The organism is Streptomyces sp. NPDC006174 (assembly GCF_040614075.1).
GTDB lineage: Bacteria > Actinomycetota > Actinomycetes > Streptomycetales > Streptomycetaceae > Streptomyces.
The window spans coordinates 1-57,671 of the sequence record NZ_JBEXTJ010000013.1 but is presented as its reverse complement, the minus strand read 5'-3'; the positions used below and the strand labels follow the sequence as shown (position 1 = coordinate 57,671).

At 72.3% G+C, this 57,671-nt stretch carries 41 protein-coding genes and 2 pseudogenes; 19 read left to right on the top strand and 24 right to left on the bottom strand.

From position 1 onward, the window contains the following. Positions 1–37: 37 nt before the first annotated feature. The 5 genes from eccCa to ABZ267_RS26565 form a co-directional block, all read right to left on the bottom strand. On the bottom strand, positions 38–4,024 hold the full coding sequence (gene eccCa, locus ABZ267_RS26585; RefSeq protein ID WP_356751325.1) for a type VII secretion protein EccCa: 3,987 nt from the start codon (positions 4,022–4,024) through the stop codon (positions 38–40). 52 nt (positions 4,025–4,076) lie between these two features. Further along, the gene (locus ABZ267_RS26580; protein ID WP_356751323.1) at positions 4,077–5,240 is read right to left on the bottom strand and encodes a MinD/ParA family protein; all 1,164 of its coding nucleotides are present in this window, start codon (positions 5,238–5,240) and stop codon (positions 4,077–4,079) included. Positions 5,241–5,294: 54 nt separating this feature from the next. Beyond that, on the bottom strand, positions 5,295–6,638 hold the full coding sequence (gene eccD, locus ABZ267_RS26575) for a type VII secretion integral membrane protein EccD (RefSeq protein WP_356751534.1): 1,344 nt from the start codon (positions 6,636–6,638) through the stop codon (positions 5,295–5,297). A gap of 123 nt (positions 6,639–6,761) precedes the next feature. Then, a complete protein-coding gene (locus ABZ267_RS26570) occupies positions 6,762–7,031 on the bottom strand; it encodes a hypothetical protein (protein WP_356751321.1) in 270 nt (89 codons plus the stop codon). Between the two features lie 81 nt (positions 7,032–7,112). Next, entirely contained in the window at positions 7,113–8,630 is a 1,518-nt protein-coding gene (locus ABZ267_RS26565; RefSeq protein ID WP_356751319.1) for a PucR family transcriptional regulator, read from the bottom strand. A gap of 132 nt (positions 8,631–8,762) precedes the next feature. Here ABZ267_RS26565 and ABZ267_RS26560 point away from each other — a divergent pair, with 132 nt between their 5' ends. The 3 genes from ABZ267_RS26560 to ABZ267_RS26550 all read left to right on the top strand — a co-directional run bounded on the left by ABZ267_RS26560 (position 8,763) and on the right by ABZ267_RS26550 (position 13,006). Beyond that, the gene (locus tag ABZ267_RS26560; RefSeq protein WP_356751317.1) at positions 8,763–10,220 is read left to right on the top strand and encodes a sodium:solute symporter; all 1,458 of its coding nucleotides are present in this window, start codon (positions 8,763–8,765) and stop codon (positions 10,218–10,220) included. Between the two features lie 117 nt (positions 10,221–10,337). Next, positions 10,338–11,327: an agmatinase gene (speB, locus tag ABZ267_RS26555; protein ID WP_356751315.1), complete on the top strand. Its 990-nt coding sequence runs from the start codon at positions 10,338–10,340 to the stop codon at positions 11,325–11,327. After that, positions 11,324–13,006: a thiamine pyrophosphate-binding protein gene (locus ABZ267_RS26550; protein ID WP_356751313.1), complete on the top strand. Its 1,683-nt coding sequence runs from the start codon at positions 11,324–11,326 to the stop codon at positions 13,004–13,006. The genes speB and ABZ267_RS26550 overlap by 4 nt, the downstream gene beginning before the upstream one ends. A gap of 15 nt (positions 13,007–13,021) precedes the next feature. On the opposite strand, the gene ABZ267_RS26545 is transcribed toward ABZ267_RS26550, so the two are convergent. After that, the gene (locus tag ABZ267_RS26545; RefSeq protein ID WP_356751311.1) at positions 13,022–13,471 is read right to left on the bottom strand and encodes a helix-turn-helix transcriptional regulator; all 450 of its coding nucleotides are present in this window, start codon (positions 13,469–13,471) and stop codon (positions 13,022–13,024) included. Positions 13,472–13,482: 11 nt separating this feature from the next. Further along, positions 13,483–13,734: pseudogene (locus tag ABZ267_RS26540) on the bottom strand (type II toxin-antitoxin system RelE/ParE family toxin); the annotation flags it as partial. Between the two features lie 195 nt (positions 13,735–13,929). Here ABZ267_RS26540 and ABZ267_RS26535 point away from each other — a divergent pair. The 3 genes from ABZ267_RS26535 (at position 13,930) to ABZ267_RS26525 (ending at position 19,850) form a co-directional block, all read left to right on the top strand. Beyond that, entirely contained in the window at positions 13,930–17,730 is a 3,801-nt protein-coding gene (locus tag ABZ267_RS26535) for an ABC transporter ATP-binding protein (RefSeq protein ID WP_356751309.1), read from the top strand. A 153-nt stretch (positions 17,731–17,883) separates the two neighbouring features. Beyond that, positions 17,884–18,249, top strand: coding sequence for a hypothetical protein (locus ABZ267_RS26530; protein WP_356751307.1), 366 nt, complete (start codon positions 17,884–17,886; stop codon positions 18,247–18,249). Between the two features lie 113 nt (positions 18,250–18,362). Then, entirely contained in the window at positions 18,363–19,850 is a 1,488-nt protein-coding gene (locus tag ABZ267_RS26525; RefSeq protein WP_356751305.1) for a S28 family serine protease, read from the top strand. Between the two features lie 58 nt (positions 19,851–19,908). Here ABZ267_RS26525 and ABZ267_RS26520 read toward each other — a convergent pair whose 3' ends face one another. From ABZ267_RS26520 to ABZ267_RS26485, 8 genes are all read right to left on the bottom strand, one after another. After that, a complete protein-coding gene (locus tag ABZ267_RS26520) occupies positions 19,909–21,741 on the bottom strand; it encodes a glycoside hydrolase family 3 protein (RefSeq protein WP_356751303.1) in 1,833 nt (610 codons plus the stop codon). A 353-nt stretch (positions 21,742–22,094) separates the two neighbouring features. Further along, positions 22,095–22,883 carry a sugar phosphate isomerase/epimerase family protein gene (locus ABZ267_RS26515; RefSeq protein ID WP_356751301.1) on the bottom strand — a complete coding sequence of 263 codons (789 nt, stop codon included), beginning with the start codon at positions 22,881–22,883 and terminating at the stop codon, positions 22,095–22,097. Between the two features lie 153 nt (positions 22,884–23,036). Next, a complete protein-coding gene (locus ABZ267_RS26510; protein ID WP_356751299.1) occupies positions 23,037–23,630 on the bottom strand; it encodes a GAF domain-containing protein in 594 nt (197 codons plus the stop codon). Then, positions 23,614–24,522, bottom strand: coding sequence for a S8 family serine peptidase (locus ABZ267_RS26505; protein ID WP_356751297.1), 909 nt, complete (start codon positions 24,520–24,522; stop codon positions 23,614–23,616). The genes ABZ267_RS26510 and ABZ267_RS26505 overlap by 17 nt, the downstream gene beginning before the upstream one ends. 3 nt (positions 24,523–24,525) lie before the next feature. Then, positions 24,526–27,681, bottom strand: coding sequence for an adenylate/guanylate cyclase domain-containing protein (locus ABZ267_RS26500; RefSeq protein ID WP_356751295.1), 3,156 nt, complete (start codon positions 27,679–27,681; stop codon positions 24,526–24,528). A 127-nt stretch (positions 27,682–27,808) separates the two neighbouring features. Then, complete coding sequence (locus ABZ267_RS26495) at positions 27,809–28,039, bottom strand: aroma-sacti cluster domain-containing protein (protein WP_356751293.1); 231 nt, start codon at positions 28,037–28,039, stop codon at positions 27,809–27,811. Next, positions 28,036–28,797: an iron-containing redox enzyme family protein gene (locus tag ABZ267_RS26490; protein WP_356751291.1), complete on the bottom strand. Its 762-nt coding sequence runs from the start codon at positions 28,795–28,797 to the stop codon at positions 28,036–28,038. Before ABZ267_RS26490 ends, ABZ267_RS26495 begins: the two co-directional genes overlap by 4 nt. Further along, on the bottom strand, positions 28,794–29,864 hold the full coding sequence (locus ABZ267_RS26485; protein WP_356751289.1) for a radical SAM protein: 1,071 nt from the start codon (positions 29,862–29,864) through the stop codon (positions 28,794–28,796). Before ABZ267_RS26485 ends, ABZ267_RS26490 begins: the two co-directional genes overlap by 4 nt. A 323-nt stretch (positions 29,865–30,187) precedes the next feature. Here ABZ267_RS26485 and ABZ267_RS26480 point away from each other — a divergent pair, with 323 nt between their 5' ends. From ABZ267_RS26480 to lanKC, 3 genes are all read left to right on the top strand, one after another. After that, positions 30,188–30,349, top strand: coding sequence for a hypothetical protein (locus tag ABZ267_RS26480; protein WP_356751287.1), 162 nt, complete (start codon positions 30,188–30,190; stop codon positions 30,347–30,349). Positions 30,350–30,500: 151 nt separating this feature from the next. Next, positions 30,501–31,820: an MFS transporter gene (locus ABZ267_RS26475; protein WP_356751285.1), complete on the top strand. Its 1,320-nt coding sequence runs from the start codon at positions 30,501–30,503 to the stop codon at positions 31,818–31,820. An 11-nt stretch (positions 31,821–31,831) separates the two neighbouring features. After that, positions 31,832–34,393 (top strand): class III lanthionine synthetase LanKC, encoded by a 2,562-nt coding sequence (gene lanKC / locus ABZ267_RS26470; RefSeq protein ID WP_356751283.1) that lies wholly within the window; start codon positions 31,832–31,834, stop codon positions 34,391–34,393. Here the strand turns inward: lanKC and ABZ267_RS26465 are convergent. The 5 genes from ABZ267_RS26465 to ABZ267_RS26445 all read right to left on the bottom strand — a co-directional run bounded on the left by ABZ267_RS26465 (position 34,380) and on the right by ABZ267_RS26445 (position 44,010). Beyond that, positions 34,380–36,251: a BTAD domain-containing putative transcriptional regulator gene (locus ABZ267_RS26465; RefSeq protein ID WP_356751281.1), complete on the bottom strand. Its 1,872-nt coding sequence runs from the start codon at positions 36,249–36,251 to the stop codon at positions 34,380–34,382. The two genes, lanKC and ABZ267_RS26465, sit on opposite strands and share 14 nt — an antisense overlap. Before the next feature lie 166 nt (positions 36,252–36,417). Next, positions 36,418–39,333: an AAA family ATPase gene (locus tag ABZ267_RS26460; protein WP_356751279.1), complete on the bottom strand. Its 2,916-nt coding sequence runs from the start codon at positions 39,331–39,333 to the stop codon at positions 36,418–36,420. A 71-nt stretch (positions 39,334–39,404) separates the two neighbouring features. Then, positions 39,405–39,599, bottom strand: a complete 195-nt coding sequence (locus ABZ267_RS26455) for a hypothetical protein (RefSeq protein WP_356751277.1) — start codon at positions 39,597–39,599, stop codon at positions 39,405–39,407. 119 nt (positions 39,600–39,718) lie between these two features. Continuing rightward, positions 39,719–42,778 carry a type 2 lanthipeptide synthetase LanM family protein gene (locus ABZ267_RS26450; protein ID WP_356751275.1) on the bottom strand — a complete coding sequence of 1,020 codons (3,060 nt, stop codon included), beginning with the start codon at positions 42,776–42,778 and terminating at the stop codon, positions 39,719–39,721. A gap of 155 nt (positions 42,779–42,933) precedes the next feature. After that, positions 42,934–44,010: a LacI family DNA-binding transcriptional regulator gene (locus ABZ267_RS26445; protein WP_356751273.1), complete on the bottom strand. Its 1,077-nt coding sequence runs from the start codon at positions 44,008–44,010 to the stop codon at positions 42,934–42,936. 110 nt (positions 44,011–44,120) lie between these two features. Here ABZ267_RS26445 and ABZ267_RS26440 point away from each other — a divergent pair, with 110 nt between their 5' ends. The 3 genes from ABZ267_RS26440 to ABZ267_RS26430 are packed head-to-tail and all read left to right on the top strand — an operon-like array spanning position 44,121 to position 47,253. Further along, positions 44,121–45,272, top strand: a complete 1,152-nt coding sequence (locus tag ABZ267_RS26440; RefSeq protein ID WP_356751271.1) for a Gfo/Idh/MocA family oxidoreductase — start codon at positions 44,121–44,123, stop codon at positions 45,270–45,272. Further along, the gene (locus tag ABZ267_RS26435; RefSeq protein WP_356751269.1) at positions 45,269–46,423 is read left to right on the top strand and encodes a dihydrodipicolinate synthase family protein; all 1,155 of its coding nucleotides are present in this window, start codon (positions 45,269–45,271) and stop codon (positions 46,421–46,423) included. The genes ABZ267_RS26440 and ABZ267_RS26435 overlap by 4 nt, the downstream gene beginning before the upstream one ends. After that, positions 46,420–47,253: a sugar phosphate isomerase/epimerase family protein gene (locus tag ABZ267_RS26430; RefSeq protein ID WP_356751267.1), complete on the top strand. Its 834-nt coding sequence runs from the start codon at positions 46,420–46,422 to the stop codon at positions 47,251–47,253. Before ABZ267_RS26435 ends, ABZ267_RS26430 begins: the two co-directional genes overlap by 4 nt. Before the next feature lie 360 nt (positions 47,254–47,613). Here the strand turns inward: ABZ267_RS26430 and ABZ267_RS26425 are convergent, their stop codons facing one another. Continuing rightward, positions 47,614–47,976 carry an RNHCP domain-containing protein gene (locus ABZ267_RS26425; RefSeq protein WP_356751266.1) on the bottom strand — a complete coding sequence of 121 codons (363 nt, stop codon included), beginning with the start codon at positions 47,974–47,976 and terminating at the stop codon, positions 47,614–47,616. Between the two features lie 53 nt (positions 47,977–48,029). Beyond that, the gene (locus tag ABZ267_RS26420; protein ID WP_356751532.1) at positions 48,030–48,371 is read right to left on the bottom strand and encodes an RNHCP domain-containing protein; all 342 of its coding nucleotides are present in this window, start codon (positions 48,369–48,371) and stop codon (positions 48,030–48,032) included. A gap of 537 nt (positions 48,372–48,908) precedes the next feature. On the opposite strand from ABZ267_RS26420, the gene ABZ267_RS26415 reads away from it, so the two are divergent. The 4 genes from ABZ267_RS26415 to ABZ267_RS26400 all read left to right on the top strand — a co-directional run bounded on the left by ABZ267_RS26415 (position 48,909) and on the right by ABZ267_RS26400 (position 51,553). After that, positions 48,909–49,409 carry a TspO/MBR family protein gene (locus ABZ267_RS26415; RefSeq protein WP_356751264.1) on the top strand — a complete coding sequence of 167 codons (501 nt, stop codon included), beginning with the start codon at positions 48,909–48,911 and terminating at the stop codon, positions 49,407–49,409. Positions 49,410–49,489: 80 nt separating this feature from the next. Further along, positions 49,490–50,227 (top strand): class I SAM-dependent methyltransferase, encoded by a 738-nt coding sequence (locus tag ABZ267_RS26410; RefSeq protein WP_356751262.1) that lies wholly within the window; start codon positions 49,490–49,492, stop codon positions 50,225–50,227. A 243-nt stretch (positions 50,228–50,470) separates the two neighbouring features. Further along, positions 50,471–50,665: a hypothetical protein gene (locus tag ABZ267_RS26405; protein ID WP_356751260.1), complete on the top strand. Its 195-nt coding sequence runs from the start codon at positions 50,471–50,473 to the stop codon at positions 50,663–50,665. Between the two features lie 435 nt (positions 50,666–51,100). Next, on the top strand, positions 51,101–51,553 hold the full coding sequence (locus ABZ267_RS26400; RefSeq protein WP_356751259.1) for a hypothetical protein: 453 nt from the start codon (positions 51,101–51,103) through the stop codon (positions 51,551–51,553). Positions 51,554–51,789: 236 nt separating this feature from the next. Here the strand turns inward: ABZ267_RS26400 and ABZ267_RS26395 are convergent, their stop codons facing one another. Then, positions 51,790–51,954 carry a hypothetical protein gene (locus ABZ267_RS26395; RefSeq protein WP_356751553.1) on the bottom strand — a complete coding sequence of 55 codons (165 nt, stop codon included), beginning with the start codon at positions 51,952–51,954 and terminating at the stop codon, positions 51,790–51,792. A gap of 25 nt (positions 51,955–51,979) precedes the next feature. Here ABZ267_RS26395 and ABZ267_RS26390 point away from each other — a divergent pair. The 3 genes and pseudogenes from ABZ267_RS26390 to ABZ267_RS26380 all read left to right on the top strand — a co-directional run. Continuing rightward, positions 51,980–52,084: pseudogene (locus ABZ267_RS26390) on the top strand (RNA-guided endonuclease TnpB family protein); the annotation flags it as partial. Positions 52,085–52,310: 226 nt separating this feature from the next. Continuing rightward, positions 52,311–54,536 carry an ATP-dependent RecD-like DNA helicase gene (locus ABZ267_RS26385; RefSeq protein WP_356751257.1) on the top strand — a complete coding sequence of 742 codons (2,226 nt, stop codon included), beginning with the start codon at positions 52,311–52,313 and terminating at the stop codon, positions 54,534–54,536. Positions 54,537–54,750: 214 nt separating this feature from the next. Then, positions 54,751–56,049 carry a citrate synthase gene (locus tag ABZ267_RS26380; RefSeq protein ID WP_109165615.1) on the top strand — a complete coding sequence of 433 codons (1,299 nt, stop codon included), beginning with the start codon at positions 54,751–54,753 and terminating at the stop codon, positions 56,047–56,049. A 551-nt stretch (positions 56,050–56,600) separates the two neighbouring features. On the opposite strand, the gene ABZ267_RS26375 is transcribed toward ABZ267_RS26380, so the two are convergent. Further along, positions 56,601–57,671 (bottom strand): heavy metal translocating P-type ATPase (locus ABZ267_RS26375; RefSeq protein ID WP_356751254.1); only part of this gene is annotated, 1,071 nt, incomplete at its 5' end.

The following is a 57,671-nucleotide window of genomic DNA, read 5'->3' as shown; positions in this document are numbered from 1 at the left end:
CGGCGGTGGGCGGTCATGGGCCCGGCGGCGGTGTACGTCATCTCGGCGCGTACACCGTCTGGATCAGGCGGTTCGGTTGGCCCCGGCGGATGAACACACCACGGCCCGGCGCCTGTTGGGAGGCGTACACGCCGGGGAACAGCTGGCCCTCGCTGCGGTCGCCGGTCATCAGCAGCGCCGAGGCCCCGGACTCCCGCAGGCCCTGCACCAGCGGCTCGTACATACCGCGCGACGCGCCGGCGACCCGGCGCGTCAGCACGAAGTGGAGGCCGATGTCGACCGCCGACGGGATGTACGGGAGGAACGCGGCCAGCGGGGACTGACCGGCGGTCGTGAGGACGTCGTAGTCGTCGACGAGCACGACGATCCGCGGACCCTTGCCCCAGTTGCCGGGCTCCAGATCCTCCAGGCGGGCGTTCTCGTCGGGCAGCCGTTTCTCGAGTTCGGTGGCGATGCCCATCGAAAGGCCCATGCACAGCTTGGGGTTGTAGGCGTAGCCGCCGTTGAACTCCTCCGGGACCACGCCGCGCAGCGAGCGCCGCGGATCCATCACCGCGAACACCAACTCGTCTTCGCCGTAACGGTCGATGAGGCCGTGCGCCACCGTCCGCAGCAGGTTCGTCTTGCCGCACTCGCTGTCCCCGAGTACCAGCAGGTGCTGGTCGTGCCGGAACAGGTCCAGAGTTACGGGCGCGAGCGCCGACTGGTCGAGTCCGATCGGTACGCGGGTGGGCTCGGCCGCCGGGCCCGGCAGCGAGTGAGGCTCCAGGATGTGCGGCAACACCCTTACGGGTTGCGCCACTTCACCGCTCCAGGTGGCCCGCACCGAGCGGGCCGTACGCTCCAGCACCGCGCCGAGATCCGTCACGTCGGCCGTTCCGTCCGTGCGCGGGAGGGCCACCTGCGCGAAGAGCTTGCCGTCGGTGAGGACGCGGCCGGGCTCGTCCGGCGACAGGGTCTCGGCGAGCTTGCGGTCGATGCTGGACTCGCTCGGGTCGTTCAGCCGCAGCTCGACGCGCGTGCCGAAGTTCGACTGGGTGGCGATCCGGACGTCGTTCCAGCGCAGCATGCCCGCGACGACGTGGATGCCGTAGCCGCCGCCGCGCTTGAGGATGTCGGCGATCGCGTCGTCCAGCTCGTCGAAGTCGTCGCGGAGCGCGCCGAATCCGTCGATGACGAGCAGGATCTCGGCCGAGGCGAGCTCGGGCAGCCGGCCGGCCGCGTGCAGGGTGCGGAGCTGCTCGACCGAGTCGATGCCGTGCTCGCGGAAGAGGTCCTCGCGCAGCGCGAGCATGGTGCGGACCTCCTCGACGGTGCGTGCGGCCCGCTCCCGGTCGGCGCGGCCCGCGATGCCGCCGACGTGCGGCAGCCCCGAGAGCGCCTGGAGGCCGCCGCCGACGAGGTCGAGACCGTAGACGCCGACCTCGCGCGGTGTGTGGGTCAGCGCGAGCGAGAGGACCAGGGTGCGCAGGAGCGTCGTCTTGCCGGACTGCGGTCCGCCGATCACCGCCACGTGGCCGCCCGCCACCGTGAGGTCCAGGAACCACTGGCCCTGCCACTGCTTGGCCGGGTCGTCCAGCAGGCCGACCGGGACGCGCACCGGCCTGCCGGACTGCCCGGCTCCGGCCAGCCGCATCCCGTGCGGGCCGATGTCCAGCGGACCGGCGACGGTGTCCAGCGCGGTGGCGGTCGGCAGCGGAGGCAGCCAGATGCTCCGTACGGGCGGCGCGGCGCCGGTCAGCTGCTCGACCATGACGCCGAGTTCCGTCGGGCCCGTCTCGCGGCGCCGCGAGGCCGGTTCGGCCGTCCGCTGTGCCTCGTCCGGGCCGGCCAGGGTGTTGAACGCCTCGTACGGCAGCGCGAGCGGGCCGGTCTCCTCGGCCTCGGTGCTGCGCACCGGACCGCGGTAGCCACCTGATACGTAACCGGCCTTGAAGCGGGCGTAATGGCTCGTGTCGACCTTCAGATAGCCGAAGCCGGGCAGCGGAGGCAGGTGGAAGGCGTCCGTGGTGTCCAGGACCGTACGGGATTCGTCGGCGGAGAAGGTCCGCAGCCCGAGCCGGTACGAGAGGTAGGTGTCCAGCCCCTTGAGCTTGCCGCCCTCGATGCGCTGGCTGGAGAGCAGGAGGTGGACGCCGATGGAGCGGCCGATCCGGCCGACGGAGAGGAACAGGTCGATGAAGTCCGGTTTGGCGGTGAGAAGTTCACCGAACTCGTCGATCACCACGAACAGATGCGGCAGCGGATCCAGGTCCGGCCGCTTCTCGGCGCGCAGGGCCGCGTAGTCGCCGATGTCGGCGACGTTGCCCGCGTCCTTGAGTGCCTGCTGGCGCCGCTTGACCTCACCGGCCAGCGAGGAGTGGACGCGCTCGACGAGACCCGCCTGGTTCTCCAGGTTGGTGATGACCCCGGCGACGTGCGGCAGCTCCGCGAACGGCGCGAACGTCGCGCCGCCCTTGTAGTCGACCAGCACCAGCGCCAGATCCTCCGGCGGATGCGTGGCCACCAGAGCGAGGACGAGCGTCCGCAGCAGCTCCGACTTACCGGAACCGGTCGCACCGACGCAGAGACCGTGCGGTCCCATGCCCAGCTCCGAGGACTCCTTGAGGTCCAGGAGCACCGGCTCGTGGGAGTCGCTGATGCCGATCGGGACGCGGAGGAAGGCCCGTTCGCCGCGCGGCGCCCACAGCCGGTCCAGGTCGAGGCGGGCCACGTCGTCGATGCCGAGCATCGCCGCGAACTCGACGGGCCCGGAGAGCGGCGCGTCGGCCAGGGACTCGGCGGACAGCCGCAGCGGCGCGAGCATCCGGGCCAGGCCCTCGGCGAACGGGATCCCGGCCTCGTCCACCGTGCCGTGCGCCTCCAAGGGCTCCGGGGCTCTGAGGTCCTCGATGGCCACGCCGGTGCCGTCGACGGTGATCCGTACGCTGACCTGCCCCGGCTCCTGCACCCGCCGCTCCAGCAGGTGCAGCACGGTGACGCCCATCTCGCTGAGGCCGACGGCGTCATCCGGGCGCGGCAGGTCGACGGCGTCCTCACCGTGTCCGTCGGTGACGACGAGCAGCCGGGAGTTCATGGACAGCGCGTCCCGTCCGGCCAGGCCGCGGCGGACCTCGGCCGCGTAGGAGGCCCGGCGGCGCAGCTCCGGGCCGAGCTGCCGGGCGAGCTGAGGTGCGGAGGGAGCGATGCGGCGGGCGGCGACCGGGCCGTCGAACTGCTCGGTGTCGAGCAGATGCGGCAGCCACTTGGCCCACTCCCAGTCGGCCATCCGGTCGCCGGGCGCGGCCAGGGCGATGGCCACGTCGTCGGGGGCGTGCAGCGCGGCGGTCTGGACGAGCAGCGCGCGGGCCACCCGCAGGCAGTCCTCGCGAGGGCCGATCACGCTGACGTTGCCGATCCGGTCCAGCGGGACGGTGAGCGGCAGTTCGGTGCCGTTGCGGAACCGCTTCACCAGCGCCGAGGCCTCGTTGAGCATGAACAGGTCGGGCGGCGTGAGCACCGACGACCCCGGCTCGGCTATCTGCAGATCCCGTACGGGCATCTCGCCCGTGCCGACCCGCACCCGCAGGAAGTCGTCGTCGACCCGCCGCCGCTCCCAGAGGCGGGCCGGGTCGCGCACGATGTCGTACAGGGCGTACGGCGGCGGGTTCAGCACGTCCGCCCGCTCGCGCCGCTCGCGCTCCTCGGCCGACAGTTCTTCGCGTAGATCCTCCACATAGGCGAGATAGGCCTCGCGCTGCGTGCGCCGGGTGCGCTGGGCCTTGCCGCGCTGCGAGAAGAGCAGCGCGACGGAACCGATGACGGTGACCACGAGGATGATCGCGCCGAGCGCGGCGAACTGGCTGTTGCGGACGACCGTCATCATCACGACGGACGACATGACCCCGGCGACCGGCAGCAGCGACATCGCGATGTTGCCCGCCTTTCCTTCCGGGAGGTTCGGCGGGGCCTCGATGGTGCGGGGCGCGGGAGCGGCCGGCGGGCGGGTGGTCCGGGCGGGGCGGTGGATCAGTCGGGTGCTCATCGGCTTCGTCCCACGTTCGCGGTCGGCTCGTGGTTCACGCACGGCATCGGGGTCACCGGCGCTTCTGGGAGAGCTGGAAGACCTCGGCGGCGAGCCGGGCGGCGGCCAGACGTGTCGGTCGGGCGAGCAGTTCGGTACGCAGGACGCCACCGGAGGCCAAGTGCCGGTCGTAGGGCAGGACATGGACGCCCGCGCCGGTGGACCTGAGCTTCTCGGCGGCCGCCTCGACGTCGATCCCGGGCCGGGCGACCATGGTGGAGAGCACGACGACGGTGCCGTCGATCATGTGTCGGGGGAGCCCTTGCATCCACTGCAGTACGGCGTACGTGCTCGTGACGCCGTCCAGGGTCGCCGGAGCGGCCAGCACCCGGGCCTGGGAGGCCGAGAGCGCGACCCGGGCGACCTCGGCGGGCAGCGTCTCGCAGTCCACGACGCTCACACCGAAGTAGCGGCGCAGCGCCACCATGACCCGCTCGTACGCGGACGTGTCCAGCATCGCACCGATCTGTCCCTGGCTTCCCGGCAACAGCCAGGCGTTTTCCGGGAGTTGGACCAGGTAGCCGGTGACGTCCAGCAGCGACATCTGCGGCTCCACGATGTCCGCCAGATCGGCCGTGGTCCAGCGCACCGTATCGGCGCCCAGCCGCAGCGGCAGTGAACCGAGTGCCGGATCCGCCTCGACCAGGAGGACCGGGTCCTGGCGGTAGTGCGCGTACGCCGTGCCGAGCAGGGCCGCCACGGTCGTCTTGCCCGCGCCGCCCCGGATGGAGGTGACGGCGATCTGCCGCCCGGTCGTGACCGGCTGCTGGAGCGTCTCGGCGGTCCGGGTCAGCTCGGCGACCTCGCGCGCCGCCGAGGAGGAAACGATCCGGCGCACGGCTCGGGCGACGCGTACGCCGACCGGCTCACCGCGCTGCGGGCGGCGTGCCGTGCCGCTCAGCGCGGTGTCCACCACGGCTCGTGAATCGGGAGCGGAGGGCCGCCGCGGACGAGGCGGCGCGGGCGTCTGCTGGGATGCAGATGTAGATGCAGATGCGGGTGCGGGTGCGGGCGGTTGCGTCGGCGCGGGTATGCGTTCCGTTCCGGAGGCCTGCGCCGCGTTGGGCGGAGCGGGCGGTACGGACGGCGACGGCCCGCCAGGACCCGCCGCCGGCGGCCCGGAGGCGCCCCGCAGATCGCGCAGCACATCGCCCTGCCAGTTGTCCCCGTTCGGCATGTCTGCCCTTCTCCTCCGCCGCGATGCCCCGACCGGAGCACCCGCGCATCCCTGTCAGAACTTGTTGAGCAGCTGCCCGTACATGCCGAACACGCCGACGGCGAGCGGGAACAGCCCCACCATGCCGATGGACTCGACCAGGTCGGCGGTGCGCCGCAACCGCACCCGTACATGCTCGGCAGGCTCCACCGACAGGGCCAGCAGCGGCAGCAGCGCTGCCACGCCGAGGACGAGCACGGGTCCCGCGCCGCCGGAAGCCTGCTCCATCCACAGCATGACGAGACGCACGACGAGGACCGCCGCGGCGGCGAACAGGGCCACCACCTCGGCCACCAGAGGGAACGCGCGGGCCCGCGACAGAAGGACGACGGCGACCACCGACGGCAGGAGCACCGTCCACACGGTCGGTTGCGCGGCCAGAGTGAGCAGCCAGCCCGCCGCGGTCGCCGAGACGGCGGTGACCACGGTCGCGAGCGCGAGGCCGCGGTGGGTCGCGGCCAGTGCGTTGGAGACGTCGTGGCGGCTGACCGACACCCCGCCCGACCGCCGGTCGTCGAGCGCGGTGAGCCCGGACGCCATCAGCGCGAGCCGGGGCAGCATGCCGAGCAGCACCACGGAGAAGACCACCATCACGGCGCCGAGCCGGGCCGGATCCGACTCCACCGCGGCGACGGCCTCCCACACCGCCGTCACGGCGGTCGTGGCCCCGGCCCCGATGAGGCCGCCGCGCCCCAGCGGCGAGAAGAAGCCGAGCAGCAGCAGGGCCAGGGCCACCGCCGCCGCCACCGCGGCCAGCCGGGCCGGTCCCGACCAGCCGTAGGCGTCGGCGGCGGTCCAGGCCGTGAGAACGCCGAGCCCGCCCGAGACGAACAGCAGCGCGGTCGCCAGGCCGCGGTTGCCCGCGCCGATCCGGGCGCAGAGCGCGCCGCCCACCAGAAGGACGACGGTGACCACGGCCAGCGCGCCGGCCAGCGCGTCGAGCGGGAACTCGCGCCGGGCCAGCAGGGCCGCGACCACCGCGAACGCCACGGTCGAGGCACCCGCGGCGACCCTGCGCGCGGCCGGACGCCAGCGCCAGGCCTGCAGATCGAGGGTGTCGGCCACCTGGTCCGTGACGTCGTGCACCACCGGGGCGGGCGGAGCGGCGTGGATCCTGACCAGTCGGAGCACGGCGCCGTCGCTGATGCCGGCCGAGGCCAGCGTGCTCTCGTGCGGCAGGGCCGAGCCGTCGGAGGTGATCAACTGCCTGGTCAGCGGCCGCGATGCGGCCCGGTCGTCCAGCAACTGCAGGATGTCCGGCAGTAGTTGGCCGATGGGAGTGTCCGACGGCAGCACGATGTCGGCCCGGCGCCGCTCGCCGACCAAGGTCACCCGGCTCAGCTCGGAGCGGGACGTCATTGCTGTGCTCACCACTTACGGAAACCTATCATCGTGATTTTCCGAAATTTCGGGCCAATTGCCTGATAAGGCACTGTGAGCTCTTTCCCATCTCTGACAGAGAATGCGGAGCGGTGCTCACCACTAATGCAGCGACTGCCCGTACTGCTGCGCCTGTCGTTGCTGCTGTTTCTGCTGCTCGGCCTTCTGCTTGTCCAGCGTGTGCTGGAGGAAGGACCACCCCACGCATCCCGCACACAGCACGGCCGTGATCGCGATTCCCGCGAATACCTTGCCGAGCCGCTCGTCCGCCGTCCGCCGTGCGCGTTCCACGCCGAACAGCAGGGCGTCCCGCATCCTGCGCCGGCGCACTCCCACCGACTCCAGCAGCTGGCTGTCGTAATCCCGTGCCATGCGATCCCCCTTTGCCACTGCAACATAAGGCATGGGTGAGCGGTCCGTACACCTGAGGGCGCCGGCCCTCGCGTCCGGCGGCTATTCCTGCCGCAGTGCGAACCACAACTCCGTCCGTACGTCCATGTCGTTGAGGTCCACGTCCAGCAACTGCGCGCACCGGCCGATGCGTTGGCGGACGGTGTTGCGGTGGACGGAGAGGGCCACCGCCGTGCGGTCCCAGCTGCCGTGGAGGGAGAGCCAGCAGCGCAGGGTGTCGGCCAGCGGTGGCGTGAGCGGGGCGAGGAGCGTGCGGGCGTGCGCGGCGGCCTGGTCCGGCGGGATCAACGCGGCCAGGCCGGTGGCCCGGGTGTCCGCCGTGAGCGGGGTGCGGGTCGCCTCCGCGTGGGCCAGGGCGCGGGCGGCGCGGAGGTCGGCGGAGGCCAGGGCCGCGAGCGGGGTGGGAGCCGAGACGCCGAGGGTCCAGCCGGGGTGTGGCGGCACGGTGGAGGGTTGCGGGGGCTCTTCGGCGGTCTCCTCGTTGGCGCCTTCCTGCGGGGGCGCCTCGCCGGTGGTCGGCGGGAGCAGGACTCGTACGGTGTCGTCGTCGTTCCGGCCCGCGTCCACCAGCGCCGAGCCCAGCGACGCGCCCAGCGCACCCGCCGTCAGGCCGTCCGGCGTGGTGCCGTCCGTGCGGCGGGCGTGGATCACCGTCCAGGGGCCGGTCGGGGCCAGGAGCGGAGCCACCTCCTCCGGCGATGCGCCGAGCAGCAGCCGTACCAGGGCCGCCGAGCGGTCCGCCGCGTCCGCGCCCTGGTGCGGGGCGGCCAGGAGGGAGAGCAGGACCACCGCGATGCCGGCCACCGTGTGGTCGCCGGACTCCCGCTGCCGGGTCGCCAGGGCCAGGACGAGACCCTCGCCGCCGCCGAGCGCGTAAGCCGCCAGGTGCGTGCCGTCGTGGGCGTCGGTGGCCGAGGCCGGGGAGCCGGGACCTTCGCGGGCCACCACACGGGCCAGGCGCGTCAGTGCGGCCACCGCTTCCGGAGGCGGCCGGCGGCCCGCCGCGTGGACCTCCTCACCCCGCGCCGTCAGCAGCACCGCCCGGCCGCCGAGCCGCGTGGCGAGCTGGTGGAGGACCGCCGGTACGGGGTCGGGCCGGGCCGCCGCCGTCGCCAGGGCCTGCTGGGCCCGGGTCACCCGGCGCAGCTCCCGGTGACGGGCCTGAGCCATCAGCCGCCACACCGCCCGCGCGATCGTCGTGAACGGGGTTTCCGGCGGCACCTCCAGCAGCGGCAGTCCGTGCCGGTCGCACGCCTGGACGAGCGCCTCCGGGACCGCCTCGTACACCGGCCGTACGCCGAAACCGAGCGCCGCCGCACCTGCCTCCACCAGCCGCGCCACATAGTGGTCCGGGTCCGTCAGCAGCACTCCGGCGCTCAGCAGCAGCTCACCGCCGAGGAGGTACGGATACGGGTCGGCCATCTCCGAGGTGTGCACCCAGAGCAGCTCGGCCTCGGCCGGGCCCGCGATCCGGCGCAGGCCCAGCTCCTTGCTCGCCAGGAGTTCGGTGAGAGGGATCGGCGGAGCGGGAGGCTGCGGAGCGGTGGTAGGCGTCGGCATGGAGGGTTCGTCCGTTCTCGGCGGTGAGAGTGGAGGAAACGTACACTTCAACGTCGGCTTCCGGCCACCTACCGTCTTCCTCGCACCTGCACCACCCGCACTGCACCTGTTGCGCGAGACGGAGGGAAGCCCATGGCTGTCGACTACGCCGTGATCGTCGTCTACCTGGCCGGCATGCTCGCCATGGGCTGGTGGGGCATGCGCCGCGCCAAGTCCAAGAGCGAGTTCCTGGTCGCCGGGCGCCGCCTCGGGCCCGCGATGTACTCCGGCACCATGGCCGCCATCGTCCTCGGCGGCGCGTCCACCATCGGCGGCGTCGGCCTCGGCTACCAGTACGGCCTCTCCGGCGCCTGGATGGTCTTCACCATCGGCCTCGGCCTGCTCGCTCTCTCCGTCTTCTTCTCCGCGCGGATCGCCCGGCTGAAGGTCTACACCGTCTCCGAGATGCTCGACCTGCGCTACGGCGGACGGGCCGGCATCATCTCCGGCGTCGTCATGTGGGCGTACACGCTGATGCTCGCGGTCACCTCGACCATCGCGTACGCCACCATCTTCGACGTCCTCTTCGACGTGAACCGGACCGTCGCCATCGTCCTCGGCGGCACCATCGTCGTCGCGTACTCGACGCTCGGCGGCATGTGGTCGATCACGCTGACGGACATGGTCCAGTTCGTCGTCAAGACCATCGGCGTGCTGCTGCTCCTGCTGCCGATCGCCGTCGTCAAGGCGGGCGGCTTCAGCGAGATGAAGGCGCAGCTGCCGACCGAGTACTTCGATCCGCTCGGCATCGGCGGCGAGACGATCTTCACGTACGTCCTGATCTACACCTTCGGCATGCTCATCGGTCAGGACATCTGGCAGCGCGTGTTCACCGCGCGCAGCGACCGCACGGCGCGGTGGGGCGGGACGGTGGCGGGGACGTACTGCCTCGTGTACGCCATCGCCGGAGCCGTCATCGGCACCGCGGCCAAGGTGATGTACCCGGACCTGGCGAGCGCCGACTCCGCCTTCGCGACCATCGTCAAGGACGAGCTGCCGATGGGCGTGCGGGGGCTGGTGCTGGCCGCGGCGCTGGCTGCCGTGATGTCGACGTCGTCCGGTGCGCTGATCGCCTGCGCGACCGTCGCCAACAACGACATCTGGTCGCGGTTGCGCGGGGTCGTGGTGCGGGACGGAGGTGGCGGGGACGGTGAACCGCATGACGAGGTCAAGGGGAACCGGGTGTTCATCCTCATCATGGGCATCGCGGTCATTCTGATCGCCATCGCGCTGAACGACGTGGTCGAGGCGTTGACCGTCGCGTACAACCTGCTGGTCGGCGGGCTGCTCGTGCCGATCCTCGGCGGGCTGCTGTGGCGTCGCGGAACGGCGGCGGGTGCGCTGGCGGCGGTGTGCGTGGGAGGTGTGGCGGTGATCGGGCTGATGGCGGTGTACGGGATCCTCGCCAACCAGCCGATCTACTACGGGCTGCTGTCGTCGCTGGCCGTGTACGTCGTCGTCTCACTGGCCACGCCGCCTACGGATGCGGCCGTGCTCGCCGCTTGGCGCGAGCGGCTGGCGGGGCGCGATTCCAGCCTGTCCGGCGTCTGAGGACGGAACCCTCGCGCCGGATCAGGCGGGCGCAAAAGATGTCCTCGATCGCCGGACGGGCTGAATTGCCCGCACACTTGACACCGTACGAAACCGAAGGAAAGGCACCCCACCCCCATGAGCAGCAACGAATCGCCGCGCGGCCCCGTCGACTCCTCCCGCGTCCCGCGGTACGCCGGGCCCGCGACGTTCGCCCGGCTGCCCCGGCTCGACGAGGTCGGGCGGGCCGATGTCGCCGTCGTCGGCGTGCCCTTCGACAGCGGGGTCTCCTACCGGCCCGGCGCCCGCTTCGGCGGCAATGCCATCCGTGAGGCCTCCCGCCTGCTGCGCCCGTACAACCCGGCCCAGGACGCCTCCCCGTTCGCCCTCGCGCAGGTCGCGGACGCCGGCGACATCGCGGCCAACCCGTTCAACATCAACGAGGCCGTGGAGACCGTCGAGGCCGCCGCCGACGACCTGCTGAACACCGGCGCGCGCCTCATGACCCTCGGCGGCGACCACACCATCGCCCTGCCGCTCCTGCGCTCCGTCGCCAAGAAGCACGGGCCCGTCGCGCTGCTCCACTTCGACGCGCACCTGGACACCTGGGACACCTACTTCGGCGCCGAGTACACCCACGGCACCCCCTTCCGCCGGGCCGTCGAGGAGGGCATCCTCGACACCTCCGCCCTCTCCCACGTCGGCACCCGCGGCCCGCTCTACGGCAAGCAGGACCTGACCGACGACGAGAAGATGGGCTTCGGCATCGTCACCTCCGCCGACGTCATGCGGCGCGGCGTGGACGAGATCGCCGACCAGCTGCGCCAGCGCATCGGCGACCGGCCGCTCTACATCTCCATCGACATCGACGTCCTGGACCCGGCGCACGCGCCCGGCACCGGCACCCCGGAGGCCGGCGGCCTCACCTCGCGCGAGCTGCTGGAGATCCTGCGCGGCCTCTCCTCCTGCCACCTGGTCTCCGCCGACCTGGTCGAGGTGGCGCCCGCGTACGACCACGCCGAGATCACCTCCGTGGCCGCCTCCCACACCGCGTACGAGCTGACGACGATCATGTCCCGCCAGATCGCGGCCTCCAGGAGCCCCAAGAGCGCCGAGGACGCCAAGTGAGCCACGACCACGACGACCGGCCGCAGCTCACCGCCGCGCAGGCCGCCGCCGTCCTGACCCCGCCGCCCGGCCGCACCGGCGGTGACCTCGTCGTCGAGTCGCTCCAAGGACTCGGCGCGACCACCGTCTTCGGCCTGCCCGGTCAGCACGCGCTCGGCATGTTCGACGCGCTGCGCCGCTCCTCGCTGCGGTACGTCGGACTCCGCGTCGAGAACAACGCCGGATTCGCCGCCGACGCCTACGGCCGGATCACCGGCGAGGTCGCGCCGCTGCTCCTCTCCACCGGGCCCGGCGCGCTCACCTCGCTCGCCGCGCTCCAGGAGGCGGCCGCCGCCTCCGCGCCCGTCCTCGCGATCTCCAGCCAGATCCCGACGGCGGGCCTCGGCGGCGGGCGGCACGGCTACCTCCACGAGCTGCGCGACCAGCAGGCCTCCGTACGCGACATCGTGAAGTCCGTCCACACCGTGCGCGCCGCCTCGCAGATCCCGTCCGCGATCGCCGCCGCCTGGGAGTCCGCGCTGACCGCTCCGCACGGGCCGGTCTGGGTGGAGATCCCGCAGGACGTGCTCCTCGCCGAGACCACGCTGCCGGTCGTCAGCCCCATGGACGCCACCCCGCGCGAGCTCTACCCACGGCCCGAGCTGACCATCGCCGCCGCGCACCTGCTGTCGAACGCCGAGCGGCCGGTGATCATCGCGGGCGGTGGAGTCGTACGCTCCGACGCCTCCGGCAAACTGCGCGCGCTGGCCGAGAAGCTCGACGCGCCGGTCGTCACCACCTTCGGCGGCAAGGGCGCCTTCCCGTGGGAGCACCCGCTCTCGCTGCGCTCCTGGCTGGAGGACCGGCACACCACCGACTTCCTGGAGGACGCGGACGTCCTGCTCGTCGTCGGCTCCGGCCTCGGCGAGCTCTCCTCGAACTACCACACCTTCCGGCCGCGCGGCCGGGTCATCCAGATCGAGGCCGACGCCGGAAAGCTGGAGTCCAACCATCCCGCGCTCGGCATTCACTCCGACGCCCGCGAGGCACTGGCCGACCTGCTGGAGGCGGTCGAGCGGCGCGCGGACACGGACGCCGCCGAGCGCGTGCGTACGGTGCTGGAGAAGGTACGGGTCCGGATCGACGCCCAGGAGCTGACCCTGGAGCAGCAGGTCCTCGCCGCCGTCCGCGAGGCGCTGCCCGACGCGTCGCCCAGCTTCTGGGACATGACGATCCTGGCCTACTGGGCCTGGTCCGCGTTCGACGCGCGGCGGCCCAACACCATGCACTCCGCCCAGGGCGCGGGCGGCCTCGGCTACGGCTTCCCGGCGGCCATCGGCGCCGCCGCCGCCGATCCGACGACGCCGGTGCTCGCGGTCTCCGGCGACGGCGGCGCGATGTACTCCATCGCGGAGCTGGCCACCGCCCGTCAGTACGACCTGCCGCTGACATGGCTGATCGTCGACGACGGCGGCTACGGCATCCTGCGCGAGTACATGACGGGCGCCTTCGGCGAGACCACAGGCACCGAACTGTCCCGCCCGGACTTCGTCGCCCTGGCCGAGTCCTTCGGCGTACCGGCGGTCCGGACGACACCGGAGACGCTCGCCACGGACCTGTCCAAGGCCCTGACGGCGCCCGGCCCCTCCGTCGTCGTGCTCCCGGCCCTGCTGCGGATGTTCGAGCCGACGCACCTGTAGGCCGATCCGAATCCTTCAGCCCGTGGCCGCCGTCCTCTCCGTGTCCGTGTCCGCGTCCGTCTCCGCTTCGGTGGCGGACGCGGACACGTGTTCCGCGGAGGACGGCTCTGCGTCGGCCTCCTCCGATGTGGTTCCGTCCAGGTCGGTGAACGTCACGCGGATGCTGCTCCCGAAGAGCTCCATCCGGAACACCGCCTCCATGGCGCGGGCCAGCCGTGCCAGCAGCGGCACGGTCGGGACCGTGCCGCCGAGCTCCAGCTTCGAGACCTGCGGCTGCGTCATACCGGCGCGCCGGGCCAGCTCGGTCTGCGAGAGGCCGAGGTCGACCCGCCGGTCGTACACGGCCTGTCCGAGGTCGAACGCGAGAGAGATCTCCTCGCGGCGCCGCTCCACCTCGGGGTCCTCGGCGATCCCCTGGGCGACCTTCTCGTCGCGGGCGAGCTTCCAGCGTGCGTGGCTGACCATTCCCGCTTCTCCTTCTCCTCGTCGGCTGTGCGCGTGTACACATCGTGAGCCGGTGGGTGCTCGGTCTGGCAGAGCATCTTGGCGCGCTTGGCGCGGGCGACCTCGGCCGTCTGCCGCCGCCGGGTCTTGCGGAAGACGGTAAGCAGAACGATCTCCCGCAGCAGCTCGGCGACGTGCTCGACCACCAGGAAGTCGTTGTACGGCAGGTTCATCAGCCATAGCCGGACCTCGGGTTCGATCTCGATCACATAGGGCGTATCCATATATCCAAACGTATAGATGCTCCAGTGTATGCCGCCTGTCTTCGCTGCGCAGTCACCCGAAGGGGTGATCTCCTCTCGGCGGTTGTCGTGGTCCCGAAGCGCCCTCCTTTGTTGCGGAGGGATGAAATCCGCTCCCCGCCGCGTTGGTGCCTTCCGGAAGATCAGGTCGTACAGCTCGGAAGCAGGAGGCAACGCGTGACGGGCGCAGAGCAACAGGGGTGGGGCCGACGGCTGACCGGGTACGCGTTGCGGTACCGGCGCAATGTCGTGCTCGCGCTCGGCTCCTCGCTCGCCGGGATGGCCGTCATGGCCCTCGTGCCGCTGATCACTAAGGTGATCATCGACGACGTCGTCACCGACCGCACCCGCTCGCTCGCGCTCTGGACCGGCCTCCTCATCGGCGCCGCCGTCCTCGTCTACATCGCCACCTACATCCGCCGCTACTACGGCGGCCGGCTGGCTCTCGACGTCCAGCACGATCTGCGTACGGACATGTACACGACGATCACTCGGCTCGACGGGAAGCGGCAGGACGAGCTCTCCACCGGGCAGGTCGTCGGCCGGGCCACCAGCGACCTCCAGCTCATCCAGGGGCTGCTGTTCATGCTCCCGATGACCATCGGGAACGTCCTGCTCTTCCTGATGTCCCTGGTGATCATGGCGTGGCTCTCGCTGCCGCTGACCCTCGTCGCCCTCGCCGTCGCGCCCGCGCTCTGGGCCATCGCCCGCCGCTCCCGTAAACGCCTCTTCCCCGCCACCTGGTACGCCCAGGGCCAGGCCGCCGCCGTCGCCGGAGTCGTCGACGGGGCCGTCTCCGGGGTCCGGGTCGTCAAGGGGTTCGGCCAGGAGGACCAGGAGACCGGGAAGCTCCGCGAGGTCGGCCGGCGGCTCTTCGCCGGGCGGCTGCGCACCATCCGGCTGAACTCCCGCTACACCCCGGCCCTCCAGGCCGTGCCCGCGCTCGGCCAGGTCGCCATGCTGGCCCTCGGCGGCTGGCTGGCCACCCGCGGCGAGATCACGCTCGGCACGTTCGTCGCCTTCTCCACCTACCTCGCGCAGCTCGTCGGCCCGGTCCGGATGCTCGCCATGGTCCTCACCGTCGGCCAGCAGGCCCGCGCCGGTGTGGAACGCGTCCTGGAGCTGATCGACACCGAGCCCTCGATGCAGGACGGCACCAAGGAGCTGCCGGCAGACGCCCCGGCCGGCATCGAGTTCGACGACGTGCGTTTTGGATACGCTCCGCTTCGCTCCGCCTCCGCCACAGACGCAGACCTCGGAAGCGGAGCCTCGGAGCGGCCTGTCCTCGACGGCTTCTCGCTCACCGTCGAACCCGGCGAGACCCTCGCCATCGTCGGCGCCTCCGGCAGCGGCAAGTCCACCGTCTCGCTCCTGCTGCCGCGCTTCTACGACGTCTCCCACGGCGCCGTCCTCATCGGCGGCCACGACGTCCGCGAGCTCACCCAGGCATCCTTGCGCGCCGCCATCGGGCTCGTCCCGGAGGACAGCTTCCTCTTCTCCGACACCGTCCGCTCCAACATCGCCTACGGCTTCCCGGACGCCACCCAGGACCAGATCGAACAGGCCGCCCGCGCCGCCCAGGCCCACGGGTTCATCTCCGAGCTGCCCGACGGCTACGACACCACCGTCGGCGAGCACGGCCTGACCCTCTCCGGCGGCCAGCGCCAGCGCGTCGCCCTCGCCCGCGCCATCCTCACCGACCCCCGGCTCCTCCTCCTGGACGACGCCACCTCCGCCGTCGACGCCCGCGTCGAGCACGAGATCCACGAGGCGCTCAAACAGGTCATGGAGGGCCGTACGACCCTCCTCATCGCCCACCGCCGCTCCACCCTCCAGCTCGCCGACCGCATCGCCGTCCTGGACGGCGGCAAGCTCGCCGCGCTCGGCACCCACGAGGAGCTGGAGCGCACCTCCTCGCTCTACCGCCGCCTCCTCACCGACCCCGACGAGCTCGGCGGTACGTCACCGGGCCACCGGCCGGTGCACACCGAGGCGGACCCCGACGGCGACCGAGCCCTCCAGCAGGAGCTGGACGCCGAGTTCGACGCCGAGCGCGGCATCACGCCGCAGCTGTGGATCCGCAAGGAGGAGGACCGGGACGCCACGGTCGCCGGCATGCCCGCCAGCCCCGAGCTGCTCGCCCAGGTCGAGGCCCTGCCGCCCGCCACCGACATCCCGCAGGTCGACGAGGCGCGTGCCGTGCTGCCCGAGGACTCCTACGGGCTGCGCCGGCTGCTGCGCGGCTTCGGCGGAGCGCTGCTCCTGGCCCTCGGGCTCGTCGCCGTCGACGCCGGCATGGGCCTGCTGCTGCCGGTCCTGATCCGGTACGGCATCGACGAGGGCGTCAACCAGGTGGCGATGGGCGCGGTGTGGGCGGCCTCCGGGATCGCCCTGGCCGTGGTGGTCGTCCAGTGGGTGGCGCAGACCGGCGAGATCCGGATGACCGGCCGGACCGGTGAGCGGGTCCTGTACTCGCTCCGCCTCAAGATCTTCGCCCAGCTCCAGCGGCTCGGCCTCGACTACTACGAGCGCGAGCTGACCGGCCGGATCATGACCCGGATGACCACGGACGTGGACGCGCTCTCCACGTTCCTCCAGACCGGCCTGGTCACCGCGTTCGTCTCCGTCGTCACCTTCTTCGGCATCATGGTCGCCCTGCTCGTCCTGGACATCCAGCTCGCCCTGGTCGTCTTCGCGACGCTGCCGGTGCTGATCATCGGCACGTTCTTCTTCCGCCGCAGCAGCGTCAAGGCGTACGAACTGGCCCGTGAGCGCATCAGCGGTGTCAACGCCGACCTCCAGGAGTCCGTCTCGGGTCTCCGTATCGTCCAGGCCTTCGGCCGCGAGCACGACGGCGCCGCACGCTACGCCGAGCGCAGCGACAGCTACCGCCAGGCCCGCGTGCGCGGCCAGTGGCTGATCTCGATCTACTTCCCGTTCGTCCAGCTCCTCGCCTCGGTCGCCGCCGCGGGCGTGATCATCGTCGGCGCGGGCCGGGTCGACAATGGCACGCTGACCGTCGGCGCGCTGGTCGCCTACCTCCTCTACATCGAGCTGTTCTTCGCCCCGGTCCAGCAGCTCTCCCAGGTCTTCGACGGCTACCAGCAGGCCACCGTCTCGCTCGGCCGCATCCAGGAGCTGCTGCGCGAACCCACCTCCACCGCCGAGCCGGACGATCCGCTCGACGTGCTCTCCTTGCGCGGCGAGATCGCGTTCGAGGACGTCTCCTTCGCGTACGACAAGAAGGACGAGGCGGAGGAGGCGCTCACCGGCGTCGACCTGCGCATCCCGGCCGGACAGACCGTCGCGTTCGTCGGCGAGACCGGCGCCGGCAAGTCGACCCTGGTCAAGCTCGTCGCCCGGTTCTACGACCCCACCAGCGGCCGCGTCACCGCCGACGGCACCGATCTGCGCCGGCTCGACATGACCGCCTACCGCCACCGCCTCGGCGTCGTCCCGCAGGAGGCGTACCTCTTCGCCGGTACGGTCCGCGACGCCATCGCCTACGGACTGCCCGACGCCACCGACGCCCGGGTGGAGGCCGCCGCCCGCGCGGTCGGCGCGCACGACATGATCGCCACGCTGGAGGACGGCTACCTCCACGAGGTCGCCGAGCGCGGCCGCAACCTCTCCGCCGGTCAGCGCCAGCTCATCGCGCTCGCCCGCGCCGAGCTGGTCGACCCGGACATCCTGCTCCTGGACGAGGCCACCGCCGCACTGGACCTCGCCAGCGAGGCGCTGGTCAACCAGGCCACCGACCGGCTCACCGGCCGCCGCACCACGCTGGTGGTGGCGCACCGCCTGACCACCGCCGCCCGCGCCGACCGGGTCGTGGTGATGGACCGGGGGCGCGTCGCCGAGGACGGTACGCACGAGGAGCTGCTGGCGCTGGACGGGCGGTACGCACGGCTGTGGCGCACGTTCATGGGGCAGGACATCGGCGAGGGCATAGGGGAGGACGAGCCGGCGGGCGTCTGAGACGACCCGCACCCGCCCATGCAACCTCCCGGCCGTCTGCTGCGTCGTAGCCAGGGACGCTCAGGTGCGTACGGATGTCAGGTGGGGGCGAACGTGTTCGACAGGGCGACGGGATCCAGGGCACCGCAGGGGCGGGCACGACCCGAGGGGGCGGTGGCGCGGCTCCTCGTCGTGCCGCTGCTGGCCGGTCTGGTGCTCCTCCTCGGCGCTCCGCCCACGGCGGCCCAGGCCGCACCCGGCTGCTCCGGCCGTCCCGCGAAGACCGTCACCTTCGCGACCGGCGAGCTGCGCGTCTACAAGAGCCGCGCCCATGCGTGTGCCGTCACCGTCGCCAAGAAGCCGGGCAAGCGGCGGGCGATGAGCGTCACGCTCCAGCCGCGCGGCGGACGCGTGGTCAAGGACAGCGGCTCGTTCACGCAGATGGCCGGCCCGGTGACGGTGAACGCCCTCAACCGCTGCGTCCGGGCCACCGGAGCGGTCGCGGGGAAGTCGGCCGCGACCGGCTGGATCCTGTGCTGAGCGCACCGTAGGGAGAACGTGTGAGGAAGCAGGACACACCCAACCGGGTCTGGCGCCTGGCACGTTGACCTCGCTAAGTTCACGGCGACTGTTGTGAATCAAGGGGAGGGTGCATGCGCAAGGCGCTCACCGGGGTTCTGTCGCTCGCGGTGCTCATCGGCACCGTCAGTGCGGCGGGAGCCTCGGCCGGTGCGGCCACCGCCGCGGAACCGGACACGAAGAGGAGTGGCACCGCCGCCGTACGCGGTGGTGAAGCGAGCGACGAGGACATCAAGGACCGCATCCTGGCGATCCCGGGGATGAGCCTGATCGAGGAGAAGCCTTACCTCGGCTACCGCTACTTCGTCCTCAACTACACCCAGCCGGTCGACCACCGGCGCCCGTCCAAGGGAACGTTCCAGCAGCGGATCACCGTGCTGCACAAGGACACCGCCCGCCCGACGGTCTTCTCCACCAGCGGCTACAACGTCTCCACCAACCCCGGCCGCAGCGAGCCGACGCAGATCATCGACGGCAACCAGGTCTCGCTGGAGTACCGCTTCTTCACGCCGTCCCGCCCGGCGCCCGCCGACTGGACCAAGCTCGACATCTGGCAGGCGGCCACCGACCAGCACCGGGTGTTCAACGCGCTGAAGAAGATCTACCCGAAGAAGTGGCTGGCCACCGGCGGCTCCAAGGGCGGGATGACCGCCACCTACTTCGAGCGGTTCTATCCGAAGGACATGGACGCCGTCGTCGCGTACGTCGCGCCGAACGACGTCGATGACCGCGAGGACTCCGCCTACGACCGGTTCTTCCGGAACGTCGGAACCAAGGAGTGCCGCGACAAGCTCCAGGCGGTGCAGCGCGAGGGGCTGGTCCGCCGGGCGCCGCTCCTGGAGAAGTTCAAGGAGCACGCCGCTGCCAACGGCCTCACCTACACCACTCTCGGCTCCGTCGACCGCGCCTACGAGGCCGCCGTCATGGACTACATCTGGGCGTTCTGGCAGTACAGCACGCTCGCCGACTGCGCCGAGATCCTGCCCGACGCCAAGAACGCCACCGACGAGGCGGTCTGGGACGCCATCGACGCGATCTCCGGCTTCGGCTTCTACGCGGACCAGGAGCTTGAGTCGTCCATCCCTTACTACTACCAGGCAGGCACGCAGCTCGGTTCGCCGGACATCAAGCAGCCCTGGCTCGGCAACCTGAGCCGCTACGGCTACCAGCCGCCGCGCAACTTCGTGCCGCGCTCCATCCCGATGACGTTCGACCGGGGCGCGATGCGGGACGTGGACAGCTGGGTCAGGAACAACGCCCGCCAGATGCTGTACGTGTACGGCGAGAACGACCCGTGGCGTGCGGAGCCCTTCCGCCTCGGGCGCGGTGCCAAGGACAGCCACGTCTACACCGTGCCGGGCGCCAACCACGGCGCCCGGATCTCCGGCCTGACGGAGGACCAGAAGGCGAAGGCCACCGCCGCGATCCAGCGCTGGGCGGGCGTCGCTCCGGCGGCCGTCCAGGCGGATCCGGCGAAGGCGAAGCCGCTGGCGAAGTTCGACACCAGGCTCGACCAGCTGAACGGTGAGATCGAGCGCGACGAGGCGGTACTCCGCCCGTAGCGGCCGGTGTCCGCCGTCTCTTCTCCGTACCGCTCGGAGAAGAGCCGGCGGCCGGGCTCTAGTACGACAGCCCGTGGCCCACCGGGTACAGGACCCGTGCCGGGTCGTCGGCCCGCTGGACCGGCACCGGGAGCCGGCCCTCCGGACGGGCGCGGCCCGCGATCACCCGTGCGGCGGCGCGGAGTTCGACGTCCGTCCAGGAGTAGGACGCCAGGATCGCGGCGACGCCGCGGCCGTTGAGGTGCGCGGCGTCGTACGGGTTGCGGATCGCGACGGCGACCACCGGCACGCCGGTCGCCACGAGGGCCTGGACGAGAGCGAGTTGAGCGCTGTTCGCCGTGATGTTGTACGTGGCCACGACGACCGCGTCCCTGCCCTGCGCGGCGGCGACGGCTTCGGCGGTCTTCGCCTGGTTCGGTGCCGTACCGGTGGACAACGCCGATGTGGAGAAGCCCAGTTCGGTGAAGGCTCCGGCCAGCGTGGTGGTCGGCGGGCCCGTCGTACCGGACGGTGACGCCGGATCGGCGCCGACCACGAGCAGCCGCCGGTGGGTGCGGCGGGAGAGCGGGAGCAGCGCGCCGGGGTCGGCGAGCAGGGTCGTGGTGCGCTCGGCGATCCGGTCGGCGTCGGCGAGGTGCTCGGCCACGCCGACCGTGCGGTCGACGCCACGGCGGCTGACGAACGGGTCGCGGAACAGGCCCAGTTCGGTCTTCAGTCGCAGGATCCGCAGGACGGACTCCTCGATCCTCGCCGCACTGACCTCACCGCTGCGGACCGCCTTCAGAACCGCGTTCCACGCGACCGACAGATTCGGCGGGTTCAGCAGCTGGTCCACGCCCGCCAGCAGCGCGAGGACCGGCACGCGGTCGTCACCGTACTTCGTGCGTACGCCTTCCATGCCGAGCGAGTCCGTGACCACCACGCCGTCGTAGCCCAGCTCCTCGCGGAGGATGCCGGTGAGGATCGGCCGGGAGAGCGTGGCCGGGTCCTCGGACGGGTCGAGCGCCGGGACCACGATGTGCGCGGTCATGATGGAGTCGATACGGGCCCGGATCGCGGCCCGGAACGGCGGCGCGTCCAGCTCCTGCCACTGCGCACGGGTGTGGTTGATGACGGGCAGCCCGGTGTGGCTGTCGGTGCTGGTGTCGCCGTGGCCGGGAAAGTGCTTGGCGGTGGCCGCCACTCCGGCGCCCTGGTACCCCTTCACCTGCGCCGCCACCAGCTCGGCAACCGCCTGCGGATCGGAGCCGAAGGAGCGGACGCCGATGACCGGGTTGGCCGGATTGACGTTGACGTCGGCGTCGGGCGCGTAGTTCTGGTTGATGCCGAGCGCGGCCAGCTCGGCCCCCGCGATCCGCGCCGCCCGCCGCGTATCGGACCGCGAACCGCCGGCGCCGAGCGCCATCGCACCCGGCAGCAGCGTCGCGGGCTCACCGACGCGGCAGACGATGCCGTGTTCCTGGTCGGTGGAGATGAGCAGCGGCACGCGCGAGCGCTCGCCGAGCGCGGCCTGCTGGATGCCGTTGGAGAGGTCGGCGATCTGGTGCGGGTCACGGGTGTTGTGCGCCCAGGAGAAGTAGATGATCCCGCCGACGTGGTAGGTGGAGACCAGCTCGGCAGCGGTCCGCACCCCGATCTCGCGGAGGTTGGCGTCGATGTCGGCCTGGTCGGGATCGGTGGCGGAGTGCCCGTACACCCGCATCACGAAGAGCTGGCCGACCTTCTCCTCCAGGCTCATCCCGGCGATGATCCGCCGCAGCCGGTGGTCGGTGGAGGCGTCTCTGACATGCGCGGAAGCGGGAGCCGCGGCGGCGAGGACACCGGTGGCGGTGGCCACCGTGGCGGCGGCGGTGGCGGTGAGGAGGGTGCGTCGTGAGGTGCGGTGGGGCACGTGAGCTCCTTCCCTGACTGAAAGAAACTTCCAAGATGATACGGATATAGGGAAAGTAACTTTCGGTCAAGAGGGCGGGAGCGGACCGGCAGCGACACGCGTGCGAAGGGGTGGTCCGTCCTGGACGACCTCCGGCGCTCACTCCAGGCCCGCCGCCGACCCATGCGCCTGGAGCGCGGAGACCGCCCGGCCGCTGCTCGGCCTCTTTGTCCTCTTCGAGGGCTGGGACCGCGACATGGCCGTTCTGGCCGCGCTGGACTGGAGCGGAGTGGCGCTGACCTCGCCGGCCGGAGCGCGAGGAGGCCGGGCGCCGGCCGTCACCGCAGCGCCCGGACCCGTACGGCCCGAAGGCTCTACGCCTTCGGCGCCACCAGCCGCAGCAGATGCTCCCGCCCCGCGCTGAGCAGCCCCGGGAGGTCCGCCGCGCCCGGGTGCCAGCGCTTCTCGTACTCCCAGCACACCCAGGTCTCCGGGGCCAGCGGCTCCAGGCAGGCGGCCAGTGGCAGGACGCCCGCGCCGAGGGGGAGCGGGGTGAGGTCGTCGGCCGAGGCGACGTCCTTCACCTGGACGTAGCCGAGGTGCGGGGCCAGTACCGCGTGGCCGGCGGCCGGGTCCTCGTCGGCTCGCCAGGTGTGCAGGACGTCCCAGATGGCGCCGATCCTCGGGTGGCCGACCGTGCCGACGATCCGGGCCACGTCGGCGCCGGCGCTGTGCGTGTCGTGGGTCTCCAGCAGGATGCTGACGCCCATGTCGGCGGCGGCCGGCGCGGCCGCGCCCAGGCGGCGGGCGGCCGTCGCGTCCGCGTCCGCCGGGTCCTGGTCGCCGCCGCCCGGGAAGACCCGGACGTACCGCGCGCCCAGGTCCCGGGCGAGCTTCACCAGCTCGGCCAGTTCGGCGGCGATGGCCTCGTCGTCGCCTTCGGAGGCCACCTGGACGTATCCGGCCACGGCCAGGATCTCCACTCCGGCCGCCTTGAACTCCTCGACCACGTCCGCCCGCTCGAGGGAGGAGAGGCCGAGGTGTACCGGTTCCTCGGGGTGGGCGCGCAGTTCCACGCCCTCGTAACCGTGCTCGGCGGCGAGCCGGACGACCTCGGCCACCGGCATTCCCGGCACCCCGAGCGTGGAGAAAGCGAGCTTCACGTGCGTGTCCTTCCATCGTGACCGCGCGGGAACGTGTCCGGCGCCTGTCCCCGGCTCCTTCCCGAAGCCGGAGCCGCTACGCACGGCCGCCGGGCCCGGGCCCGGGCTTGTACCCGTACCCGGTCCCGTACGCGGATCCGTACCGCAAGCGTCTCAGCCGGTGCCCCGCAGCACCTGCTCCAGGCTACCGAGCAGCCGCAGCGCGTCGGCCCGCTCCGCCTCCTCCAGCGCCCGCCCGACCGGCGCGGTCACCGGCTCCGGAGTGATCACGCGCAGCGCCGCCGCCGCCTGCCGGGCGAACATCGCCAGCAGGTCCAGCTCCCGGACGCTGCTCCGCGCCTGCGGCGACGCGTCCAGCACCTCCAGGACGCCGAGCACGCGGGAGTCGCTGATCAGCGGGGCCGCCATCAAGGAGTTCGGGACGTACTCGGTGGACTCGGCCAGCGCGCGGTCGAAGGACGGGTCGTTCGACAGGTCGTCCACCACCATCGGCTCGCCCGAGGTCGCCACCCAGCCCGCGATACCGCGCCCGGCCGGGAACCGGCGGCCCACCAGGAACTCCTGGCCCTCGCCGGAGACCGCGCGGAAGACCAGCTCGTCACTCTCCTCGTCGAGCAGCAGGACCGAGCCGGCCGCCGCGCCGAAGATGGCCCGGGCCACGTCGACGACCGACTGGAGCAGCTCGTCGCGCGGCGCGTCGGCAGGAGCGGGGGCGGACAGAGGAGCGGATTCAGTTCTCGGAGTCATCGCGGTCATCTCCTGTGTCTCCTGCCGCTGTCGAAGGACGCGGGCGTGAAGGGCTCGGCTCGTGGCGCACATTGGCCGCCGACAGATAGAGGGCGTTCTTGAGCTGGAAGGCCGTCATGCGCGGGTGCGCCGAGAGGATGCGCGCGCAGAGCCCGGCGACGTACGGCGTGGCGAAGCTGTTGCCGGTGGTGCGGATCGTCCGGCCGCCGAGCCACGGTACGGAGACGTTCTGGCCCGGACCGAAGAACTCCACCGGCGGCTGCGGGTTGTAGAGGTGCAGGTCCGGGTCGTCCTCCTGGTGGCTGCCGACCGAGATCACCGAGGCGAACCGCCAGGGAAAGCTCTCCACCGGCGTGTTGTGGGCCGAGGCGACGATCACCGTACGCGCGAAGTAGGCGCTGTCCGCGAGCGCGTGCAGCTCCTGCGCGAACCGCGTGCGCGTGGTCGACAGGCTCAGGTTCACCACGTCGAACCGCTGCTCCACCGCCCAGCGCAACCCGGCCATCAGCACGTCCCCGGTGCCGGAGAACCGTTCGCCGAGCACCCGGACGCTGTGGATCTCGCACTCCGGCGCGGTCCGGCGGATGATGCCCGCGCACGCGGTGCCGTGGCCGCAGGTGTCGCCGGTGGTCGTCGGCTCGACCGTGATCGCGCCGCTCTCCCCGTCCTTGACGACCACCCAGGACGCGGCCAGGTCGCCGACCAGCGGGTGGTCGCGTTCCACTCCGGAATCCACCACGCAGACGCGCACGCCGCGGCCGGTGGCGGGACCGGCTAGGCGTCCGTCCGGCGGTCCCGGATCGCCGAGTACGGGGACGTCCTCGGGGCCGCGTCCGCGCAGGCTCCAGGTCAGGCCCAGCCCCGGCGCCGTCGTCTCTGCCGCGGTGCCCATCGATCAGCTCCCTTCCCTCGTGAAACTCGTCGAACTCGCCGTGACCATGGCAGTCATCGAGCGGTCCCGGTGCGCCGTGAGGAAGGCCGCAACCCGCCGCGCGCCCGGCAGGTGTCCCTTGCCCGCGAAGTACGCACCGGCGCTCCGGGCCGCCGCCTCGGCGGCCGCCGTGAGGTCCAGCGCGGCGAGCGTGCGGGCCCGGTCCAGCTCGGCGGAGGCCTGTACGAGCGGCGAGTCGGTGAGCAGCGACGCGCGTACGGCCCGCTCGGCGTGGTGCAGCGCCTCGTCCGGACGGTCGCGGGCCGCCAGCCGGGCCCGCAGCCCTTCCAGGTCGACGGCGTCCGCGCGGCTCAGCCCCGACGCGTCGCCGATGCCCGCCAGCCACCTCGCCGCCCGCTCCTCGCTCCCGGCGTCCAGCTCCAGCCGGGCCGCGTCCAGCGCCACGGCCGTCCGCATCCCCGCCGCACCCATCCGCCGGGCCGCCGCGTCCGCCCGGTCCAGCAGCTCCAGCGCCTCCGCGTCCCGGCCGAGCAGCGCCTCCACCGTCGCCCGGAACACCGGCAGGAACACCTCCGCCTCCGCGAAGCCGAGCTTCGCGGCCAGCCGTTCCGCCTCGGCCAGGCACGCGTACGCCTCGCCGGGCCGGTCCTGGAGCCCGTACAGCACGGCCAGCGGGCAGTTGAGCGTCACCCGCACCGTCGGCCGGCCGGAACCGTGGGCCGCGAGCAGCGTGCGGCAGCGCTCCACCGCCTCCGGTACCGGGACGGGCCCGCGCCAGAGCGAGATGCCGATCGCGCCGAGCGCGCCGGCCCGCTCCGGTTCGGCTCCGGCCGCCACCGCGTGCTCCAGGGCCCGCGCGTGGTCGCGCTCGGCCTCCTCGTGGCGGCCCGACTGCTGGAGCTGCTGAGCGAGGCGGAGGTGCGCGCGGGCCCGGCCGACCGCGTCTCCGGCCGCCTCGAAGACCGGCAGCACCGCGCGGGCCGTGGCGGCGGGGCCAGGGCTCGCCGCCGGATCCAGCACCGCCAGCGCGAGGCGGGCGTGCGCCGACTCGACCGGAGCGTCGGCCAAGTCCCTCACCGTGCGCAGCAGTTCGGCACCGTCCATGACCCGGCCGAGCGCCACCCGTACCTCACCGAGCCTCAGCACCGCGCCCGCCGCGTCCGGCCGCAGCTCCACCGCCCGCTCCAGCAGCCCGTGCGCCCAGTGCAGGTCGGACCGGGCGGCGGCCTGCGCTCCGGCCCGGCCGAGCGCGGCGGCGGCGCGGTCCCGCAGCGACCGGGCCCGGTCGTCCAGCAGGCCGAGCTCGGTGCGGTAGTGGTAGGCGCGCTCCAGATGGCCGCCGACCGCGCCGTCGCCGGTCCGCGCCACACTCGGCAGCTCGGCCGCCCACGCGTGGCGCTCCGCCTTGGCCCGCTTGGAGAGCGAGGCGTAGGCGACCTCGTGCACCAGACCACTGCTGAACCGGTACGCCGACGACTCCTCGGCTCCGGACGGTGCCGGCTCCACCAGCCGCCGCCGGGCGAGCGCGGCCAGCGCCTCGTCGACGCGGTGGAGATCCTGAGGGCCGGTGGCGCCGGGCCGTTCCGCCGTCCGTACCGCCAGCTCCAGCCGCACCAGCTCCGCCGCCGCGAACTCCCGGCCGATCACCGCCGCCAGGTCCACCACACCGCGCTCGGGCCGGGCCAGCGCGCCGATCCGGGCGCCGAGCAGGGCCTGGAGCGTGGGCGGCAGCTCGCCTTCCGGGACGGACGTGGTGGCGGTGGCGTCGCCGACCAGGAGCTGTTCCAGGTAGAGCGGGTTGCCTTCGGAGCGGGCCAGGAGGTGCTCGTCGGCCGGTGCCGGGCGGCCGTCGAGCCGGGCCAGACCGGCGGCGAGGCGGGCCGCCTCCGCGCGCGGCAGGCCGGTGAGCTGGAGGTGGTCCCGCGCCTCCTGCGCTGCGCCGGTGACCTCCGGGCGGCCCGCGCAGATCACCAGCGTGCGCCCGGGACCGGCCGTGCTCGTGAGCCGGTCCACCGTCCGGACCAGGAGAGGCGCCGCCGCGTGCCAGTCGTCGACCACCAGGACCACCGGCCGGTCCTTGGCCGTCCGCCTCAGGACCACGGTGAGCGCGGCGCACATGTCCTCGAACGGCGCGTTCGGCGTGCCGTCGCTCAGGAGGCCGCCGGAGAGCAGGGCCATCGCGTCGGCGGTCGCGTCGTCCACGGGAGAGAGGGCGGGCGGGAGGAGCGGGCGTACGGCGTCGGCGAGCGGCGCCAGCGTGCCGTGGTCCCCGTAGCTGCGGCAGCGCCCGGCCCCGTACGCGAAGGCGTCACCGCGCCGCGTCAGCCACTCCCGTACGAGCCGGGTCTTGCCGATGCCCGCCTCGCCGGTCACCCGCAGCAGTCCGGCGCGGTCATCCCGTACGGTCTCCTCCAACGCGTGCTCCAGCGCGTCCAGTTCGGCGGTGCGGCCGACGAACGGCGCGTCGAAGCGGCGCAGCAGCTCCGGGTCGTCCGCTCCCAGGGCGAGCAGCCGGTACGCCTCCACACTCTCGCGCTTGCCCTTGAGGTGGAGCGGTCCGGTGGGCTCGGCCCGGACCGTGGGGCCGGCGGCCAGAAGGGTCTGCGGGCCGATCAGGATCTCGCCCGGGCCGGCGTTCTGCTCCAGGCGGGCGGCGATGTTGACGACTTCGCCGGAGACGAGCGCCTGCCGTGCCGTGGCGTCCGAACCGGCCACCACCTGACCGGTGTTGACTCCGACCCTCGTGGTCAGCCGGATGCCGAGCGCGGCGTCCAGCTCCTCGTTCAGCGCGTCCAGCGCGCGGCGCATCCCGAGCGCCGCCGCCAGGGCCCGCCGGGCGTCGTCCTCCCGGACCACCGGCACACCGAACACCGCCATGACCGCGTCCCCGATGAACTTCTCCGGAGTACCGCCGCGCGCCACGATCTGCGCGCTCATCGCCTCGAAGTACCGCAGGGTCACCGTGCGCAGCGTCTCCGGATCCAGCACGCCGGACAGCGCGGTCGAGCCGACCAGATCGCAGAACAGCACGGTCACCGGCTTGCGTTCGTCCTCCGGCGGCGGCTCCGGGGCCGTCGGCGGACCGGCGCACGGCGTCCCGCAGGACGAGCAGAACCGGGCCGTGGAAGGAAGCTCCTGTCGGCACGAGAGGCAGGTCATGGCGGGTCCTCAACTCTTCTGGTCCACCTCGTCCCGGGCGGAGCGTTGTGGCTGATCCGGTGCTGATCCGGTCCCGGGAGCGCCCGCGCCGGACCCCCGTCCTGGCGCGAGCGCTCCCGAAAGGGGCTCAGAACAGCGCGCCGCCCGCGATCTCGCCGTGGGCCTGGACCTCGGGGCCCACCGCGTCGAGCCGGCTCTTGACGTCGAGCAGCAGGGTCAGTTCCTGCGGTGTCAGCTCGCTCAGCACCAGGCGCTGTTCCTCGGTGAGCAGGTCCACCGGGAAGCCCGCTTCGTACAACACGGCCTCCATCGGCGGCTGTGGGAGACGGTTCGGGTCGGGTGGCGGTGGTCCGGTCATCGGGTGACTCCCGTCGGTGAGGTGGGTCCGGCTCTCCGCAGCGACGGCGCCGGTGCGGTGCGCCCGAGCCGGACGAACAGCCGGGTGAGCGCGTCGAGGGAGTGCAGCGCGCTGACCGCCACGGCCGCCTCCTGGTCCCGGGTCAGCGGCAGCCGGTCCAGCAGCGCGTGCAGCTCGTCCAGGTGGTCCGTGTCGAGCGCCGCGTGCTCGCGTACGGTGCGCAGCGCGGTGGCCGGCAGCGCGGTCAGCCTGGCGATCCGGTCGGTCAGGCCGGGCGCCGGCGCGTATCCCTCCAGCACCGCGATGTAGCCGAGCAGGGCCACCGGATGGTGGTGCTCGATCCAGTAGTACTGAGGGCCCGCGAGCGCGGCCACGTCCCGTGGCGGCTGCGGGCCGAGCGCGTCCTGCGGGTCCGCGCCCGCCGCGCGCAGATCCTCCAGCAGCCAGGCGTCGTGCCCGGCCTCCTCCACGATGTGCTCCGCCAGATACGCGGTCAGCGGCTCGGACAGCGGATCGCCGGGCCGGTCCGCCATGCGCCGCAGCGCCAGCTCCATCAGCGGCACGGAGGACCGGATCACGGCGTGCATGGCGCACAGGTACGTCCGGTAGCGCGGCAACAGGTCGTCCGGACGCCACATGTGCCTGGTCGCTCCTCGGAACTCCGGCTCCAGCAGCAGGAGTTTGGTGCGCAGGCGCTCCGAGGCCCGGGCGGTGGCGGTCGCGCCGGTCGCCGCGGTGCTCGACCAGGTGATGCTCATGGCGTGCTCCGTACGCCGACCAGCGGCGCGTACGCCGAGCAGCCGTGCCGCCGGACCACGCCCTCCGGCCCGCCTCGCGCACCGCGCTGCGCGGCCGCCAGGTCCAGCAGCGCACCCGCCGGACCCGCCGCCACCGCACGCGCTCCGGCCGCCACCGCCTCGTCGCCGCCCAGCGCCCGGCAGCCGTCGCAGTACGAGCCTGGATGCGGCGCGGCGCCGGAGCGGGCGGCCAGATGCGTCGGCCCGACCGTCCGGATCATCCGCAACACCGGTGATTCCAGGGTCCGTCGGCGTACGGCTCCCCAGTCGTCGGTGCCGATGTGGCCGAGGTCGAGATGGGCCGGGGCCGGGCGGCGGTCCACCGTGTCCTGGTTGCAGCAGGCCAGCACCGTACCGTCGAAGGCGACCACCGGCCAGGCGGCCATCGAACACGGCGCCGCCGCCGACGGGTCCGGGCCGGTCCGCGCCGGCCGCGCCCAGGAGGCGGCCCGGCCGAACGGCCGCACCTCGTTGACCAGCGACGGCACCCGGCCGCCGAACTCCTTGTCGATGGCCCGCGTGATGTCGGCCAGATACGGATCGTCCGCGCCGGTCCCGGTGAGGTGGAAGCTGACGGAGACGCCCGAATCGCGGATGCGGTGCAGCGCCCGGAACACATCCGCGCGCGCCACCTCCCGCTCATGGTGGACGTCCAGGCTCGCGGAGAAGTGGTCGACCTGCGCGATCGCGCGCAGGATCGCCGGCGGGATCTCCTGGGAGCGCGCGAAGAACATTCCGCTCAGCACCGCCGTACGCGATCCGGCGCGGCGCGCGAGGAAGCTCAGCTCGCCGGCGAGCGTCGGCACCAGCAGCGGCTCGCCGCCCGTCAGCATGACCACGTCCGGACGGTTCTCGACGGTGAACGAGCCGACGAACCGCAGCAGTTGAGCGGCGTCCGGCTCCTCGCGCACGGTCAGGTCCGACCCGGTGGAGCAGTGCCAGCACCGCAGAGGGCAGCGGCGGGTGAGGCCGAGCAGCAGACCGGCGGCCGGGAAGGGCCGCAGTCCGACGAGTTCGGCGAGTTCCATACGGGCCGCCTCCTTCGGTGGCTGAGGCGCGGCCGGACTTCAGGGGCCGGTGCGCACCCGCACAGCCTGTGCCGCACCGGTTCACCGGCGGTCTGCCACCGCTTCGGAACCGGTATACGCGCAGGTGAGCGAGGCCTCAGCCCGTCCGCAACTCCGCCGGAGCGGCCGTCCGTCCACCTCCTGCTGGTCCCATACCGGACCCATACCGGCGCCGAACCGTCTCGCAGGCGGCCGCTCCTAACTTTCTCGGCAACGGCAGGCAACGGGCCGCGGCACACGCCACGGAAGCCGGGCCGGCTCACGACGAATGGACGGAGACCACCATGTCCGAGAACACCAAGCCCGCGGCCGACGACAACAACGAGGCCGAGACCCCCGAGGTCGAGGCGCACTCCGTGCTGGACCTCCAGGAGACCCCGGGCGTCGCCGACCGCGAGATCGTGCCCGGCAACTGCGTCAGCACCGTGAGCCTCGTCCTGGGCTGACCGGCCGGACCACCGGGTCGTGCGCCATGCCCGGCCGGGCCCTGAGCCCGGGCCGTCGTGGCGCCCGGCCGGAGTCGGGGCGGCCTCCGAGCACCTCGGAGGCCGCCCCGCCCGTCGTGTGCCCTTCGCGTAGGAAGAACAGGAGACCTTGATGGCAACGCCGCTCCGCTCCAACCGGGATTTCCGGCTGCTCTGGCTGAGCGGCCTCTTCGCCGTTCTGGGCAGCCAGATGAGCGCTCTCGCTCTGCCGCTGCTGATCCTCAAAGCGACCGGCTCCGCCGTGCAGGCCGGCGCCGTCGGCACGGTCTCCGTCTGCGCGCTGCTGGTGACGATGCTGCCGGGCGGCGTCATGGCCGACCGGGTCGAGCGCCGCCGCCTGATGCGGCTGTGCGACGCCGGAAGCCTCGCCGCCATCACCGCTCTGACCGTCGCGGTCTGGTACGGGCACGCCCCCATGGTGCTCGTCCTGCTGGTCGCGACCTCGGGCGCCGTCCTGAGCAGCGTCTACGCTCCCGCCGCCTTCGGCCTGATGCGCGCGGTCGTGCCACCGGACCAGATGGGCACGGCCACCGCACGGCTCCAGGCCCGTACCGCCACGGTCAAGATGGCCGGCCCGCTCGTCGGCGGCGCGCTCTTCGGCATCCACGAAGCGCTGCCGTTCGCGGCCCAGTTCCTCGGACTGCTGCTGTCCACGCTCTGCATCGCGCTCGTCCGCACCCGCTCCGAGGCCAGGACCCGGGCCGGCTCGGTATTCAGCCGCCGGGAGCTCACCGCAGGGCTCACCTTCCTCTGGCAACTGCCTTATCTGCGTACGGTGTTGCTCGTCTTCGGCCTCGGCATGAACTTCGCGTTCGGCGCGCTCACCTTCACCGCGCTCGCCGTCTTCTCCGACAACGGCACCTCCGGCCTCGGCAGCGGCTTCGTCATCACCTGCGTCTCGGCCGGCTCGCTCGCCGGTGCGCTGCTCGCACCACGGATCGCACCGGACCGCCACGCCCGCGCCCTCATCGTCGCCACCTGCTGGAGCTGTGTCCTGACGGCCGGCGCGCTGGCCTGGCTGAGCAGCGCGCTGCTGGCCGGAGTGCTCTGCGCGCTCTGCATGTGCCTCTCGACGATCGCCAGCATCGGCTTCCTCTCGACGCTGCTGGTCGTCACTCCGGAGGACCGGATCGGCAGGGTGCAGAGCGCGGCGGGCTTCCTGTCGTCGATCGTCCAGCCGTTCGGTCCGCTCGCCGGCGGCGCGCTGCTGACGCTGCTCGGCACCCGTTCCGCCTTCGGCATCATCGGCGGCGTGCTGGCCGTCTCGGCGGCCGTGGTGACCCTCGCGCCGTCCGTCCGGGCCGGAGCGGCCGCGCCGCCGGAGGAGCCGGAGGCGCCCTTCGAGCAGGAGCGGCCGGAACCACAGCTGAAGCCGGAACCCGCCGGAACACCCCGACCCGCCCACGACGCCGCCGGTCCCGGCGCACTCTGAGGAGGCCCACCGTGTCCGTCTCCGGTATCCAGCAGACCCAGCTCCACTGCCTCGCCGACCCCACCTACTACGAGACCCCGGCCCGCCTCCCGGACGCGAAGACCCGCTACCCGCTCGACTCCGCCCCGCCGCCCGGCGGCTGGCGCCGGGTCCGTGGCGGCCTGTGGACCTCGCTGCTGCCGGAGGACCGCGAACTCGCCGAGCAGGGCTGGAAGATCCACGTCTCCACCGTCCCGGAGGAGGCCGAGGCGACCCTGCGCGACACCGCCAGGATCTGCCACGCGCACGGCGTGCCGTTCAAGTTCCTCCGCAGCGAGCAGGCGCTGCTGCTGATGTCCGACAAGTACATGGCCCGCTCCGGCGCCGGCAAGTTCCTCACGCTCTACCCGCCGGACGAGACCGTCTTCCTGCGGGTGGTGGACGAGCTGGCCGAGGCCCTCGCCGGCCGCCGCGGCCCGTACATCCTCAGCGATCTGCGGATCGGCGACGCGCCCGTCTACGTGCGGTACGGAGCCTTCGTCGCCCGCTGGTGCCTGGACGCGGACGGCGAGCGGGTGCACGCGCTGCGGCGTCCGTCGGGCGAGCTGGTGCCCGACGAGCGCGGTGTGGTGTTCCGGGTGCCGCCGTGGGTCACCGTTCCGGAGGCGCTGCGCCCGCACCTCGCCGCGCGGGCCGCCGCCGGGGACAGCACCTTTCCGTACGCCGTCACCGAGTCGCTCCAGTTCTCCAACGCGGGCGGGATCTACCGGGCCCGGCACCGCGAGACCGGCCGGCAGGTGGTGCTCCGCGAGGCGCGGCCGCACTGCGGGCTGGACGCGGTGGGCCACGACGCGGTGACCCGGCTGCACCGCGAACACCGGGCGCTGACCGTGCTGGCCGGACTGGACTGCGTACCGGAGGTGTACGGCGTACGGAGCGTCTGGGAGCACCACTTCCTGATCGAGGAGCACATCGAAGGCGCCACGCTCCTGGAGGAGATCGTCGCCCGCTTCGCTCTCCTGCACGGCTCGGGCACGGACGCCGAACTCGCCACGTACGTCGCCTGGGTGGACTCCGTGACCGAGCGGCTCACGCGGGCGCTGGCGGCGATCCACGCCCGCGGTCTGCGCTTCGGCGACCTCCACCCGTCCAACGTCATCATCCGGCCCGACGGCCGCCTGGTCCTCGTCGACTTCGAGTACGCCACCGCGCTCGACGACCAGGACACTCCGGTGGCGGGCGCGCCGGGCCTCCAGGCGCCGACCGGAACTCCGGGCGCCGAGGCCGACGCGTACGCGCTCTGGGCCACCTGGCTCTCCATGCTGATGCCGCTCATGGAGATGGCCGGACACGACCGGACGAAGGCGCTCACGCTGGAGCGGTGGGCCCGCCGGAGGTACGGCCTGGCGGCCGACGCCGGACCGCCGCGTCCCGCCGCGCTGCGGGCGGCGGAGAGCCGCCTCGACGGCGAGAGCGAGGTCGCCGCGCTGCTGGAGGGCCCGGCGCCCGACTGGGCCGAGCTGCGGACGCGGCTGATCGCGGGCATTCACGCCGGCGCGACTCCGGAGCGCACCGACCGCCTCTTTCCCGGCGACCCGCAGGCCTTCACGACCGGCGGCGCCGACGTGGCCCATGGCGCTGCCGGAGTCCTGTACGCGCTGCACCGCGTCGGCGCGCCGGTGGACCCGGCCTGGACCGACTGGCTGGCCGAAGCCGCCGGGCGCCGCGATCCGGCCGTGCCTGGTGGCCTGTACGACGGGCTGCCGGGCACGGCGGTCGTACTGGCGCTGCTCGGCAGGCCGGAGGAGGGCCGGGAGCTCTTCGAACGGGCCGCCACCGCGCCGCCGTCCGCCTCGGCCGACCTGCTGACCGGCCGCGCGGGCCTCGCACTCGCCGCGCTGCGGCTGGCCGGGCCCGACGCGAAGGACCAGGACCTGCTGGAGATGGCCGTACGGACCGCCGGCGACCTGGACCGCCTGGTGCGCGGCGACTCCGTACCGGGCCTGGCCGCACCGGCCTCGGCAGGGCTGCTGCGCGGGCTGAGCGGTGCGGCCCTGCTCCAGCTCGAACTGCACGCGCTGACCGGCGAGGACCGGTTCCTGCGGGCCGCCGGCCGGGCCCTGGAGCGGGAGGCCGGGCACTGCGTGACGATGCCGGGCGGCACGGTCCAGGTGAAGGACGGGCGGCGCCACTTCCTCTACCTGGACCAGGGGAGCGGCGGCGTCGCGCTGGTGGCCCAGGCGTATGCGGCCCGCCGCTCCGCACCGGTGCTCTCCGCTCTGCTGCCCGGTGTACGGCAGGGCTGCGTCCTCGAATTCGTCCGCGAGCCGGGCCTGTTCACCGGCCGCGCGGGTCTCATGGCCACGGCGGGCCAGCTGTCGCCGAAGAGCCGTACGGAACCCGACGTCCTGGCCTCCGTACGGAACCTCTCCTGGCACCTGGTCGCTCAGGAGGACCGGCTGCTGGTCCCGGGATCACGGCTGCGGCGCTGCTCGGCCGACCTGGCGACGGGCGCGGCGGGCCTGCTGCTGGCCCTGCACTTCCTGTCCGAGACCTCCGGCCCCGGCCTGCTGGAGCTGCTCACGCTGGGCTGACCCGGCCCTCCTCGCGCTCGCGCGCGTACAGGCAGAGCAGCCGCGGCACCTCGTACAGCGCGGCATGAGCGGTGACCTCTCCGACCGGAGAGGTCACCGCACCCGCGTCGATCAGCGACTCGACGGTACGGATCGCGGCCCGCTCACCGCACTCCAGCGCCTCCATCGCGCCGTCCAGCGTGAAGCCGCCTTCCTGCGCCGGCCCGGCCAGCCGGCCCAGCGCCCGCCGGTCGTCCGCCGACAGGTCCTGCCAGCCGGACGCCATCCGCAGCCGTACGGAGATGTCCCCGGCGACCAGTTCGTCCAGCGCGGCCGACGGATCGCCGAGCCGGTCCGCGTACTCCGCCAGCGGCAGATGGCGCAGCACCGCCAGCCGCATCCCGCTCACGCCGACCGCCAGCGGCAGCGCGCCACAGGCCCGCACGATCCGCAGGGCCGCCGCCGGATCCGTCCGCAGCCGCCCGGGCCCGATCAGCCTGCCGAGCAGCTCCAGCGCCTCGCCGTCCGCCAGCGCCGCCAGCGCGATCCGGTGCACGGGAGCCAGTCCGGCCAGCTGTCCGCGCGCGGTGAGCACCACGGAGGACGGCCCGGAGCGAGGCAGCAGCCCGCGTACGGAAGCCTCGTCCGGTACGTCGTCGAGGACGATCAACGCCCGGTGCAGCGACAGCCACCTCTGCCAGGCGTCCTCCGCGGTCGGTGACATCGCTGCCGCCACCGCGCCGCCCTCGGGCCCGTCCGGCACGGCCGAATCCACCGGGACGCGCGCGCCGCACAACCGGCCCAGTTCGCCCAGCACTTCGGCCGGCGTACGCGCCGAGCCGTCCTCCCGCCGCACCTGGACGTGGAACCGCCCGTCCGGGAAGCCGTCGTCGAGCAGGTGGGCCGCCCGCAGGGCCAGCGCCGACTTTCCGGAGCCCGCGGGACCCGACACGACCACCACCCGCTCGTCCGGCGAGCCCAGCAGCGCCAGCAGCTCCCGCAGCTCCTCGCGGCGGCCGGTGAAGTCCTTCGGCGCGGCGGGCAGTGCCGTACCGTGCGCGCTCTCGAGAGTGGCAGCGGTCGGCCTGGCGGCACGGCCGCGGCCCAGCATCGCCCGGTACAGGGCCGCCATCGCCGGACTCGGCTCCAGGCCCAACTCCCGTGCCAGCAGCTGCCGGTAGTCGTCGTAGACCGCCAGCGCCTCGGCCTGCCGACCGGACTGGTGCAGCGAGTTCATCCAGGCCACCCGCAGCCGCTCCCGCAGCGGATGGCGCTCCACCAGATCGCGCAGGCCGTCCACCGCGACGGCGGCCCGGCCGAGCTCGATCTCGGTCTCGGCCCAGTCCTCGTACACGGTCAGACAGCGGGCCTCCAGCCGCTCGGCCTCCTCCGCCACGCCGGTGGAGTCCCGCAGATCGTTCAGCGGCGGCCCTTCCCACAGGTCCAGCGCCTCGCGCAGCAGCCGGGCGGCGGTGCGCAGGTCGCCGCGCTCACCGGCGGCCCGTCCGGCGCGGGCCAGGGACCGGAAGCGCAGGGTGTCCAGCTCGCCTTCGCCGATGGTGAGCCGGTAGCCGCCGCAGCCGTGCACGACCCGGTCCCGGCCGTCGTCGCCGGTGGAGCCGAGCAGGGCGCGGGCGGCGCTCACGTACACCTGGAGGTTCTTGCGCGCGGTGCGCGGCGGGTCGTCGGGCCAGACCGCGTCGGTCAACACGTCCAGCGGCACCGGGGTGTTGGGGCGTGAGAGCAGTGTGGCGAGGACGAGACGCTGTTTGCGCGGGCCGAGCGGGAGCGGACGGCCGTCGCGTACGGCGGTGAGCGGGCCGAGGAGCGAGAAGTACACCGCACCGGCGGTGGCCGGACGGGCGGGAGGTCGGATCATCAGCGGGCCTCCGGAAGCGGGGACGGGCGGCAGACTGCCGTACGCACGTTTCCGATCCTGTCGGCGTCACGCCACGCGCACATCGGGGCACTGCGCGTATGTTCCGCCCGCCCACCCGACCGAAAGCGCCCGGCGCCCCCATGTTGTGGGGGCGTCGGGCGCGGCCTCAGACCGGCTCCACCGCGCACTCCGCCGCGAACTCGCAGAGCGCCGAGCGGTCCGCGCGGCCGGTCTTGGAGAGCAGGCTGGCCATGTGCTTCTCCACCGTGCGCGGCGAGATGGAGAGCCGCCGCGCGATCTGCTGGTTGCCGGGCCGCTCCGGGAGCAGCACGAACACCTCGTACTCGCGCGGAGTCACGCCGCTGGTCCGCAGCGAGAGCGGGATCCGGTCCCAGCCGCCCCGGTGCTGCGTGACGCTGGCCCCGGCCTGCCGCAGCGCCGCTCGGCAGGCGGAGGCGACCGGCTGCACACCGACCCCGTAGAAGAACTCCTCGGCCCGCCGCAGCCACGCCACCGGCTCGCCCCACCCGTCGGCGGCGGCCGCGTCCGCGACCAGGCGCAGCCCGAGGTGGCGCGCGACCGGGAACGGCGCGGACCGGGCGTCGAAGGAGGCCACCAGGCGGGTGGCTGTGGACCGGTCGCCGGCGCGGCCCAGCAGCACCGCCTCCGCCAGCTCCAGAAACTGTCCGTTCCAGGCGAGTTGGGCGCCGGGAGAGGCGCGTACCGTCTCGTACTCGGCCCGGTCGCCCGCTCCCGCCAGCACCCGCAGGAACGGCCGCAGCCCGTAACTCCCGCTCAGGTAGAAGTAGCTGGGATGGTCCCGCTCCCAGGCCAGCACCGCGTCCAGCCCTTCCAGTGCCCGCTCCCGGTCCTCCTCCAACAGCGCGCCGATCGCCTTGCACAGACCCAACTGATGTGGCACGAGCAGCGATTGCTCACCACCGGCCCGCCGGAACGCGGCCAGTGCGCGGTCCATGTCCCGCCGCCGTCCCCGGTGCGCGCCCATCGTGGCGGCGGAGAGGAGGAGGTAGCGGTGCGCGGACTGGTTGCCGACCCGGGCGCTGGCCTCCAGCGAACGGTCGATGATCTCCTGCGCCTCGTCCCAACGCCCGCACAGCACCGCGTTCATGGCGAGCAGCCCGTCCACCGTCTGCGTCAGCAGCAGCGCGCCGAGCTCGATGGCCGCGGCCCGCGCCGAGCGCAGCCGGGAGGCGTCGCCGGTCCGCATGAACGCGTTCGCGCCGAGCCGGACCAGCGCCTCCACCCGCCAGACCGGCAGATCGTGATCGGTGGAGAGCGCGAGCATCCGCTCCAGGCAGCCGTCCGCCGCGTCGAACCCCTTCTCGCGCAGCAGCAGCGCCAGTAACTGCCAGGCCTGGCAGGCGACCACAGGCAGGCCCTCCGCCTCCGCGATCTCCGCGGCCTCGCGCGCGGCCCGCTCGGTCTCGCCGGGACGCCGGTGCTCCTGTCCGGGCAGGAGGGCGAGGTGGGCGTCGGCGACGGCGAGCGCGGCCCGGCGGCCCGGAGCCGGCTCATGGCCGAGCAGCGTGCGGGCGGCGTCGATCTGGCGGGCCGCGTCGGCCGCGCGCTCGGCCATCACGGCCACCCAGGCGATCTTGATGTGGATCTCGCCGCGCCGGTCGGCCGCCTCGGTCCGCGCCGGAACCGGCGGCAGCGCCTCGGCCAGCTCCAGTGCCGCGTCCAGATCACCGCCTTCGGCCCGGGCCACCGCCAGGGACTCGGAGATCGCGGCCCGGTCGGCGTCGGCGGCCAGGGGGCAGGCCCGCTCCAGCAGCACCACGGCCGAACCGTGGGCTCCTGCGGCGAGCATCCGTCTTCCGGCATCCGCGAACCGCAAGGCCGCGCCCGACCGGTTGCCGGCGGCCAGATGGAGTGAGGCCACCAGCTGCCGGCCGTCCTCGTCGAGCGGCTGTCCGGAGTGCTCGATGGCCTCGGCGGCGCGGCGGGCGAGCGAGGCGCGTTCGGCCGGAGCGAGCGAGGAGATCAGGGCCTCGGCGGTGAGCGAGTGCCGGAAGGCGTACCGGTCGGGCGCGGCGCCGTCGGGCGCGATCACGCCTGCCTCGACGGCGGACCGCAGATGGGTGAAGAGGGCCCGGTCCTCGAAACCGGTGACGGTCTGCAGGACGGAGACCGAGAACTGGCCGCCCAGCGTGGCCGCCGCCAGTAAGAGGTCCCGGACCGGCTCGTCCAGCCGGTCGAGCCGCCGGGTCCAGGTCCGCACGATGCCGGAAGGAACCGGACCGCCGGGCTGCTCGGCCGCCACCCAGCCGCTCTCCGTCTTCCGCAACTGGCCGGTGTCCAGCAGATCCGCGAGCAGCACTTCCACCAAGTACGGGTTCCCGCCGGCCCGTTCGGCGAGCCGCTGGTGGACCACCGGAGGTATCTCCTCGGGCGCCGCCTCCAGACACGCACCGGTCAGGGACCGCATCTGCTCATCGGCCAGCGGCTTCAACTCGCTCACGACAGCTGCCTGTCGGCGCTCCGCGGACCGTACGAGATCGAGCGCGGCACCCGGCTCCGGACGCAACGTGCCGAGCAGCAGGATCGGCAGGTCGGCGAGGTTGTCGATGACGTACTCGACGACCGCGACGGTCTCCGTGTCGCTGTCGTGGAGGTCCTCCAGCAGGATCGCGCAGCCGGACTCCCGGCCCAGCACGGACAGCAGCCGCAGCAGCGCCTCCGCCAGCTCGACGACGGTCTCCGGATAGCCGGGAGAGGCCTCCTGGCGCCACTCCGGAACCAGCCGGGCCAGCGCGGGATGGTACGGCGCCAGCTCGGGATCGGCCGGTGTGCCGGCGGCCCGGAAGCGGGAGGAGAGAGCCTCCACGAGTGGCCGGAAAGGGACGACGAGACCGGTCGACGTGGCCCGGCCGCGCAGCACCGGCATACCGAGACCGTAGGCCCGGTATGCGGACTCACCCACCAGCCGGGACTTCCCGATCCCCGCCTCGCCGAGGAAGAACAGAGCGCGCCCCGAACGCCGTCGCACGGCGTCCAGGGCGCTGCTCAGCAGGCCGATCTCCTCGTCCCGCCCGACGATGACCGGCGAAGTGGCGCGCATGGGCGCAGGCTACTTGAGTCGTAACTCATGCGGCAGTGTCCCAATGCGCCACAATGCGGGCCGAGGTGTGGCTAAAGGGGGATCATGGTGGTCCACGGCAGGTCGATCGTGTTGCCGGTCTCGCCCTCCGAGGCGCTGAGGAGCCGGCTGCGCATCCCCAGCCCGCCGCCGATGCCGAGGGATATCTGCCCGGCCGGGTGGTCGTACGCGCCCTCGTGGGCGATCTCGCCGGATCCCCGCATCGCCGATTCGCTGATGTGCGTCATCTCTGCCTCATTCTCTGCTGGGTGCTGAATCCTGAACGGAAGAAACGCTGTAAGGAAGGTTTCTGACGGTAGATCGGAAGCGGGCGTCGTGCGGGTGGAACCGCCTGAGGACCGAGGAGTCACGCGGTCACCGCGGACGGGTTGAGCAGCAGCGCGGAGCCGATCCGGTCGGGAAAGCCCGCCCGCAGCAGTCCGTGCCCGATACCCGAGAGGCCGGTGAGCAGCCCCGGGTGCGGTACGTGTCCGGGCGTCCCGCAGCGCGGGCCCTCCCGGTCGGCGGCGGCCAGCAGCGTCCCGGCCCGGCGTACCCACGGAGTGCGGTCGCCGGTCAGGGCCGGGTGGCCGAGCAGTTCGAGCAGGCCGAGCTCGCCGTGGCAGAGGCTGTCGTCGGCGAGCGGCGCACAGTCCGCCAGCTCATCGGCCCGCTCCGCCAGCCAGCCGGACAGATCCGGGTCGGTGAGCGCGTCCGGGCTGTCCGCGACCGCGAGCGCCACGCCGGCACCTCCTTCGCACCAGGCCCAGCCGCCCGCCACCTCCACGGTCGCCCGGCGCAGGGCCCGCAGTCCCGCCGTACGGTACTGCTCACCGCCGCCCGCCGCGGCGAAGCGCAGCAGCGCCCAGCCGATACCCGCGGCCCCTTCCGCGAAGCCTCCGGCCTCCGGTGGCGGCGCCACGGAGATCCGCTCGGCACACCGCTCGGCGCCGCGCCAGGCCTCGGCCCGGCCGGTCGTGCGGTGGACCGCGAGCAGGGAGACCAGTCCGCCGGCCGCACCGCCGCGCACGCCGTAGCCGTCCTCGGCCGCCCCTGCCGCGCAGGCCAACCGGGTGGCCGGGCCCGCCAGTTCGCGGACCTCGGGGTCGTCGAGGAGCGAGCCGACCTCGGCCAGGGCGTAAGCGATGCCGCCGATCCCGGCGAAGGCGCCCGAGCCGAGCACCGCGAGGTCGTCCACCTTGCCGTGCAGCGCGTCCAGCAGTCCGGGCACCGGGGCCAGCGCCTCGCGGGCCGCCTCGGCGTACCGCTCGGCGCCGGTGAGGGCGGCCAGCTGGGCCAGGAAGAGCGCGGGGCCGGTGTAGCCGCTCGCCAGGTCGGCCGCCATCGGCGCGAGGCGCCAGTAGCGTTCGCCGAGCAGCTCCAGGCCGATCCAGTTGGTGCGGGCCCGGTGCCGGTAGGCGAGCGAGACGAGCTGGTCGCCCACGGAGCGTGCCGCGGAGAGCAGTTGCTCCGGTTCGGGCGCGGTCGCGGCTGTCCGGGCCCGCGCGCCGCCTCCCGCCCGGTGCGGCGGTTCGGGAGAGGTGGAGACCATGGCGGCCCGGATGATCCGTTCCTGGTCCTGGCGGTCCACCGTGTCCATGGCCCGCACCTTGGCCGCGACCCGGGCGAGCCCGGTGGGCCCCGGCGCGAGCGGCACCTCGCGTCCGGTGCCGCTCCACAGGTCCGTGGCGCCGGGCCGGGTGAGGAAGACCGGCACATCGCCGGCCCACAGCTCCTCGATCTCCTCGTCCTCCAGACCGGGCAGGGCGGGCGTGCCGAGGGCCGGGGTGCGCAGCAGCGAGAGGACCTGCTGGCGCTCGGCGGCGTCCCGCATCAGGTCCGGATGGGTCGACTCGTCGAGCAGCGTGGTGTAGGTCCAGGTCGGCCGCGGCACGACCCGTACCTCGTCCTGCGCGAACTCCGTCAACAGGCCGCGCTCTCCGAGCAGTTCGTTGCGGTGGTCGCTGATCGCGGTGTAGCCGGCGCGGAACCCTTCGCACAGCGCGTCGGTGTACGCGGACGGGTCGGCCGGAACCCCGTCCAGCCGGGGCCGGTTGGCGGACTCGGTGAACCGCGCGGAGCGCCGTACCAACCGCATGGTGTCCGTACCCGCGTCCGCCCAGTCGGCGGTCTCGATGGGTGAGGAGGCGGCCCGGCCGCCGCCGATCGCGGAGACGTCGAGCGCGGCCGAGTCACCGACCAGCAGCTGCGGCAGCAGCCCGACCCGGTGGACCGAGGCGTGCAGCGCGCGGGCGGCGGGGTCGGCGGAGTGCGCCTGGGAGAGCGGCGGATGGAAGAGGGTCTCGACATCGACCAGGACCGGGTGCGGCCCGCAGGCGATCAGGTTCTCCTGGTGCAGATCGGTCCCGTCCAGCAGATGGAGCAGGGCCAGCAGCGCGCCTTGGCGCCGGTAGAAGAGAAAAGTCTCCTCGGCCGAGGCGCAGGGCCGCTCCTCCACGAACTCCACCCACCCGTACTCACCGCGGTCCAGCACCCGCAGCGCCCGCAGGCACGGCGTCCCGGGCAGCGAACCGAACCATTTCACCAGCGAGTTGAAGTGCCGGTGCGCCGCGAGTGGACGCGGCTTGTAGACCAGCCGGGTGCCGTCGGTGAACCGCAGCAGCATCACCGAGCGGCCGCCGCGATGACTGTCCCCGGCACCGGCGTCGACTCCGGTCAGCGCCACCGGCCCGCGCCCGCCGGCCTCCGGCCCCTGGTCGCCGAGCACGCCGGAGGCGGCCAGCAGCTCCCGGTCGTCGACGAGCCGGCCGAGCATCTCGGTGAGGGCGTCGGCGGCGGCGATGCTGGTGCGCGCCAGGATGCGGGCCAGTACCGGATAGGCGGTGAGGAAAGCGGCGAGCCCGTCCCGCCCGGCCGTCAGCCGCAGGAAGTCCCGGAACCGCTCCTCGGGCCCGTCGCCGGCCAGCCGGCCGGTCCGCCGCGCCTTGTGCAGCTCCAGCACGAGCGTCCGCGCCGCGAGCCGGGCCAGCCGCCGGACCAGGTGGGACCGGAAGTCCTCCAGTACGGGAGCGAGCCCGACGGCGGTCCCGGCCCGTACGGCGTTGTTCGACGGCGAGGTCAGCAGCCGGCCGGCGGCCCGCTCGGCGAACGGGGCCACGACGAGAGCGAATCCGGAGAGTCCCGGATACTCCCGCTCGGCCACGAACGCCTCGTGCGGCGCGTCGGCGATGACGTCCCGGACGAACACGACCCAGTCCGGCTCGACCATGGGCGGCTCGCCGACGATTCCGGAGAGCCACCAGGGGCCGGTGCGCGGTGCGAGGGCGGCGCGGTCACGTACGCCGGTGGCGGCGTGCGATCCGTTCGTCCGCACGGCCCCGGCTGTCCCGGCGGACCTGTTGGTGCCCGGGGGAGCGAGACGGGCAGCGGCCCCCGTACCGCCGCTGCCGATCAGTTCCTTCTCCACCGCACCTCCCAGGTCGGGAGCGGCCCACCGGACCGCTCGCGAACCATCCTGGTGGGCGGAGTCCGGCGGCGCATGGGGGAGTTGCCCCCATCTTTCGCTCCGCGACGCGCAGCCGCTGCCGGCGGAGGGGGCGGTACGGTGACCGGGGGCCCGCCTCACCCCGCCCGCGGCGGAGCCGTCGACCCCCGGATCATCAGCTCGGCCGCGATGGTGGCGATGCCACCGGGCGGCGGATCCTCCTTGCCCATGGCCAGCCGCCCGGCCCGCGCACCCGCCTCGAAGAGCGGCAGCCGTACGGTCGTCAGCGCGGGGACGGCGTCCACCGAGAACGGCAGGTCGTCGAAGCCCGCCACCGAGATGTCCTGCGGGATGCGCAGCCCTTGGTCCCGCACGGCGGCGCAAGCACCCAGCGCCACCGTGTCGTTGGCGGCGACGACGGCGGTGATGCCGGGATCCCGGCGCAGTGTTTCCAGGGTGGCCTCGTAGCCGGAGCGCCGGTCGTAGGGCCCGTGCACGGTGAGCCGCTCCTGCTCCGTGCCCTCCGCGTCGAGTCCGGCGGCGCGCAGCGCCTCGCGGTGGCCCTCCAACCGGTGCCGGGTGGTGGTCCGTTCGGGCGGCCCGGCGACGTAACCGATCCTGCGGTGGCCGAGCGCGATCAGGTGCTCGGTCAGCCGCCGCCCGCCGCCCCGGTTGTCGAAGGCGAGCGCGGCGACGAGCGCGTCCCCGTCCGGGAGCGGCGGCCGGCCGCAGAAGACGATCCGGGTGCCGGCGTCCGCTATCTTCGCCAACTTCGCGGCCATCGCGGCCTGGTGGTCGGCGTTCTCGACCGCGCCGCCGGTGAGGACGACGGCGGCGGCGCGCTGGCGCTGGAGGAGCGTGAGGTAGGTCAGCTCGCGCTCGGGCGAGCCGCCGGTGTTGCAGATGACGGCCAGCTTCTCGCCGCCCGCCCGCCCGGAACCGTCGCCGGGCCCGCCGATCTGGGTCTGCGCGGCCCCGGCCATGATCCCGAAGAAGGGGTCGGCGATGTCGTTGACCAGGATCCCGACCAGGTCGGACGTGGCGGCGGCCAGCGAGCTGGCGGGCCCGTTGAGCACGTAGTCCAGGTCGTCCACCGCGCGCAGGACCCGTTCCCGGGTCGAGGCGGCGACCGGGTAGTTGCCGTTGAGCACACGGGAGACGGTGGCCGGGGACACCCGGGCGCGGGCCGCCACGTCCGCCAGGGTGACTGTCATCGCTTTCCTCCGTGAGGTCACGTGCGGCGCCCCTCTTGTCCGGCCGCTGTCCGCAGGCTAGCGTCATCTCCCATAGAAAGCGCTTGCTACGGCTGTATGGAGGGAACTTCGTGACACGCAGGACAGTGCGCATCGCCATGAACGGCGTCACGGGTCGGATGGGATACCGGCAGCATCTGGTGCGTTCGATCCTCGCGATCCGCGAGCAGGGCGGCCTGGACCTGGGCGACGGCGAGGTGCTCTGGCCGGAGCCCGTCCTCGTCGGCCGCCGCGCCCACGCCCTGGAGGAGCTGGCGGCCCGGCACGGGCTGACCGAGTGGTCGACGGACCTGGACGCGGTGCTCGCGGACGACACGGTCGACATCTACTTCGACGCCCAGGTCACCTCGGCCCGGGTGGAAGCGATCAAGAAGGCGATCGCGGCCGGCAAGCACATCTATACGGAGAAGCCGACGGCCACGGACGTCGAAGGCGCACTCGACCTGGCCCGCCTCGCGCGGGACGCGGGCATCAAGCACGGCGTGGTCCAGGACAAGATCTTCCTGCCAGGCCTGCTGAAGCTGAAGCGCCTGATCGACGGCGGCTTCTTCGGCGAGATCCTGTCCGTGCGAGGCGAGTTCGGCTACTGGGTCTTCGAAGGCGACTGGCAGGAGGCCCAGCGCCCGTCCTGGAACTACCGTACGGAGGACGGCGGCGGCATCGTCGTCGACATGTTCCCGCACTGGGAGTACGTGCTCCATGAGCTGTTCGGCCAGGTCACCTCCGTAACGGCCCATGTGCAGACGCACGTTCCGCGCCGCTGGGACGAGCACGGCAAGCCGTATGAGGCGACCGCCGACGACGCGGCGTACGGGATCTTCCAGCTGGCGGGCGGTGCGGTCGCGCAGATCAACTCCTCCTGGACGGTACGGGTCAACCGCGACGAGCTGGTCGAGTTCCAGGTGGACGGCACGCACGGCTCGGCGGTGGCGGGCCTGCGCAACTGCCGCGTCCAGCACCGCTCTTCGACGCCGAAGCCGGTCTGGAACCCGGACCTGCCGGTCACCGAGCCCTTCCGCGACCAGTGGCAGGAGATCCCGGACAACCAGGAGTTCGACAACGGCTTCAAGGCGCAGTGGGAGCTGTTCCTGCGCCATGTGGCGCTGGACGAGCCGTACACCTGGGACCTGCTGGCCGGTGCGCGAGGCGTCCAACTCGCGGAGCTGGGGCTGAAGTCGTCGGCCCAGGGTCGCCGCTTCGAGGTCCCGGAGCTGACACTGTGACGGCTCCGGTGCTCCTGCCGCAGGGCCCGTACACGCCACGCGCCATCCCGTTGGACCTGGCTCCGAAAGGGGCGCCGCCGACCTCCCGTACGGTCTTCTCGGCGGCCCATGTGGTGGCCGACCCGTACGCGGACATCAGCCCGGACGACCCGGCGGCCGTCGACTGGGACGCCACGCTGGCCTTCCGCCGCCACCTCTGGTCGCACGGCCTGGGCGTCGCGGAGGCGATGGACACGGCGCAGCGCGGGATGGGCCTGGACTGGGCGGGCGCGGCCGAGCTGGTCCGCCGGTCGGCGGCGGAGGCGAAGGCGGTGGGCGGCCGGATCGCCTGCGGAGTCGGCACGGACCAGCTACTGCCTCTAGTCGAGCCGACGTTGGCGGAGGTCGCCGCCGCGTACGAGGAGCAGCTGGCGCTGGCCGAGGCGAACGGCGTACAACCGATCCTGATGGCGTCCCGCGCGCTGGTGAAGGCGGCGCGGGGCCCGGAGGACTACCTCGCCACGTACGCACACCTCCTGCGCCAGGCCTCCGAGCCGGTGATCCTGCACTGGCTGGGCCCGATGTTCGACCCGGTGCTGGAGGGCTACTGGGGCAGCGCCGACCTGGACGAGGCCACGGACACGTTCCTGAAGGTCATCGCCGAACATCCGGACAAGGTCGACGGCATCAAGATCTCGCTCCTGGACGCGGCCCGTGAGGTCGACGTACGCCGCCGACTGCCGGGCGGGGTGCGGTGCTACACGGGCGACGACTTCCACTATCCGGAGCTGATCGCGGGCGACGAACGCGGGTTCAGCCACGCACTGTTGGGCATCTTCGATCCGCTGGGTCCGCTGGCGGCGCAGGCGGTACGGGTGCTGGACACAGGCGACGTGACAGGCTTCCGGACCCTCCTGGACCCCACGGTCGAACTGTCCCGCCACCTCTTCCAGCCACCGACCCGCTTCTACAAGACGGGCGTGGTCCTCCTGGCCTGGCTGGCCGGCCACCAGGACCACTTCACGATGGCGGGCGGCCTCCAGTCGGCACGCTCGCTGCCGCACCTGGCGAAGGCGTACCAACTGGCGGACGAATTGGGCCTGTTCCCGGACCCGGAGCTGGCGGCGTGCCGGATGCGCGCACTGCTGGCGGTCCACGGAGGAGCACGATGAGTGAATCTCCGGCCCGCCTGAGCATCAACCAGGAGACCATCAGGCAGTGGTCGCTGCCCGAGCTGGCGGAGGGCTGCGTCAAGGCGGGCATCGGCCAGGTGGGCCTGTGGCGGGCGCCGATCCAGGCGTACGGCGTCGAGCGCACGGCCAGGCTCCTGGCGGACGCGGGCCTCACCGTCACCAGCCTCTGCCGAGGCGGCTTCTTCACCGCGCTGGACCCGGCCGAGTGGGCTCAAGCCCTGGACGACAACCGCCGTGCGGTGGACGAGGCGGCGGCCGTCGCCACGGACACCCTGGTCCTTGTCTCCGGCGGCCTCCCGCCCGGCAGCCGTGACCTGCACGGCGCTCGCGAACGCGTGGCGGACGCGCTGGCCGAACTGGCTCCGTACGCGGCGGAGCGCGGCGTACGCCTGGCGATCGAACCACTGCACCCGATGTTCGCGTCCGACCGCTGCGTGGTCTCCACTCTGGCCCAGGCCCTGGACCTCGCGGAGCGCTTCCCGGCCGAGCAGGTCGGCGTGGTCGTCGACACGTACCACGTCTGGTGGGACGACCAGGCGCCCGCGCAGATCGCCCGGGCCGGAGCGGGAGGCCGTATCCACTCCTTCCAGCTGGCCGACTGGATCACGCCGCTTCCGGCGGGAGTTCTGCTGGGCCGGGGCCAACTGGGCGACGGCAGCGTGGACTTCCGCGCGTTCCGTACGCAGGTGGAGGCGGCGGGCTTCGACGGCCCGATCGAGGTGGAGATCTTCAACGAGGCGCTGTGGGCCCGGGAGGGCGCGGAGGTGCTGGCCGAGGTGGCGGAGCGCTATGGGCAACATGCCTGCTGAGAGCGCTGATCGAGGCGCAAGGTAAAGAGATCGTAAAGGGCTGCAACCTTTACGTACCCTCCCGGGTCACACATGGTGTCGGGACTTCCGGGGAGGGGTCCGGGGGGAACGGGAAGGCCCGACGGGGGGAAAGCGAGGGGGGTCCGGCCGCGAGGCCGGACCCCATTCTTGCTTTATCGGGCCGGTGCGGGACTCTTGCTGTACGGGGCTGGTGCCGGCGAGGCGTGGGCCGGGCGCCTGGGCCGCCCGGCGATGACCGGACGGCCCGGTCACCTCCTCCACATCACGGCCCGGCCACCACCTCCGCATCACGCTCCCGGTGACGTCCTCCGCATCACGCTCTCGGTGACGTCCTCCCCATCACAGCGCGAGCATCACCCGCGCGGGGATACCGGCGTCCGCGAGGGGCCGCAGCGCCAGCCGGATCAGCGCCAAGGCGTTGTCGTCGCCCGCGATGCGGTTGGCGCTGAGTTCGCCGCAGGTCAGGCAGAGGTGGATGAGCATCCACTCCCCGTCCGGCCGTACCGACAGGCTCAGCGCCGTCATCCGGCCGCCGCAGCCCGCCGCCCGGTCGCCCGGAACCCGCCGGTCCACGTGCAGGCTGACCAGGCAGGACGGGCAGTGGTTGCGATGGGCCGTGCCCGGCGCGACAAGGGGGACATCGAGCCGGCAGCCGACACACCGGAACGCGTCACCGCGCGTACCGGCGGGCCCGTGGAGCACGTCCTTGGGACGCTGAGGACGGCGAGGCCCGGCCGACCGGCCTCCACGCCGCGTCACAGGTCACCGAACGCTTCGAGCGGGAACGGCGGCTGCGCGAGCGGACGTACGGCCATCCGCATCAGGATGAGCTGGTTGTCGTCCCCGCAGACCGGGTTCGAGGTCAGCTCGTCGCAGCGCACGCAGCGGTGGACGACCATCCAGTCACCGGTGCGGAGCACCGCGATGGAGATCGGTGTCATCCGGCCCTCGCAGTCGGAGGGGCCGCCCTCGGCGTGGTCGACGAGGTGCTGGGAGTGCAGGCAGCTGGGGCAGTGGTTGCGCCGGCTGCCGTCGGGCGCGGACGCGGCGACGGTCAGGCCGCAGCGGACGCAGGTGAAGGTGGAGAGGGAGGACATGGCTGAGCGGTGCTGGGGGTGGTCGAATGACACCCGGATACTCCTTGCCGAAGGTTAAGGAAAAGGCAGCAGGGAAGTACCGAGCACCCTCGCGTCAGGGCGTGCCGGGGCGCGTGGAGAACGGCGGGACGCGGTGCAGGGTCAGCAGTCGGTGGACGTACGGCTGCACATGCCGTGGTCAGGCCCGGTCGCCCCGGCGCCGTAGGCGCGACGAGGGAGGCTCGGAGTCACTGGCCTGGGCATACATCAACTGCTTTCCAGGGCACGACGGCCCAGAGGTCACCCGCGGTCGGCACCGCGATGGAGGCGCGAGCACCGTAACAACGGGAGCGGGAGACGGACCACCGAATAAAGCGCGGCGTGCTCCCTCCCTCCCTCGCTGCCTGGCCGCTCCCTTGTGCTCGCTGCCTGCCGACTTCCTTGTAGCTCGCTCCTCTGTCCGTTTCCGTCGCTCCGGGTGAAGGGCACCGGCTGGGGTACTCGTCGCCGTGCGGCGCGCCGGCCCCGGGCGCCGGCCCGAGGAACAGGAGCGCGCCCGTGCCATCGACCTCCGCCACCGCAGCGGCCCCGCCCCGCCGGCGGAGCTGGCTGACGCTCCTGCTGCTGCTCGTCCTCTGCTACGGCGTCGCCGCCGCGGGCGCGTCCGCCACGGGCGACGCGGGCAGCACCTACTCCGCCTTGGACCGGCCCGTCTGGGCGCCGCCCGGATGGCTCTTCGGCCCGGTGTGGACGGTGCTGTACGGGATGATCGCGGTGGCGGGCTGGCTCGTGGCCCGCCGCCCAGTCCCGGGCCGCCGGCCGGCGCTCGTGGCGTGGGGTGTGCAACTGGCGCTGAACGCGCTGTGGACGCCGTTGTTCTTCGCGGCCGAGCAGTACGGGCTGGCCTTCCTCGATATCGCCTTGCTGCTGGCGGCCGTGGTGACCACCGCGCTGCTCTCGGCCCGGGTGGACCGGCGCGCCGCCTGGCTGCTGGTGCCGTACCTCCTCTGGGTCGGCTACGCGGCGGCGCTGAACCTGGCGCTCTGGCCGGCCAACTGATCCCGCTGGGCGCGGGCGCGACTCGGACGAGGGCTTAACACGTCGACAGCGCCCCAGGGCGCCCGGCAGAGTGCCTGTCCGTGACAAGCAGCGAACTGTGGACCCGTGAGACCGCCGACCGCTACGACACCGAGGAGGCCGAGAACTCCTCGCTCGCCGTCTTGGACCCGACGCTCACCTTCCTGGCCGAACTGGCCGGAGAGGGAAGGGCTTTGGAGTTCGCCATCGGGACGGGACGCGTGGGCGTACCACTGCGAGGACGTGGCGTACCGGTGGCGGGCATCGAACTGTCCGAACCCATGGCGGCGGTGCTGCGCCGCAAGATCGGCGAGGAGACGCTCCCGGTGACCATCGGGGACATGGCGACCACGGTCGTCCCCGGCGAGTTCACTCTGGTCTACCTCGTCTACAACACCATCTCGAACCTGCTCACGCAGGACGAGCAGGTGGAGTGCTTCCGCAACGCGGCCCGCCATCTGGAGCCCGGTGGCCGCTTCGTCGTCGAGCTGGAGGTGCCGCCGCTACGGTCGCTGCCGCCGGGCCGGACGGCGGTGCCGTTCGACGTGTCCGAGCGGCATCTCGGCTTCGACACGTTCGACCTGGTCGAGCAGATGCAGGTCTCGAACCACTTCACCCGCGAGGCCGACGGCCGCTACCGCCGAGGCAACTCCCGCCACCGGTACGCCTGGCCGGCGGAGCTGGACCTGATGGCGAGGATCGCGAGCCTGGGGCTGGAACGCCGGGTCGCGGACTGGAACGGAGCGCCGTTCGCCCAGGACTCCACGAAGCACATCTCGGTATGGCGTAAGCCCACCTGAAATTTCTCTCCGCCGGAACCAATCCACCGGACCACCAGCTCCGAATACCACCCGAGGGCTTTGGAACCGGCCCTCACCTCCACCGTTCGGGGGTGCGGCGGCCCGCACCCCCGAACGGCTGCAACGGCGAGTGTCCGGCCGCCTCCGGGGTATCAGGCGCACATGGCCTTCATGAAGCGTGTAGCCCTCGCCCCTCGCGCTGTACGCCAACTGCGCCGAGTCCGCTCGGTCTACGCAGGCGGAATGGCGCTCTGCCTCCTGGGACTGCTCCTCCAACTGGACCGCCAAGGAGCCTCCGGCGGCGGCCGCCAGACCGGAATCGTGGCGATCCTGTTGGTGGCGTTCGCAGCGCTGTTCACGTTGACGGTGATCCAATTGTGGCGCCACACGAGGACGGCCCACTGCAGCACGGCGAAGAGGCTGACACCTTCGGTCTGACCTTCGCGGCCCGCGAGCGGGTCGGGCCTACTGGGCGTACGGCAGGGGCTCTCTCCCCGCCTGCGCGGGGACAACGATCCGAGCGGCGGCTGGATGGGGAACCGGTGCGGAACACCCCCGCCCGCGCAGGGACAACTCTTCCTGACCTGCACGCTTACAGGGGCTTTGCCAGTCCTTGACTCAAGAGTGTGTCACTCACCAATACATGGTGACAGAGCGGAACTCCTCTCGGACCTGACCCTTGTTTTGCTGACGGCCCCCGCCCACGAGCTGTCGCAGAGCGATCAGTCAGTGACTCCTCCTCCCGGATGCCCGCCCCCGCAACGCCGCGCTCGTCAGAGCCAACCTGTACGGGTGAAGGATTGGTCGATCGCCACCGCGAGCTGTAACACCCGGTCCTACGATGGGCGTCCGCGCCGATCCTGGAGAGCCATCGTGTCGGACAACACCCCTAACCATCCGCCGAAGACTCCGCCTCCGCCGAGGCGCCCGAATACCAACCTCGCGGCCGCAGTTGACGCTCGGATGGTGGTGCGGAACCGGCGGTCCGCGAACTGGCAGTTGGAGGCCGCAGCCTGGACCCCGAAGAAGGCCTCGAGCCACGTGCTGCTTCGGCTGCAGGAGTGGGGCTACCGAGAAGCGGGCCGGGCAGCAGCGGAGTTGACGGAACTGCTGGTGCGTACGGCGGTCGCGGGCGGCGGCCGCAGAGTGTCCGTACACCTCGCTGACCAAGGGCGTCAGGCCCTGATCGTTGCTCTGTCGCACCAACCGGTCCATGCGGTCGCGGACGACAGGGTGCTGCCGGAACTCGCCCGGTTGGGTGCGGTGACGTGCGGAACCGACACTGCCGAGGACGGTCGGCGGGTGTGGGCGGTGCTCGACTTGTAAGTGACTCGTCGGGACACGTGCGGGCGCCAGCCATTGCCCCAGCCCCGACCGGAACACCCCCGCCCGCGCGGGGACCACATCGACCCGGCACACCTCTGGGAGCTCGGCATCGGAACACCCCCGCTCGCGCGGGGACCACCGCCGCGACCCGCACACGGGCCACCGACTCCTGGTGCGACAACGCATCGCTCAGAGCGAGATCGTAGGCCGTGCGGCTGAACGCCACCGAGCGTGGATCATCCATCAAGTTTGCCTGTCTGGAAGCCCTCGACGTACGCCACCGGAGCGGAGTCCGCGAAGCTCGTCAGCGTCAACAGGCTCTGCTGGAGGGAGTGGGCTCCAGCCTCGAACAGCAGCACGTGCAGCAAGGAGGTCATCCGCGACCGCGACGCCATCGCCATCGCTGTCGAGGATTTCCGCCCGTTTCCACAGGACAAGAACTCCGCACGCGTCATGCTCGTCCGGGCTGGTCTCACCCCGGCTGGTGCTGATGGCACAAGACCTCCTGGAGCGCTGCAGGAGGCGGCCTGAGCCAGGAATCCCCTTCTCGCTCGGAAGGGGAGGATTCAGAAGTTGCCGTTGCGGCCGCGCCGCGTACTCGTCGCAGGAGATCCAGCGGTTCGAGGACTTCATCGGCCGGCTGTGGTCGACCATGGACGCTCTGGTCGCGAACGAGTACCGGGACGGCGGGCCCGCGGCGTAGGCCGCTTTCCGGGCCGTGAACCGCACTGTCAGTGGCGGGCGGTAGCGTCGGGTCATGTCCAACATGGCCGTCGTCGAAGGGGTCCTGGAAAGGATCACGTACGCCAACGAGGAGAACGGGTACACGGTCGCCCGCGTCGACACCGGGCGCGGGGCCGGGGATCTCCTCACGGTGGTCGGTGCGCTGCTCGGCGCGCAGGTCGGTGAGTCGCTGCGGATGGAGGGCCGTTGGGGCTCGCACTCCCAGTACGGCAAGCAGTTCACCGTTGAGAACTACACCACCGTCCTGCCCGCCACCATCCAGGGCATCCGCCGCTATCTCGGCTCGGGACTGATCAAGGGCATCGGTCCGGTGATGGCCGACCGGATCACCACCCACTTCGGCGTCGACACCCTCGACATCATCGAGAACGAACCGAAGCGGCTCGTCGAAGTTCCCGGCCTCGGCCCCAAGCGCACGAAGATGATCGCGGCCGCGTGGGAGGAGCAGAAGGCGATCAAGGAGGTCATGGTCTTCCTCCAGGGCGTCGGTGTCTCGACCTCCATCGCCGTCCGTATCTACAAGAAGTACGAGGACGCCTCGATCTCCGTCGTGCGGAACCAGCCCTACCGGCTCGCCGCCGACGTCTGGGGCATCGGCTTCCTCACCGCCGACAAGATCGCTCAGGCCGTCGGCATCCCGCACGACAGCCCGGAGCGGGTCAAGGCGGGCCTGCAGTACGCCCTGTCGCAGTCGTCCGACCAAGGCCACTGCTACCTCCCGGAGGAGCGGCTCATCGCGGACGGCGTCAAGCTCCTCCAGGTCGACACCGGGCTGGTCATCGAGTGCCTGGCCGAGCTGGCGGCCGATCCGGAGGGTGTCGTACGGGAGAAGGTGCCGTCGCCGGAGGGCGGTGAGCCGATCACCGCGGTCTATCTGGTGCCGTTCCACCGGGCCGAGCTGTCGCTCGCCGAGCAGGTGCGGCGGCTGCTGCGGACCGGTGAGGACCGGATGCCCGGCTTCCAGGACGTGGACTGGGAGAAGGCGCTGGCCTGGCTCGCCACGCGTACGGGTGCTGTTCTGGCGCCCGAGCAGGAGGCGGCCGTACGGCTGGCGCTCAGCCGGAAGGTGGCCGTCCTGACCGGCGGGCCCGGCTGCGGGAAGTCGTTCACCGTACGGTCCATCGTCGAGCTGGCGCGGGCCAAGCGGGCGAAGGTGGTGCTGGCCGCGCCCACCGGGCGGGCCGCCAAGCGGCTGGCCGAGCTGACCGGTGCCGAGGCGTCCACCGTGCACCGGCTGCTGGAGCTGAAGCCGGGCGGGGACGCGGCGTACGATCGGGACCGGCCGCTGGACGCGGATCTGGTCGTCGTGGACGAGGCGTCGATGCTCGATCTGCTGCTCGCCAACAAGCTCGTGAAGGCGGTGGCACCCGGTGCCCACCTCCTCCTCGTGGGCGACGTCGACCAGCTGCCCTCGGTCGGTGCGGGAGAGGTGCTGAGCGACCTGCTCGCGGAGGGCAGCCCGGTGCCCGCCGTCCGGCTGACCAGGATCTTCCGCCAGGCCCAGCAGTCGGGCGTGGTCACCAACGCGCACCGGATCAACGCCGGACAACCGCCGCTCACCCAAGGGCTGAGCGACTTCTTCCTCTTCGTGGAGGACGAGACGGCGGACGCCGGCAAGCTGGCGGTTGATGTGGCGGCCCGCCGCATTCCGGCCAAGTTCGGTCTCGACCCGCGCCGTGACGTGCAGGTTCTCGCGCCGATGCACCGAGGGCCGGCAGGTGCGGGCGAGCTGAACGGGCTGCTCCAGCAGTCCATCACTCCCGGCCGGCCCGACCTTCCCGAGAAGCGGTTCGGCGGCCGCGTCTTCCGTGTCGGCGACAAGGTCACCCAGATCCGCAACAACTACGACAAGGGCGAGAACGGCGTCTTCAACGGCACGGTCGGCGTCGTCACCGGCCTTGACCTGGACGAACAGCGGCTCACCGTCCGCACCGACGAGGACGAGGAGATCGGCTACGACTTCGACGAGCTGGACGAGCTGGCCCACGCGTACGCCATGACGATCCACCGCTCCCAAGGCAGCGAGTATCCGGCCGTCGTCATCCCCGTCACCAACAGCGCCTGGATGATGCTCCAGCGCAACCTGCTCTACACGGCCGTGACGCGCGCCAAGAAGCTCGTCGTGCTGGTCGGGTCCCGTAAGGCGATCGGCCAGGCAGTCCGCACGGTTTCCGCAGGCAGACGCTGTACGGCACTGGATTTCCGGCTCCGGGGCGGCTCGGGCGAAGACTTCTCGTGACCCGTGCACAAAAATGATCGATCAAATCGGTGGGAAACATCACGGAGGTCTTCCGGAACCGCAGTCAAGGGGGCAGGATGAGAAAGTTGACGGCACTCAGTGCCGCCAGTAGGTCCAATGGACGACCCCGAGTGCACTCTCCTGAGCCGAATGGGGGAGGGTGGAGACAGTCAGGGCACCTCGAAGAAGAGGCACTACGTCGGTGAGGGATGACGTGAGCGAGCACACCAACAACGCTGTAGTACTGCGGTACGGCGATGACGAGTACACCTACCCGGTGATCGACAGCACCGTCGGCGACAAGGGCTTCGACATCGGGAAGCTCCGGGCCAATACCGGCCTGGTGACGCTGGACAGCGGATACGGCAACACCGCCGCCTATAAATCCGCCATCACGTACCTCGACGGTGAGCAGGGCATTCTGCGCTACCGCGGATACCCGATCGAGCAGCTCGCCGAGCGCTCGTCGTTCCTCGAGGTCGCGTACACGCTGATCAACGGCGATCTCCCGAAGGTCGACGAGCTGGCGACCTTCAAGAACGAGATCACCCAGCACACGCTGCTGCACGAGGACGTCAAGCGGTTCTTCGACGGCTTCCCGCGTGACGCCCACCCGATGGCCATGCTGTCCTCGGTGGTCAGCGCGCTGTCCACGTTCTACCAGGACAGCCACAACCCGTTCGACGAGGAGCAGCGCCACCTCTCGACGATCCGCCTGCTGGCGAAGCTGCCGACGATCGCGGCGTACGCGTACAAGAAGTCGATCGGGCACCCCTTCGTCTACCCGCGCAACGACCTCGGCTACGTCGAGAACTTCCTGCGCATGACCTTCTCGGTCCCCGCCCAGGAGTACGAGCTGGACCCGGTCGTCGTCTCGGCGCTGGACAAGCTGCTCATCCTGCACGCGGACCACGAGCAGAACTGTTCGACCTCCACCGTCCGTCTGGTCGGCTCCTCGCAGGCGAACATGTTCGCCTCGATCTCCGCCGGCATCTCGGCGCTCTGGGGCCCGCTGCACGGTGGCGCCAACCAGTCGGTGCTGGAGATGCTCGAAGGCATCCAGGCCAACGGCGGCGATGTCGACTCCTTCATCCGCAAGGTGAAGAACAAGGAGGACGGCGTCCGCCTGATGGGCTTCGGCCACCGGGTGTACAAGTCGTTCGACCCGCGCGCCAAGATCATCAAGGCTGCCGCGCACGACGTGCTGTCCGCGCTCGGCAAGTCCGACGAGCTGCTCGACATCGCGCTCAAGCTGGAGGAGCACGCGCTCTCCGACGACTACTTCGTCTCGCGCAACCTCTACCCCAACGTGGACTTCTACACCGGTCTGATCTACCGGGCCATGGGCTTCCCGACCGAGATGTTCACCGTGCTCTTCGCGCTCGGCCGCCTTCCGGGCTGGATCGCCCAGTGGCACGAGATGATCAAGGAGCCGGGTTCGCGCATCGGCCGCCCGCGCCAGATCTACACCGGCGAGGTCCTGCGCGACTTCGTCCCGGTCGAGGGCCGCTGACCCGCGCTCCGGACTCGTACCACCGCATCACCGGGTTTCGCACCCTCGTAACGCCCGGCCTCTTCGGCCGACTGCCTTCGCCCCGCGTACCGCGCTTCGCACAGAGCGCGGTGTCCGGGGCGATTCGGCGTTTCCGGGGCTGTGGCGTCGGGCCGGTGGCGGGAGGCCGTCCTGAGCGGCCCGGGAGGCGTGCGTCCTGAGCGCCCGTGAACAGCGAGAAACGCCCCGCCGCCGATCCCCCCACGGGTCGACGGTCGGGGCGCTTCCCATATCCCGGAGCGGATTCCCCCCACGGGATCCGGCCGGGCGTCTGAAGGGAGCCGGAGCTCCCGTTGTTGTGCTGTGCTGCGGTCTGCCGGGGTACGTACGCACGGGAGGGCCGCTCAAAGCTCCCCGGTGCACGTGCCCCGGCTCAACGCTTGCCACAGGAGCGTCCCCCAAGACACTCCATCGGACGTCCCCCAAGACATCCTTGGCATCGCACTCTAAGACTCATGAACCCATCGGATGGTTACCCTGAATCCGGTGTGATCTAAATCTCTTTGTGGAAGTTACGTGAAGGCACGCAACCGGAGGCTGTTCGTGACGACGAACACGGACGAAAACGCCATGGCGGCTCCCGCGATCATAGGGTTGAGCAGGCCACTTGCAGCCAGGGGCAGAGCCGCGACGTTGTACCCGAAGGCCCAGAAGAGGTTGCCCCTGATGGTGGAAAGAGTACGCCTGGAAAGACGGATTGCGTCAGCTGTCACCTTGAGATCTCCACGAACCAGGGCGAGGTCGCTCGCCTCGATCGCCGCATCCGTCCCAGTACCCATCGCCAGCCCCAGATCTGCCGTGGCCAGAGCCGCCGCGTCGTTGACCCCGTCGCCGACCATCGCGACGCTCCGGCCCGCCGCCTGAAGGCCCTTGACGACCTCCACCTTCTCCTCCGGGAGCACCTCGGCGTGGACCTCGTCGATGCCCACCTCGCGGGCCACGGCCTCGGCCACCGCCCGGTTGTCGCCGGTCAGGAGCACGGGCCGCAGCCCCAGGGCCCGCAGCTCGGCCACGGCGGCCGCACTGCCGTCCTTGACAGCGTCGGCCACCCCGAACACGCCCCGGGCCCGTCCGTCCCAGGCGACGGCCACCGCTGTACGTCCCTGCTCCTCGGCCTCCGCCACGGCGGCGGCCAGCTCCGGCGGGAGCGCGATGTCCGCGTCGGCCAGGAGGCGGGGCCGGCCGACGAGGACGGTGCGGCCTTCGACGGTGCCTCGGACGCCGAGCCCGGGGAGGTTGGTGAAGTCTTCGGGCGTGGGCAGAGCGGTTCCGTTCAGGCGGTCGGCGGCGCCTGCCGCCACGGCCTGTGCGATCGGGTGCTCGGAGGAGTGCTCCAGCGCTCCGGCCAGCCGCAGGAGGTCGTTCTCGTCGGTGCCGTCGGCGGTGTGGACGGCGAGGAGCGTCATCTTGCCGGTGGTGACGGTGCCGGTCTTGTCGAGGACGATGGTGTCGACGCGGCGGGTGGTTTCGAGGACTTCGGGGCCCTTGATGAGGATGCCGAGTTGTGCGCCTCGGCCGGTGCCGACCATGAGTGCGGTCGGAGTGGCGAGGCCGAGCGCGCAGGGGCAGGCGATGATCAGGAC

What these genes read in the sequence shown, in the direction of transcription:
- ABZ267_RS26490 (WP_356751291.1), bottom strand. Translation starts at nt 28,797, where the DNA reads ATGAGCATCACCTGGTCGAGCACCGCGGCGACCGGCGCGACCGCCACC.
- ABZ267_RS26485 (WP_356751289.1), bottom strand. Translation starts at nt 29,864, where the DNA reads ATGGAACTCGCCGAACTCGTCGGACTGCGGCCCTTCCCGGCCGCCGGT.
- ABZ267_RS26525 (WP_356751305.1), top strand. Translation starts at nt 18,363, where the DNA reads ATGCGCAAGGCGCTCACCGGGGTTCTGTCGCTCGCGGTGCTCATCGGC.
- ABZ267_RS26465 (WP_356751281.1), bottom strand. Translation starts at nt 36,251, where the DNA reads ATGATCCGACCTCCCGCCCGTCCGGCCACCGCCGGTGCGGTGTACTTC.
- ABZ267_RS26395 (WP_356751553.1), bottom strand. Translation starts at nt 51,954, where the DNA reads ATGGCGATGGCGTCGCGGTCGCGGATGACCTCCTTGCTGCACGTGCTG.
- ABZ267_RS26445 (WP_356751273.1), bottom strand. Translation starts at nt 44,010, where the DNA reads ATGACAGTCACCCTGGCGGACGTGGCGGCCCGCGCCCGGGTGTCCCCG.
- ABZ267_RS26560 (WP_356751317.1), top strand. Translation starts at nt 8,763, where the DNA reads ATGGCTGTCGACTACGCCGTGATCGTCGTCTACCTGGCCGGCATGCTC.
- ABZ267_RS26570 (WP_356751321.1), bottom strand. Translation starts at nt 7,031, where the DNA reads ATGGCACGGGATTACGACAGCCAGCTGCTGGAGTCGGTGGGAGTGCGC.
- ABZ267_RS26580 (WP_356751323.1), bottom strand. Translation starts at nt 5,240, where the DNA reads ATGCCGAACGGGGACAACTGGCAGGGCGATGTGCTGCGCGATCTGCGG.
- ABZ267_RS26565 (WP_356751319.1), bottom strand. Translation starts at nt 8,630, where the DNA reads ATGCCGACGCCTACCACCGCTCCGCAGCCTCCCGCTCCGCCGATCCCT.
- ABZ267_RS26420 (WP_356751532.1), bottom strand. Translation starts at nt 48,371, where the DNA reads ATGTCCTCCCTCTCCACCTTCACCTGCGTCCGCTGCGGCCTGACCGTC.
- ABZ267_RS26475 (WP_356751285.1), top strand. Translation starts at nt 30,501, where the DNA reads ATGGCAACGCCGCTCCGCTCCAACCGGGATTTCCGGCTGCTCTGGCTG.
- ABZ267_RS26500 (WP_356751295.1), bottom strand. Translation starts at nt 27,681, where the DNA reads ATGACCTGCCTCTCGTGCCGACAGGAGCTTCCTTCCACGGCCCGGTTC.
- eccCa (WP_356751325.1), bottom strand. Translation starts at nt 4,024, where the DNA reads ATGAGCACCCGACTGATCCACCGCCCCGCCCGGACCACCCGCCCGCCG.
- eccD (WP_356751534.1), bottom strand. Translation starts at nt 6,638, where the DNA reads ATGACGTCCCGCTCCGAGCTGAGCCGGGTGACCTTGGTCGGCGAGCGG.
- ABZ267_RS26495 (WP_356751293.1), bottom strand. Translation starts at nt 28,039, where the DNA reads ATGACCGGACCACCGCCACCCGACCCGAACCGTCTCCCACAGCCGCCG.
- ABZ267_RS26385 (WP_356751257.1), top strand. Translation starts at nt 52,311, where the DNA reads ATGTCCAACATGGCCGTCGTCGAAGGGGTCCTGGAAAGGATCACGTAC.
- ABZ267_RS26505 (WP_356751297.1), bottom strand. Translation starts at nt 24,522, where the DNA reads ATGGGCACCGCGGCAGAGACGACGGCGCCGGGGCTGGGCCTGACCTGG.
- ABZ267_RS26545 (WP_356751311.1), bottom strand. Translation starts at nt 13,471, where the DNA reads ATGGTCAGCCACGCACGCTGGAAGCTCGCCCGCGACGAGAAGGTCGCC.
- ABZ267_RS26405 (WP_356751260.1), top strand. Translation starts at nt 50,471, where the DNA reads ATGGCGCTCTGCCTCCTGGGACTGCTCCTCCAACTGGACCGCCAAGGA.
- ABZ267_RS26455 (WP_356751277.1), bottom strand. Translation starts at nt 39,599, where the DNA reads ATGACGCACATCAGCGAATCGGCGATGCGGGGATCCGGCGAGATCGCC.
- ABZ267_RS26510 (WP_356751299.1), bottom strand. Translation starts at nt 23,630, where the DNA reads ATGACTCCGAGAACTGAATCCGCTCCTCTGTCCGCCCCCGCTCCTGCC.
- ABZ267_RS26430 (WP_356751267.1), top strand. Translation starts at nt 46,420, where the DNA reads ATGAGTGAATCTCCGGCCCGCCTGAGCATCAACCAGGAGACCATCAGG.
- speB (WP_356751315.1), top strand. Translation starts at nt 10,338, where the DNA reads ATGAGCAGCAACGAATCGCCGCGCGGCCCCGTCGACTCCTCCCGCGTC.
- ABZ267_RS26480 (WP_356751287.1), top strand. Translation starts at nt 30,188, where the DNA reads ATGTCCGAGAACACCAAGCCCGCGGCCGACGACAACAACGAGGCCGAG.
- ABZ267_RS26460 (WP_356751279.1), bottom strand. Translation starts at nt 39,333, where the DNA reads ATGCGCGCCACTTCGCCGGTCATCGTCGGGCGGGACGAGGAGATCGGC.